The organism is Stenotrophomonas sp. 21LCFQ19 (assembly GCF_056861425.1).
In genome coordinates, this window is record NZ_JBSPUF010000008.1 from 57,672 (window position 1) to 102,872 (window position 45,201).

The 45,201-nt window shown below is 63.2% G+C and carries 34 protein-coding genes (1 of these 34 cut by a window edge); 14 read left to right on the forward strand and 20 right to left on the reverse strand.

The genetic code is table 11. The features are described 5' to 3' along the window. The 3 genes from AC13FW_RS10435 to AC13FW_RS10445 all read right to left on the reverse strand — a co-directional run. Positions 1–790 carry the 5' portion of a serine hydrolase domain-containing protein gene (locus tag AC13FW_RS10435; protein ID WP_482989002.1) on the reverse strand. Its footprint begins 734 nt before the window's first position, so 790 of the gene's 1,524 nt are visible here — the first part of the coding sequence; the start codon lies at positions 788–790; its stop codon lies off the left edge, out of view. A 74-nt stretch (positions 791–864) separates the two neighbouring features. Further along, a complete protein-coding gene (locus tag AC13FW_RS10440) occupies positions 865–1,677 on the reverse strand; it encodes a helix-turn-helix transcriptional regulator (protein WP_482989003.1) in 813 nt (270 codons plus the stop codon). Between the two features lie 135 nt (positions 1,678–1,812). After that, on the reverse strand, positions 1,813–2,718 hold the full coding sequence (locus tag AC13FW_RS10445; protein WP_482989097.1) for an alpha/beta hydrolase: 906 nt from the start codon (positions 2,716–2,718) through the stop codon (positions 1,813–1,815). A 262-nt stretch (positions 2,719–2,980) separates the two neighbouring features. Between AC13FW_RS10445 and AC13FW_RS10450 the strand changes: the two genes are divergently transcribed. Beyond that, the gene (locus AC13FW_RS10450) at positions 2,981–3,388 is read left to right on the forward strand and encodes a helix-turn-helix domain-containing protein (RefSeq protein ID WP_482989004.1); all 408 of its coding nucleotides are present in this window, start codon (positions 2,981–2,983) and stop codon (positions 3,386–3,388) included. Positions 3,389–3,603: 215 nt separating this feature from the next. Here the strand turns inward: AC13FW_RS10450 and gpmA are convergent, their stop codons facing one another. After that, positions 3,604–4,353: a 2,3-diphosphoglycerate-dependent phosphoglycerate mutase gene (gene gpmA / locus AC13FW_RS10455; protein ID WP_482989005.1), complete on the reverse strand. Its 750-nt coding sequence runs from the start codon at positions 4,351–4,353 to the stop codon at positions 3,604–3,606. 392 nt (positions 4,354–4,745) lie between these two features. On the opposite strand from gpmA, the gene AC13FW_RS10460 reads away from it, so the two are divergent. The 3 genes from AC13FW_RS10460 to AC13FW_RS10470 all read left to right on the forward strand — a co-directional run bounded on the left by AC13FW_RS10460 (position 4,746) and on the right by AC13FW_RS10470 (position 7,234). Continuing rightward, on the forward strand, positions 4,746–5,606 hold the full coding sequence (locus AC13FW_RS10460) for a pirin family protein (protein ID WP_482989006.1): 861 nt from the start codon (positions 4,746–4,748) through the stop codon (positions 5,604–5,606). Between the two features lie 200 nt (positions 5,607–5,806). Next, positions 5,807–6,526, forward strand: a complete 720-nt coding sequence (aqpZ, locus tag AC13FW_RS10465) for an aquaporin Z (RefSeq protein WP_482989007.1) — start codon at positions 5,807–5,809, stop codon at positions 6,524–6,526. Between the two features lie 231 nt (positions 6,527–6,757). Beyond that, the gene (locus AC13FW_RS10470; RefSeq protein WP_482989008.1) at positions 6,758–7,234 is read left to right on the forward strand and encodes a hypothetical protein; all 477 of its coding nucleotides are present in this window, start codon (positions 6,758–6,760) and stop codon (positions 7,232–7,234) included. Between the two features lie 78 nt (positions 7,235–7,312). On the opposite strand, the gene AC13FW_RS10475 is transcribed toward AC13FW_RS10470, so the two are convergent. Next, positions 7,313–8,164, reverse strand: a complete 852-nt coding sequence (locus AC13FW_RS10475) for a pirin family protein (protein ID WP_482989009.1) — start codon at positions 8,162–8,164, stop codon at positions 7,313–7,315. A gap of 235 nt (positions 8,165–8,399) precedes the next feature. Here AC13FW_RS10475 and AC13FW_RS10480 point away from each other — a divergent pair, with 235 nt between their 5' ends. Further along, complete coding sequence (locus AC13FW_RS10480) at positions 8,400–10,466, forward strand: carbon starvation CstA family protein (protein ID WP_296248981.1); 2,067 nt, start codon at positions 8,400–8,402, stop codon at positions 10,464–10,466. Continuing rightward, entirely contained in the window at positions 10,466–10,690 is a 225-nt protein-coding gene (locus AC13FW_RS10485; protein ID WP_057626620.1) for a YbdD/YjiX family protein, read from the forward strand. Before AC13FW_RS10480 ends, AC13FW_RS10485 begins: the two co-directional genes overlap by 1 nt. 450 nt (positions 10,691–11,140) lie before the next feature. On the opposite strand, the gene AC13FW_RS10490 is transcribed toward AC13FW_RS10485, so the two are convergent. The 5 genes from AC13FW_RS10490 to AC13FW_RS10510 all read right to left on the reverse strand — a co-directional run bounded on the left by AC13FW_RS10490 (position 11,141) and on the right by AC13FW_RS10510 (position 18,939). After that, the gene (locus AC13FW_RS10490; RefSeq protein WP_296248984.1) at positions 11,141–12,391 is read right to left on the reverse strand and encodes a DUF819 family protein; all 1,251 of its coding nucleotides are present in this window, start codon (positions 12,389–12,391) and stop codon (positions 11,141–11,143) included. Positions 12,392–12,681: 290 nt separating this feature from the next. Further along, the gene (locus AC13FW_RS10495; RefSeq protein WP_482989010.1) at positions 12,682–13,932 is read right to left on the reverse strand and encodes a DUF819 family protein; all 1,251 of its coding nucleotides are present in this window, start codon (positions 13,930–13,932) and stop codon (positions 12,682–12,684) included. A 209-nt stretch (positions 13,933–14,141) separates the two neighbouring features. Then, entirely contained in the window at positions 14,142–14,492 is a 351-nt protein-coding gene (locus tag AC13FW_RS10500) for an SHOCT domain-containing protein (protein WP_482989011.1), read from the reverse strand. A gap of 6 nt (positions 14,493–14,498) precedes the next feature. Then, entirely contained in the window at positions 14,499–16,559 is a 2,061-nt protein-coding gene (locus AC13FW_RS10505) for a S9 family peptidase (protein ID WP_482989012.1), read from the reverse strand. A gap of 388 nt (positions 16,560–16,947) precedes the next feature. Further along, complete coding sequence (locus AC13FW_RS10510; RefSeq protein ID WP_296248993.1) at positions 16,948–18,939, reverse strand: OPT family oligopeptide transporter; 1,992 nt, start codon at positions 18,937–18,939, stop codon at positions 16,948–16,950. A gap of 192 nt (positions 18,940–19,131) precedes the next feature. Between AC13FW_RS10510 and AC13FW_RS10515 the strand changes: the two genes are divergently transcribed. Next, on the forward strand, positions 19,132–20,283 hold the full coding sequence (locus AC13FW_RS10515; protein WP_482989013.1) for an acetyltransferase domain-containing protein: 1,152 nt from the start codon (positions 19,132–19,134) through the stop codon (positions 20,281–20,283). Between the two features lie 58 nt (positions 20,284–20,341). After that, complete coding sequence (locus tag AC13FW_RS10520; RefSeq protein WP_482989014.1) at positions 20,342–22,105, forward strand: peptide MFS transporter; 1,764 nt, start codon at positions 20,342–20,344, stop codon at positions 22,103–22,105. Between the two features lie 132 nt (positions 22,106–22,237). On the opposite strand, the gene AC13FW_RS10525 is transcribed toward AC13FW_RS10520, so the two are convergent. The 3 genes from AC13FW_RS10525 to AC13FW_RS10535 all read right to left on the reverse strand — a co-directional run bounded on the left by AC13FW_RS10525 (position 22,238) and on the right by AC13FW_RS10535 (position 26,304). Next, positions 22,238–24,196: an alpha/beta hydrolase family protein gene (locus AC13FW_RS10525; RefSeq protein WP_482989015.1), complete on the reverse strand. Its 1,959-nt coding sequence runs from the start codon at positions 24,194–24,196 to the stop codon at positions 22,238–22,240. Positions 24,197–24,528: 332 nt separating this feature from the next. Further along, on the reverse strand, positions 24,529–25,500 hold the full coding sequence (locus AC13FW_RS10530; RefSeq protein WP_482989016.1) for a hypothetical protein: 972 nt from the start codon (positions 25,498–25,500) through the stop codon (positions 24,529–24,531). Between the two features lie 252 nt (positions 25,501–25,752). Continuing rightward, a complete protein-coding gene (locus AC13FW_RS10535; RefSeq protein ID WP_482989017.1) occupies positions 25,753–26,304 on the reverse strand; it encodes a single-stranded DNA-binding protein in 552 nt (183 codons plus the stop codon). Positions 26,305–26,578: 274 nt separating this feature from the next. Between AC13FW_RS10535 and AC13FW_RS10540 the strand changes: the two genes are divergently transcribed. Beyond that, positions 26,579–27,610 carry a LacI family DNA-binding transcriptional regulator gene (locus tag AC13FW_RS10540; RefSeq protein WP_482989098.1) on the forward strand — a complete coding sequence of 344 codons (1,032 nt, stop codon included), beginning with the start codon at positions 26,579–26,581 and terminating at the stop codon, positions 27,608–27,610. A 171-nt stretch (positions 27,611–27,781) separates the two neighbouring features. Here the strand turns inward: AC13FW_RS10540 and AC13FW_RS10545 are convergent, their stop codons facing one another. The 3 genes from AC13FW_RS10545 to AC13FW_RS10555 form a co-directional block, all read right to left on the reverse strand. Then, positions 27,782–28,162, reverse strand: a complete 381-nt coding sequence (locus AC13FW_RS10545) for an SseB family protein (RefSeq protein ID WP_482989018.1) — start codon at positions 28,160–28,162, stop codon at positions 27,782–27,784. Between the two features lie 282 nt (positions 28,163–28,444). Beyond that, complete coding sequence (locus AC13FW_RS10550) at positions 28,445–30,160, reverse strand: alpha-amylase family glycosyl hydrolase (RefSeq protein ID WP_482989019.1); 1,716 nt, start codon at positions 30,158–30,160, stop codon at positions 28,445–28,447. Then, on the reverse strand, positions 30,160–31,641 hold the full coding sequence (locus AC13FW_RS10555; protein ID WP_482989020.1) for an MFS transporter: 1,482 nt from the start codon (positions 31,639–31,641) through the stop codon (positions 30,160–30,162). The genes AC13FW_RS10550 and AC13FW_RS10555 overlap by 1 nt, the downstream gene beginning before the upstream one ends. 210 nt (positions 31,642–31,851) lie before the next feature. Here AC13FW_RS10555 and AC13FW_RS10560 point away from each other — a divergent pair, with 210 nt between their 5' ends. Together AC13FW_RS10560 and AC13FW_RS10565 are read left to right on the forward strand one after the other, a co-directional pair. Further along, positions 31,852–33,918, forward strand: a complete 2,067-nt coding sequence (locus AC13FW_RS10560) for a glycoside hydrolase family 97 protein (protein ID WP_482989021.1) — start codon at positions 31,852–31,854, stop codon at positions 33,916–33,918. Positions 33,919–34,337: 419 nt separating this feature from the next. Continuing rightward, entirely contained in the window at positions 34,338–37,118 is a 2,781-nt protein-coding gene (locus AC13FW_RS10565) for a TonB-dependent receptor (protein ID WP_482989022.1), read from the forward strand. Between the two features lie 545 nt (positions 37,119–37,663). Here the strand turns inward: AC13FW_RS10565 and AC13FW_RS10570 are convergent. Beyond that, a complete protein-coding gene (locus AC13FW_RS10570; RefSeq protein WP_482989023.1) occupies positions 37,664–39,277 on the reverse strand; it encodes an alpha-glucosidase family protein in 1,614 nt (537 codons plus the stop codon). A 203-nt stretch (positions 39,278–39,480) separates the two neighbouring features. Here AC13FW_RS10570 and AC13FW_RS10575 point away from each other — a divergent pair, with 203 nt between their 5' ends. Together AC13FW_RS10575 and AC13FW_RS10580 are read left to right on the forward strand one after the other, a co-directional pair. Beyond that, positions 39,481–40,479, forward strand: a complete 999-nt coding sequence (locus tag AC13FW_RS10575) for a polyprenyl synthetase family protein (RefSeq protein WP_482989024.1) — start codon at positions 39,481–39,483, stop codon at positions 40,477–40,479. 5 nt (positions 40,480–40,484) lie between these two features. Then, positions 40,485–40,739, forward strand: coding sequence for a helix-hairpin-helix domain-containing protein (locus AC13FW_RS10580; protein WP_482989025.1), 255 nt, complete (start codon positions 40,485–40,487; stop codon positions 40,737–40,739). A gap of 371 nt (positions 40,740–41,110) precedes the next feature. Here AC13FW_RS10580 and AC13FW_RS10585 read toward each other — a convergent pair whose 3' ends face one another. Then, on the reverse strand, positions 41,111–41,899 hold the full coding sequence (locus tag AC13FW_RS10585; protein WP_482989026.1) for a dienelactone hydrolase family protein: 789 nt from the start codon (positions 41,897–41,899) through the stop codon (positions 41,111–41,113). A gap of 121 nt (positions 41,900–42,020) precedes the next feature. Between AC13FW_RS10585 and AC13FW_RS10590 the strand changes: the two genes are divergently transcribed. Next, a complete protein-coding gene (locus AC13FW_RS10590; RefSeq protein WP_482989099.1) occupies positions 42,021–42,614 on the forward strand; it encodes an SMI1/KNR4 family protein in 594 nt (197 codons plus the stop codon). A gap of 60 nt (positions 42,615–42,674) precedes the next feature. Here the strand turns inward: AC13FW_RS10590 and murD are convergent, their stop codons facing one another. Both murD and AC13FW_RS10600 read right to left on the reverse strand, forming a co-directional pair. Continuing rightward, positions 42,675–44,114 carry a UDP-N-acetylmuramoyl-L-alanine--D-glutamate ligase gene (gene murD / locus AC13FW_RS10595; RefSeq protein WP_482989027.1) on the reverse strand — a complete coding sequence of 480 codons (1,440 nt, stop codon included), beginning with the start codon at positions 44,112–44,114 and terminating at the stop codon, positions 42,675–42,677. After that, positions 44,095–45,201 (reverse strand): MurL-like N-terminal domain-containing (locus AC13FW_RS10600; RefSeq protein WP_482989028.1); only part of this gene is annotated, 1,107 nt, incomplete at its 5' end. The genes AC13FW_RS10600 and murD, both read right to left, overlap by 20 nt.

Genomic DNA, 45,201 nt, shown 5'->3' on the forward strand with positions numbered 1-45,201 from the left:
TGTCGCGCGGCGAGGTCATCATGCCGCCGGCCGAATGCATCAAGGCGTCAGGCTTGGGTGGCACCAATCGCCAGCCCTGTTCGGTACCCAGCCATTGGTGGTTGAACGCCAGCTGCGCCGGATCGAAGCTGGAGGTATTTGTTGCGGTTTCGTGCAGCTGCAACGGCGTGAACAGGGTTTGCTGCAACCAGTCCTGCCAGGAGCGGCCTGTGTGTTGCTGCAGGATCGCTGCGTAGATGTTGTAACCGAGATTGTCGTAGTCGAAGCCATCGGCGCGTTTGCTGGCGAACTGCTGCAGCAGCTGCGGATACAGGGCCGGATCGGGACTGCCGATGTACGCCTCCAGCGTGGTGATCGCATCCGCGCTCAAAGGCACACGGTGATTGAGCAGGTCCGCCAAGGTCCATGCGGCAGGATCGACGCCGTCAGGCAGGCGCAGCTGCGGCCAGTGATCGGCCAGGCTACTGTCCAAGTGCAGCACGCCCTGCTGATCCAGCACCTGCGCCAGCAATCCCATGTAAGACTTGGTCTGCGACGCGATGTACATCGGCGTGTGCATGGTCAGCCGCGCCTGGCTGCTGGCGTTGCGCAGGCCGCGGGTATAGCCCAGCAATTGCTGGTCACGGTCGACGATCACCACCGCGTAGCCCGGCCCCAGCTCCGGAATGCCATCCAGGAATACCGCCAGCTCCCGCGCCGCCTGTTGCGGCGAGGCCGCCACAGCCGTTGTCACGCCCCCCAGCCAGGCGGGAACCAGTAATAGCAGGGACAGGATGTTGCGCAGATGCATGGTGCGGCTCCGTGGCTGACAAGCGCCACGATGCGCCAGGGCATTGCCCAGGGTCTTGAACGGATTGAACCTGCTCACGCCTGCAACAGCGCGCGCAGGCGCGCCGGGGTCAGCCCGCTGTGCGTGCGGGCAATCCGGCTGAAATGGGATTGGTCGGCAAAGCCGGCCTGCTGCGCCACATCAACCAGGGCCTGCCCGTTGGCCAACAGCGGCAGGGCGCGCTGCAACTGCGCGCGGGCGCGGAACACCGACGGCGCACAGCCCATCCAACGCGCGAAGGCACGGGCGACGTACACCGGATGCACGCCAAGCTCACCAGCCAGGTCGGCCAACTGCACATTTTCATCCTGCAGACGCTGGCAGTACAACGCCAACCAACGTGGCGGCGTGCCGCTGGGGCGCTCGTCCGGGGCGACCATGCCAGCCAGCAATTCCCAGAGCCGGGCATCAATATCCGCAGCGACCAGCTCGCCTGCAAACAAGGCCGACAACAGTCCCCGTCCCTGCAGCAGCAACGGCTGCAGCGCATGCCCGCGCCATTGCCAGGCACGGCCGATACCGAGCTTGTCCTGCAGGTCGAACGATGCCGGCAGGTCGATACCCAGCATCAGCGCACCGCTCGGCCCGTAATCATTGGCATGGGCGACGCCCGCCTGCTTCACGCCCAATGCTGGCACGGCCAGCCGCTCCTCGCCCTGCCCGGTCTGCTCCATCAAGGTGCCGAGCAGCAACAGCGAGAGCTGGTGACAATCGTGCGCGTGTCGGTGCATGCGCTCACCCGGTGCATACCAACTGACCCGTGCAGCCAGGCGCTCGCCACTGAACACCCGGCGTCGGGTTGGGCCCTGCGCGGCATCGATCCGATGCGTGGTTGGCGGCAAAGACATGGCGTGGCGCGGGCAGCAGGGAGTGAACGCAGTCTAGCCAAGCCGCAGGTCGGCACACCTGCCGTTGGTCGTGGTAGCGCAAGCCAGGCCCGGCCGCTGCGCGCGCGCCGGTCCCGACCCAGCAGATTGATCGACTCAGCCCTTTGGCGCCGCCAGCAGGTACTTCAAGCCATGCATGAAGCCACGCGGTGCAACGCTGAGATGGTCCTCGTCATTGAGCACATCCAGCTTCAGCTCCAGTGGCTGGCCACCACGCGCGCCCAGCAAACCAATCATGCGCTGCGCATCCACCACCATGTCGGCATCGCCGCCGTGCTGCACCGACTCATACTCGCCGACATACATATAGGCCCGCACGGGGAGCTCGGCGGGCTTGCCTGCCGCGGCCAGTCGACGCTCCATCTCGTGCTTGTCGAACCAGTACGACGGGCTGCCAAGGATGTAACCGCTGAACAGTTGTGGGCGTTCCAGCAGCACCTGCGTCCCCAGCAAGGCACCGTAGGAATGGCCGAGGAACATGCGCCGGCTTTCGTCACTGCGGTAGCGATTGGCCACGAATGGCAGCGCCTGCGTTTCCAGGTAGGTGATGTAGTCGCTGGCGCCACCGTGCACGGCATCGGCCGGCGAGCTACTCGGGCCATTGGCGGTGGGCGTGTAATCGCGCCGGCGGCTCTGCATGCCGCCCTCGCCCTTGGCATAGGACAGGCCGACCAGGATGAAGTCCTCGATCTTGCGGCCTTCGACATTCAATCGCCGCGCCATCTGCCAGACCAACGGGAACGCATAGTCGGCGTCGGTGACGTACAAGACCGGATAGCGCTTGTCCGGGTTGTCCGCGTAGCCGCCTGGCAAGGCCACGAACACCTGGTAGTTGCGGCCACTGACCGGATCCGGCACGTCCCAGACTTCACTGCCCAGCACCTCATAAGGCTTGCCTTCGCCACGCTGCGCGGTTGCTGCTGCAGGCTTCGCAGCAGCCGCTTCTGGTGCGGCGTTGGGTGCAGCCTGGTGAGCACCACTACAGGCGCTCAGCGCCACCATTGCCATTACCGACATCATCCATTTGCTCAAGCAGACACTCCAGTCATCGTGATCAATACCCGATGATGGCATGGCACAGCTCCGATCCGAAGACTGTCTCTCCCGCTTGCATGCGCATTGCGGAGCAGCTCAGCCGCCACCTTTGAAGCGCACAAGTCGTTGATTCCTTTGGGACGACACACTGCTGTCGACTTACTGTCGTGTTGTCGAACGCAGTTGCCCGGCAGTCTCGCAGCTCGGCTAACATCGGCAGGAGTGCAGCATGGAAGATCAAACAGTGAAGATCGACGGAAAGCGGATCAGGCTACTGCGCGAAGCCCGCGGCTGGTCGCAGGAACACCTGGCCAGCATCTGCGGTTTGAGCCCGCGCACGGTGCAACGGCTGGAAACCGAAGGCAACGCCTCGCTTGAGTCGCGGATGGCGGTTGCGGCAGCGCTGGAGGTTACAGCGGAGGATCTACTGCATGCAGAGCCTGCCGAGGTTGCAGCGATCGAGAACAGGCCTCCGGTTATCGCACCAACGGCTCCAGGAATACGTCCCGAGAACCTGGTGTTTGGCTTGGCCCTGCTGGTGATGGCGATCCTGTATGGCGCCTATAACGTCGGCAAGGATATGGCGCTGCGCGACAACGCGCTCTGCGATGCAAAACCGGCCCAGTGCCAGCGTTGAGCTGGCTGCACGCTGATTGATTGTTTGTAGGAGCGGCGTAAGCCGCAAAGCAGAGACGTCATCAGATGTCATCGGTGCTTGGGACTTCAGCCATGTCAGCTTCGCGGCTTACGCCGCTGCCACAAATACAAAGACCGATGCCAGCGTACTGACATCGGTCTTTGATTGATTCCTTGCTTGGGCAGGCAACACCGGTGCTGCCTGCAGCCAATCACTTACTTGGCCTTACCCTGGTTGGCCACGGCCTCGGCGGCCTTCTTGGCGGCTTCCGGGTCGCCCAGGTACCGGAACGACTTGACGGTGAGGTCGTCGTTCAATTCGAACAGCAACGGGATGCCGGTCGGGATGTTGAGCTCAAGGATGGCTTCCTTGCTCACGTTGTTGAGGTACTTGTAGAGCGCGCGCAGCGAATTGCCGTGGGCGGTGACCAGCACGGTCTTGCCCTCCTTCAACTGCGGAGCGATGGCATCGTGCCAGTACGGCAACACACGATCCAGCGTGGTCGCCAGCGACTCGGTGGCCGGCAGCGCATTGCGGTCCAGGCCGGCGTAGCGACGGTCATGGATCGGATGGCCCGGGTCGGCCAGGTCCATCGGCGGCGGCGGGATGTCGTAGGAACGACGCCATACCTTGACCTGCTCCTCGCCGTGCTTGGCAGCGGTTTCGGCCTTGTCCAGGCCCTGCAGGCCACCGTAATGGCGCTCGTTCAAACGCCAGGACTTGTTGACCGGCAACCAATCCTGACCCAGTTCGCCCAGTGCACCCTGCAAGGTGTGGATGGCACGCTTCAGCACCGAGGTGTGGGCTACGTCGAACTGCAGGCCTTCTTCCTTCATCAGCCGGCCGGCGTTGGCGGCCTCCTGGCGGCCCTGCTCGGTGAGGTCCACGTCCACCCAGCCGGTGAAGCGGTTATCGAGGTTCCACTGGCTCTGGCCATGGCGCAACAGCACGAGTTTGCGGGTCACTGCGGAGGTCTCCGGATGGGGAAGTAAGACAGCGATTGTAGCCCCTTCACGCTGGCATCCGTTCTTTGTCGGGGGTTTGGGTATGGGAGCGATGTAGTTGCAGGGGAGACTGGTTTTGTTTGTTTGGTGAATGAGCGGGAGCAAGAGCTCACCCCTCCCCAGCCCTCCCCTTGCCTTTGGCAAAGGGAGGGGGCGAAGCAGCAGCCCTGCGCGCAACCGAGCTCTGGCCCCCTCCCTTTCGCGCAGCGAAGGGGAGGGTTGGGGAGGGGTGACGCTTCAAGCTGTCCCACCCTCCCCACCAAAACAACAATCCATTCCCCGCACGACAACCCCCTCTTCGCTTCCACCGTGCCATCCTGCCCCCACATTCAAACACCCCGGAGCAGCCAGCCATGACCACCATCATCAGCCCGCGCGTCCACGACCTTGGTGGCTTCCAGGTACGCCGCGCGGTTCCCTCGCTGCAGGCGCGCAGCGTTGGCTCGTTCGTATTCGTGGACCATATGGGCCCGGCCATCTTCAGCCCCGGCCAAGGCATCGATGTGCGTCCACACCCGCATATCGGCCTGGCCACGGTCACCTTCCTGTGGGCCGGGCAGATCGGCCACCGCGATACCCTGGGGTCGGAGCAGATCATCCGCCCCGGCGACGTCAACTGGATGACCGCCGGCCGTGGCATCGCCCACTCCGAGCGCAGCCCCGGCGAGGCGCGCGAGCACGCGCAGGCCCTGCATGGCATGCAGACCTGGGTGGCGCTGCCCAAGAGCCATGAGGAAACCGACCCCGGCTTCTTCCACTTCTCTGCGGACCAGTTGCCACAGCAGCGCCGCGACGGTGCCTGGCTGCGGGTGATCGCCGGCCGCGCCTATGGCGAGGAATCACCGGTCAAGGTGTTCGCCGACACCTTGAACGTCGCCATCGACCTTGAGCCTGGCGCCGAGATCGACCTGGACAACTCCCATGTAGAGCGCGCGCTCTACATCCTTGAGGGCGACGCCCAGTTGGATGGGGTGGATGTACCTACCCAGCACCTGATCATTCCCGAGCCCGGCGCACACAGCCGTCTGCGCGCCAAGACGCCGCTCAAGGCCATGCTGATGGGGGGCGAACCGCTGGATGGGCCCCGCCACCTGTGGTGGAACTTCGTCTCCAGCTCCAAGGAGCGCATCGAGCAGGCCAAGGACGATTGGCAGAACGGTCGCTTCGGCACGATTCCCGGCGATGACAAGGAATTCATCCCCCTACCCCGCTGAACCCACTTTCCTCGTCACAGCAAGGGCGGAACTCCCATGGCCGCCCCTGCTTTGCTGTAGTTGGTAACCCGCAAATCGCGCATAGACCAAAAGCACTACAGTTGCTCGGGCGAAATAGTTAGCGAATTTGTTACTCACTTCACCCGCTTCTCCGTTATTTTCCCCACACCCGTACCGGGGAAAACATAGGGAACGACACGATGAGCATGGGAAAGCGTTTGGCCGCCGAGTTCCTCGGCACCTTCTGGTTGGTATTGGGCGGTTGCGGCAGCGCGGTATTGGCAGCCAAGTTCGGCGGTGATGCCAATCCGCTGGGTATTGGTTTTGTCGGGGTTGCGCTGGCCTTCGGCCTGACCGTACTGACCGGCGCCTATGCGTTCGGTCATGTCTCCGGCGCGCACTTCAACCCGGCCGTCAGTATCGGTCTGTGGGCCGGCGGTCGCTTCCCTGCCAAGGACCTGCTGCCCTACATCGTGGCGCAGGTACTGGGAGGCATCGTCGCTGCCTTCATCCTGTTGCAGATCGCCAAGGGCAATGCCAGCTTCCTGATCGATGGCAGCCAGGCCGGCGCCTTCGCCAGCAATGGCTACGGCGCGCTGTCGCCGGGTGGCTACACCGTCGCTGCTGCATTCCTGTGCGAAGTGGTGCTGACCGCGGTGTTCCTCGTCGTGATCATGGGTGCTACCCACGGCCGTGCCCCGGCCGGCTTCGCTCCGATCGCCATTGGCCTGGCGTTGACCCTGATCCACCTGATCAGCATTCCGGTCACCAATACCTCGGTCAACCCCGCCCGCTCCACCGCCGTTGCGCTGTTTGCCGGCTCCGGTGCGATCAGCCAGCTGTGGCTGTTCTGGGTGGCACCGATCCTGGGTGCGGCCATCGGCGGCCTGGCTTACAAGTGGATTGGCAGCGACAAGTAAGTCGCATCGATGGTTTCATTTGTTAGTAACTCCCCGGAACGGCCCCTATAAGGGGCCGTTCCTTTTGCGCTGCAAAAGACACTTTGCAACTGACCGGGATTTTGTAATACCGTCGCAACTTGGCTGGCGCGCATGGGGATGCACGTATACAGGGACGGATACCGCCCACCAGCCAGTACTGACTTCAGAACCATCCACACGTTTTTCGTCGCGCCGTCAGGCCGATGTTCCATGGGGGAATGCGAAGTGAAGACTGTTCTTGTTTTTTCTGCCGCGCTGGCGCTCGCAACCAGCGTCAACGCTTCCGCCCAGCAGGCCGTGCAATGCCCATCCCTGCCAGCCAGTAGCGGCCTGCATTGGGAGCAACAGACCCAGAGCGATTTCATCGTCTGCAAAGCCACCACCGAAGACGGCCGCGCTGTCCTCAACATGATGTTGAGCGGGCGTGATCCGGGCCTGTCCTTGAACCGCCCGCTGCGCGCGGAAAAAGGCGCGTTCGGCGGCACCGAGATGCATTGGTACAAGCTGGACATGGGCGGCCGCGACCTGCCGGGCCTGGAGTCGCGCCGCATCAGCGTGGTCAAGCTGGACAAGAACCGCTATGCGCAGATCTGGATCGACGCCGCCGACAATGCCGAGCTGGGCACCCTGCAGACCCTGACCCAGACCTTGAACCTCAATCCGTCTGCTTTGGCTGGCAGCAACTAAGAGCCGATCAATCCAGGCCTGTTGTTGCACGGCAATTGCTGCCGATCCCGTCGCATCGCGCACGGGACCGGTCGTCGTTCAGAAGCGGCCTTCCTGATAGTCGACAAAGGCCTGCATCAATTCCTCTCGGGTGTTCATCACGAACGGCCCATGCCGTGCCACCGGCTCGCGCAGCGGACGCCCGGCCACTACGATCAAGCGCGCGCCCTCGGCACCGGCACGCATGTGCAGCGTGCTGCCACCACCCAGCACCGCCAATTGCTGCAGTTCAAGCGCGCGCGACGCCTCGCCCTCGCCCAACGACACGTCACCTTCGAACACATAGGCGAAGGCGCTATGGCCTTCAGGCAAACGGTAACTCCAGGCAGAGCCCGCGCTCAGTTCGATATCCAGATAAACAGGATCGGTGGCGGGCTGCTGGATCGGTCCGCTGACCGAATCCACCGTGCCGGCAATCACTTTCACACTCACACCTTCAGCCGGCGCCAATTGCGGGATGCGCTCGGGCGCGAACTCCTGATAGCGCGGCGCGCTCATCTTGTCGCGCGCAGGCAGGTTCACCCACAGCTGGAAGCCACGCATGCGGCCGGACTCCTGCTCGGGCATCTCCGAATGCACCAGGCCGCGGCCGGCAGTCATCCACTGAACGCTGCCGGGGGTAAGCAAACCCTCGTTGCCATGGTTGTCCTTGTGACGCATGCGTCCATCGAGCATGTAGGTCACCGTCTCGAAACCCCGGTGCGGATGGTCGGGAAACCCGGCGATGTAATCCTCGGCCCGCTCGGTGCCGAACTCGTCCAGCATCAGGAACGGGTCCAGCTCCGGCAGCGATGGCGTACCAATGACCCGGGTCAGGCGGACACCGGCACCGTCGGAAGTTGGCATGCCGCGGATGCTGCGCAGCACCCGGGCGGAATCGTTGCTACTCATAAGGAAGCTCCTTGGACTTGCGACAGACAATGGACGCCCTTGCCGATCAAACCAATCATCACAGTTGCAACCATTTGTTCCGCAAGGCTACCTCCGGAACACCACGCATCCTCGCAGTCATCTTCAATAAGACAGGGACCTAAGACCAAAGTCGCATCCAATTCAGCTGCCATGCACATTGACCCCCGACCTGCATGGGTAGACCCTTGCAGGCATTCCCCTGCGAGGCGACTCGATGAAAGGTTTTTCCAAAGCCGGATGGGCGCTGCTGTCCCTGATAGGCGCGTTCTGTCTAGGCGTCGTGGCGCTACGCCGCGGCGAACACATCAATGCTCTATGGATCGTGGTGGCAGCGGTTTCGCTGTACCTGGTGGCCTTCCGCTACTACGGCCTGTTCATCGCCAACAAGGTGCTGGGGGTTGACCCCACCCGCGCAACGCCGGCGGTCATCAACAACGATGGCTTGGACTATGTGCCCACCAACAAGCACGTCTTGTTCGGCCACCACTTCGCCGCCATTGCCGGCGCCGGCCCACTGGTCGGCCCGGTGCTTGCCGCACAGATGGGCTACCTGCCCGGTACGCTTTGGCTGATAGCCGGCGTGGTGCTGGCAGGCGCGGTGCAGGATTTCATGATCCTGTTCATCTCCACGCGTCGCAACGGCCGCTCGCTGGGCGATCTGGTGCGTGAGGAAATGGGCCAGGTGCCTGGCACCATCGCCTTGTTCGGCGTCTTCATGATCATGATCATCATCCTCGCGGTGCTGGCGATGATCGTGGTGAAAGCATTGGAGGGCAGCCCCTGGGGCATGTTCACGGTGATCGCGACAATGCCGATTGCCATGTTCATGGGCATCTACATGCGCTACATCCGCCCGGGCAAGATCGGTGAGATTTCTATCGTTGGCCTGGTGCTGCTCATCGCGGCGATCTGGTACGGCGGCAAGGTTGCCGCTGATCCGGTGATGGGCCCGATGTTCACCTTCACTGGCATCCAGATCACCTGGATGCTGATCGGCTACGGCTTCGTCGCCGCCGTTCTGCCGGTGTGGTTGCTGCTGGCCCCGCGTGACTACCTGTCCACCTTCCTCAAGATCGGCACCATTGTCGGCCTGGCGATCGGTATCCTGATCGTGATGCCGGAGCTGAAGATGCCGGCGCTGACCCAGTTCACCGACGGCACTGGCCCGGTGTGGAAGGGCAGCATGTTCCCGTTCCTGTTCATCACCATTGCCTGCGGCGCGGTATCCGGCTTCCATGCGCTGATCAGTTCGGGCACCACGCCCAAGCTGCTGGCCAATGAAGGCCACACCGCCTACATCGGCTACGGTGGCATGCTGATGGAATCGTTCGTGGCCATCATGGCCATGGTCGCAGCCTCGATCATCGAGCCGGGCATCTACTTCGCCATGAACAGCCCGGCAGCGATCATCGGCACCGACGTGGTGCACGCGGCACAGGTCGTCACCAACTGGGGCTTTGCCATCACCCCGGACCAGCTGACCGCAACCGCGGCGGAGATTGGTGAAACCACCATCCTCTCGCGCGCCGGTGGCGCCCCCACCCTGGCTGTGGGCATCGCGCAGATCCTGCACGCGGTGCTGCCGGGCGAAGGCATGATGGCGTTCTGGTACCACTTCGCCATCCTGTTCGAAGCCCTGTTCATCCTGACCGCCGTCGATGCGGGTACCCGTTCGGGCCGCTTCATGCTGCAGGACCTGCTCGGCAACTTCGTCCCGGCCCTGCGCCGCACCGACTCGTGGGTGGCCAGCTTCATCGCCACCGGTGGCTGCGTCGCGCTGTGGGGTTACTTCCTGTACCAGGGCGTGACCGATCCGCTGGGCGGCATCAACATGTTGTGGCCGCTGTTCGGCATCGCCAACCAGATGCTGGCCGGCGTGGCGCTGCTGCTGTGCACCGTGGTGCTGTTCAAGATGAAGAAGGACAAGTACGCCTGGGTGCCGCTGGTCCCGGCCATCTGGCTGCTGATCTGCACCACCGCAGCCGGCTTCATCAAGATCTTCTCCGACGTTCCCGCAGTGGGCTTCCTGGCCCAGGCGCACAAGTACCGTGACGCCATTGCCGCCGGCGAGTTGCTGGCACCGTCGAAGAACTTCGACCAGATGCACCAGGTGATGGTGAACAACTACATCAACACCGGCCTGACCGCGCTGTTCCTGTTCGTGGTGTTCGCGGTGCTGGTGTACTCGATCAAGACCATCGCCGCTGCACGTCGCTCGCCGGTGCGCACCGACAAGGAAACCCCGTACGTGGCACTGAAGCCGCACGAGGTTGATCTGTAATGGGCACCGAGCTGGTCCCCGTCGGCCAGTACCAGACGTTCCGCCGCACCTGGCGGCGTCTGGTGCAGACCGCGCGGCTTTGCTGCGGCGTGCCGGACTACGACAACTATGTCCGGCACATGCGCGAGAAGCATCCTGACCGCGAGGTCATGGATTACAAAACCTTCTTCCGCGAACGACAGGAAGCCCGCTTCGGCGGCAGGAGCGGCTTCCGCTGCTGCTGAGCACAGCGGAGACGAACAAAAAGGCGGCGCCATTGGCGCCGCCTTTTTGCTATCTGCCCTGTAGTGCCGAGCCATGCTCGGCAGAGGCCTTACCGATAACCCGCTTTGTAGGAGCGGCGTAAGCCGCGAAGCCGGATGATCATGCAATTGCAGTAACGGCGCCATCTGTAGCTGCAATAGCTTCGCGGCTCACGCCGTTCCCGCAACCGCGGCCTCCGCTGCGGCTGCAGCTGCGGAGAAAAACAGCAAGAAGGCGGCGCCAATGGCGCCGCCTTCTTGCCATCTGCCCTGTAGTGCCGAGCCAAGCTCGGCAGAGGCGTTACCGACAACCCCATCTGTAGGAGCGGCGTAAGCCGCGAAGCTGGTGTTGCTGCAGATCACGCCATCATCGCAATCGCATGATGTGTAGGTTTCGCGGCTTACGCCGCTCCCACAACACCAGCCAAAGGCTCAGGCGCCAGCCATCCACTTCAGCATCAGGCCAGTCATGTAGGCGATCACCGTGCCGGTGGCATAGCCCACCGTGCCCAACAGCACGCCCACCGGCGCCAGCGTCGGGTGGAATGCAGCTGCCACCACTGGTGCCGATGCCGCCGCACCGATATTGCCCTGCGAGCCAATGGCGAAGAAGAACAGCGGAGTGCGCAGCATCCGGCCAACCACGTACAGCAGGCCGATATGCACGCCCATCCAGATCACACCGAGCAGGAACAACCAGGGGCGATCGGCCAGCGACAGCAGATCCATCTGCATGCCGATGCAGGCAATCAGGAAATACAGGAACAAGGTGCCGATCTTCGATGCACCCGCCGCTTCCAGGTTGCGCGCACGGGTAAAGCTCAGCAGCAGGCCGGCAACGGTGGAAAGCATCACCACCCATACAAATGACGAATCCAGCGAGGCCTTGCTGGCCCAACTGACATTGGCACCAAACCAAGCAGCCAGCGGCGTCGCCAGGGCATGCGCAAGACCAACAACACCCAGGCCGACGCCGACGATCACCATCAGGTCGGTCAGGCTTGGATTGCGCGCACTCTTGGCTTCGTATTCGGCGATGCGACGCTTCATGTCATCGATGGCCGAGGTATCGGCACCGCTCTTGGCATCGATCGCCTGCGAGCGGCCAGCCAACCACAGCAGCACCGCCATCCACAGGCTGGCGCAGGCCACATCGACGACCGCGATCTGACCGAAGGTGGTCGCATCGACGTTGAAGGTTTCGCGCATGGCCGCCATGTTGGCGCCGCCGCCAATCCAGCTGCCGGCCAACGCCGCCATGCCGGCCCAGGTGTCACCGGCCACGGTTTCCGGATGGATGAACTTCATCACCTGGAACGACACCGCCGCACCCAGCACGATGCCCACGGTGCCGGTGACGAACATCACCAGCAACTTGGGGCCAAGCCTGGCAATGCCTTTCAGGTCGATGGAGAGCGTCAGCAGGACCAGCGCCGCCGGCAGCAATACGTCACGCGCGATAGGGTTGTAGAGCTTGGTGCTGTGCCCGTCGATCAAGCCGGTGGTGTTGTAGATGGCGGGTATGAAGTAGCACAGCAGCAGTGCCGGCACCCAGGCGAAGACCTTCTTCCAGAACGGGGTTGGGCCGCTGGCCAGCCAGAAGATCAGGGCCAATGTGGCAGCGATCAGGCCGAGGCCGACGATGTCATTGGTGATGAGCGCAGTATTGGGTTCGGTCGGCATAAGGCCTGTTCCTGTCGATCGAAGGGAAATAAAAACGCCACGTTGGTGACGTGGCGTGGGAAGGTGGAGCCTAGCATGATGGCGGACAGGGGTCTTGTTCAGCGAAAGCAGCGCTGCGCGCCTCCCCTCTCCCCAACCCCTCTCCCGCAAGGGGAGAGGGGCTCAAATCAAGGCGAGTGCCAGCAACACCGGTCATTGCAGCGTTGGAGCCCCTCTCCCATCGCGGGGCGTAAGGAGCGACTTGCAAACCACGGGTTCGGAGAGGGGGAACGTCCAACGCGCGCTAAAACTCACCCGGCCCCAGCCATCGCCCGCAAGGTAATCCCCACCAAGTAGGCCGCACCGGTACCCACGGCATAACCCAAGGTACCCAGCAGCACACCCACCGGGGCCAAGGCCGGATGGAAGGCGGTCGCCAGCACCGGCGCCGAGGCCGGGCCACCGATATTGCTCTGCGAGGCAATGGCGAAATAGAAGAACGGCACCTTCAGCAGTTTGCCGGCCAGCCACAGCAGCACGATGTGCACGCCGATCCACAGCACGCCCAGCGCGAACAACCACGGCTTCTCCAGCAACGCCAGCAGATCCATCTGCATGCCGATGCAGGCGATCAGGAAGTACAGGAACATCGAGCCCCACTTCGACGCGCCCACGCCTTCCAGCTCGCGCACGCGGGTGAAGCTCAGGCCCAGGCCGATGAAGGTCGCCAGCATCACCACCCACACGAACGGCTTGTCCATGCTCACCGAGCTGGACCAGCTGACGTTTGCGGCAAACCACTCGGCCAGCGGTGCGGCCAGGCCGTGCGCCAATGCGACCGCACCGAAGGCCACACCGGCCATCACCATCAGGTCACCCAGCGCAGGAATGCGCGCATGCTGTGCCTGGTAGCTGGCCACGCGATCACGCAGATCATCCAGCGCGCGTGTATCGGCGCCGCTGCGCTTGTCCATGGCCGGTGCACGTGACGCGAAGAAGATCAGCACCGCCATCCACACGTAACCGACGCCCACATCCACCACTGCGAACTGGCCGAAGGTGGTGGCATCGACCTCGAAGATTTCCTTCATCGCCAGCATGTTGGCACCGCCGCCGATCCAGCTGCCGGCCAGCGCTGCCATGCCACCCCAGGTTGCTCCCGCAACGGTTTCCGGATGCAGCCAGGCCATTACCTGGAACGCGACCACCGCACCAAGCATGATGCTCAGCACCGCCGCCACATACATCGCCAGCATCTTCCAGCCCAGACCGAGGATGCCTTTCAGGTCGATGGACAGCGTCAACAGCACCAGCGCCGCGGGCAGGAACACATCGCGCGCGATCGGGTTGTAGAGCTTGGTGGTTTCGCCGTCGATCAGGCCGACGGTGTTGTACACGCCGGGAATGAAATAACACAGCAGCAACGCGGGTACGAAGCTGTAGAACTTTTTCAGCAGCGGATTGCTGCTGCCCGATGTCCAGAAAATAACGCCCAAGGTGGCGGCGATCAGGCCGAACACGATGATGTCATTGCTGATGAGTGCGCCTGTTGCGGCTGCCATCATCGTCTATCCCCTTGATTACCTGGTGTGGGCAAACCCCCGCCCTTGAAGAAAACCTGCCGCCACACCTCATCAGGAACAGAAGACAGGGATAGCGCAGAACGAAGCAACATCGGCGCGTCCTGCGCCCCTTCCGGCCATGCCGACCCGGCAGAACAACAACACTCCCCATCCCCTGCCTGGCAATCAACAGCCAGGCAGGACGACAACTACAGACGTTGGATGCTACTCACGATGACACCACGCTGCTGCTGATACTCCGCCTCGCTGAGCAAACCTTTTGCGCGGAGCTCATCCAGTTGCTGCAGACGTTGCTGCAGGCTCAACGCCCCCGTCGCCGGACCTGATCTACCTGCTGCACGTACACACAGCCAGACAACCAAGGCGATGCCGCCTGCAAGAAACACAAATCCGACGAACAGAACAAGCAGATGCCAGATGCTGAACATTCCCATCGATCCCGCCTCCATGACAACGAGCACAAGAATGTAGCGCGGCGCAGGGCCTGAATCGTGGCGCAGGCCAAAAAGAAAAGGCGCGCCAACGGCGCGCCTCTCCATGACCTGTTACTCGCCGATGTGCTGCTTCAACCAGCCATTGACCGTGTCATGCCACTGCACGCTGTTGTGCGGCTTCAGCACCCAGTGGTTCTCGTCCGGGAAGTACAGGAACTTGGACTCGATACCCTGACGCTGCAGCGCGGTGAACGTGGCCAGGCCCTGCTCCACCGGGATGCGGTAATCCAGCTGGCCCTGCACCACCAGCATCGGCTTCTTCCAGTTGGCGACGTGGTTGACCGGGTTGAACTTCTCGTAGTTCTGCGGCACGTCGTACGGGGTACCGCCCTGTTCCCACTCGGTGAACCACAGTTCTTCGGTGGCATAGCCCATGGCGCGCTGGTCGAACACACCGTCGTGGTTCACCAGGCACTTCCACGGCTCGTTCCAGTTGCCGGCGATCCAGTTGACCATGAAGCCGCCGTAGCTGGCGCCCAGCGCACAGGCCTTGTCGCCGTTGAGGAAGCTGTACTTCTGCTGCGCCGCGGCCCAGCCCTTCTGCAGGTCTTCCAGCGGGCGGTCACCCCAATGCTGGCTGATCGCATCGGTGAAGGCCTGGCCGTAGCCGGTGGAGCCGTGGAAATCGATCATCACCACTGCGTAGCCCTGGCCCGCATAGGTCTGCGGGTTCCAGCGGTAGCTCCAGCCATTGCCGAAGCTGCCCTGCGGGCCGCCGTGGATCAGGAAGGCCACCGGGTACTTCTTGCCTTCCTGGTAGTTGTGCGGCTTGACCACGTAACCGTGCACGGTCTCATCGTTCCAGCCCTTGAACGAGAACTGCTCGAAGTCACCGAAGTTCACGCCGTCCAGCATTTCGCCGGCACTCTGGGTGATGGCGCGCTGCGGTGCGCCGGCAGCGGTGCTGCTGGTGAACACCTGGTCGCCGCTCTTCAGCGAGTTGCGGGTGAAGGCCAGCGCATCACCGGCGATGTCGAAGGAGGAGATGCTGCCCTCGCCCACCAGCTTGGTCGGCTCGCCATTGGCGATGTTGACCGCGAACAGCGGGTGTTCGCCCATGTCCTGTGCGGTGGTGTAGATGGTCTGGCCGTCGGCCGACAAGGTGATGCCATCAGCCGAACGGTCCCACTGCGCGGCGATCTCATTGACCTTGCCGCTGGCCAGGTCCATCGCCATCAGGCCGAAGCGGTCAGCTTCGAAACCCGGGCGCTTCATCGCGCGGTAGAACAGGGTCTTGCCGTCGGCGCTGAACACCGGGCCGGCATCCCATGCGGGGTTGGCAGCGGTCAGGTTGACCGGCGCCTGCTTGCCGGCAGCATCGAGCTTGTACAGGTCGAAGTTGGTCGACCACGGCTCCTTGCTACCCTGCACGCGGATGCTGGCGACGACGGTCTTGCCATCCGGCGACCAGACGAAGTCTTCGTTGCCACCAAACGGCTTGGACGGTGCATCGCCGGCCAGCGTCGCGCTGATAGCGGAAGCCCCCTTCACCGCGGCTGCGCCTGCAGCCGGCAGCGGTGCCACGAACAAGGTGTTGCGACGGCCGTCGGCCCAGGTATCCCAATGGCGCACGAACATGCTGTCGTAGACCTGGCCGCTGCTCTTGTCAGCCTTTTCCTTCTCAAGACGCTTGCTGGTGCAAGCCAGGTCCGAGCCGCAGTCCTGGAACACGCCGGCGCTGAACAGCACGCGGTCGCCCTGCGGTGAGATGCGGTAGCTGTCCACGTCGAGTGCGAAATCGGTGAGCTGGCGCGGCTCGCCGCCAGCCAGCGGCATCACGTACAGCTGCTGGCTGCCGTTCTTGGCGCTGAGGAAGTACACGTTCTGGCCTTCGATTGAGGCCGAATTGACGTTCCAGCCAGCCGGGGTCAACTGCTTCGGCGGTGCCATGTCGCGGGTGCGCAGGTCGCGGATCCACAGGCTGCTGCTAGCCTTGAGGTCGGCATCGACGATGCGCTTGGCGAACACCACCTGCGCGCCATTGGCGCTGAGCAGCGGCGCGGACGCGCGGTCCAGCTTGACCATGTCGCGGACTTCAAAACCGCGCGCACTGGCCAATGATGGCAAGGCGGCCAACAGGCACAGCGGCAACAGGGCGTGACGAAGCTTCATGGGCAACTCCCAGGCAGAGGCAAACCCCGATGGTAGGCGGCCAGCCCGCCCCACTGCAAAGGCTTGAAGTCATGCCCGCACAACCGCCGGAAACAGCAAAGCCGCCCAAGGGGCGGCTTTGGCTTGAGCCCCCTCCCCTTGGTCGCAGGCCAAGGGGAGGGTTGGGGAGGGGTGCTTTGGCTTTGACTCTAAAGCTTCAAACCCCCAGCCAAGTCAAAATCAAAAGCTCCCCCCATCCGCCCCTTCGGGGCACCTTCCCCCGCAAGCGGGAGAAGGGACAGCAGCTCCATCCGCCCTTCAGCCCCCCCCCGCCTTCGCGGGGGCAGGCCCTTTTGTTCCCCCGCAGGCGGGAGAAGGAAAGGCCGTGCGATCCGTCGAGCTTCAGCCCTTAGGCCTTCGCCGCCGGCTCGCCCTTCTTGCCGATGCGGTACATCAGCAGGCCAACCAGGAACAGCACGAACAGACCCACCCAGGCCGACACGCTTGCCCAGGTATCGGCAAAGCCGCCCAACGGCAGCGCCAGCACGTCGCCCTGGCCGCTGACCACGATCGGCACCGCGATTGCGATACCCATCAAGGCCTCACCGGTAATCAGGCCAGCGGCAAACAGCACGCCCGGGCGGTGCACGCGGTCACGGCCTTCTTCGTCGTCGGCACGCAGCTTGTGGAAACGCTCGACCAGGTGGGCCAGCAGCCCGCCGAGGAAGATCGGCACCATCAGTTCCAGCGGCAGGTAGATACCGATGGCGGCAGCCAGCACCGGCACGCGGAAGCGCTTGCCGGTCTTCTTCAGCCATTCGTCGATGGCGATGATCACCGCACCGACGCCGGCGCCCAGTGCAATCATGCCCCACGGCAGTTCACCACCGAACAGACCACGCGCAACCGAGGCCATCAGGTTGGCCTGCGGTGCTGCCAGCGAGTTCGGGTGCTCAGCGGTCGGTGCGCCGATGCCGTAGGCATGGGCCAGCAGGTTCAGCACCGGCGCCATGATCAGGGCGCAGGAGAACGCGCCGATGCCCAGCATCAGCTGCTGCTTCCACGGCGTCGCGCCGACCAGATAACCGGCCTTGAGGTCCTGCAGGTTGTCACCGCCAACGGCAGCCGCACAGCAGACCACCGCACCAATCATGATCGCGGCCACCGCACCCAGCGGAGCACCGCCGACGCCGACCGGAATCAGGCCGTCCTTGCCCAGCAGCAGCACCAGCACCACCGAGGCGAACAGGATGGTGGAAATGGTGATGCCCGAGACCGGGTTGTTGGACGAACCAATCAGACCAGCCAGGTAGGCCGACACCGACACGAACAGGAAGCCGGCGACGATCATGATGATGGTCATCGGGATCGACACATGCCACTGGCCGACGATGGCCTGGTACAGGCCCAGCAGCGGCAGGGTGAAGGCGATCAGCGCGATCAGCATCCACTTCATCGGCAGGTCGCGCTCGGTCTCGGCCAGGGCCGGGCCACTGCTCTTGCGGGCAGCAGCGAAACCACTCTTGACGCCATTGAGCAGCGACTTGCGCAGCGAGAACAGGGTCCATACGCCGCCGATCAACATGGCGCCGACGCCCAGGTAACGGATCTGCGAACCCCAGATGGCGAACGCAGATTCGGCCGAGCCGGCATTGGCCAATGATGCGGCCAGGTCCGGGTTACCGCCCAGGAAGAACGCCTGGTACAGCGGAATGGCGATGTGCCAGGACAGGATCGAGCCGGACACCACGACGATGCCGACGTTCAAGCCAACGATGTAACCCACGCCCAGCAGCGCCGGCGACAGGTTGGTGCCGATGAAGGCAGTGATCTTGGAGCTGCCGACATAGGCCGACTGCGCCCAGGCATCCGGGAAGATGCGCAGGCCCGAGGCCGCGGCCAGCTTCACCAGGCCGCCGATGGCCGCCGAGATACCGAGGATCTTCATGCCCGGACCCGGGTTCTCACCGGCCTTGAGCACTTCAGCAGCCGCCTTGCCTTCCGGGAAGGGAAGCGGATCTTCGACGATCATCGAACGGCGCAGCGGCACCGAAAACAGCACGCCCAGCAGGCCGCCGAGGCCGGCAATGCCCAGCACCCACCAGTACTTGAAGTCCGGCCAGTAACCCATGATCACCAGCGCCGGGATCGTGAAGATCACGCCGGCAGCAATCGACGAGCCGGCCGAGGCGCCGGTCTGGACGATGTTGTTTTCAAGGATGGTGCCGCCACCGAGCAGACGCAGCACACCCATCGAGACGACGGCGGCCGGAATGGCGGTTGCGATGGTCAAGCCTGCGAACAGGCCCAGGTAAGCATTGGCGGCAGACAGCACCACAGCCAGCACGACGGCAAGAACCACCGCGCGGAATGTGAGCTGCGCAGGCGCAGCGTTGTTCATGGAAAGCCCTTGGATGGCAAAAAAACCCTCGCCACGCTAACGCCCGCTTAACGGCAAGTCCAGCCTGAACGCCACGCCAGCGCTCCGCAGGCCTGCAATTCCACCAATCCGCACGCGTTGCAGGCCATATCGGCAAAGTCGCCCGCGCAGCCTCAAACTGTTATGTTATATCTTTCCGCAAGATTTCCCCGCATGCCCCCTGCCCTGACCACACGCCTGGCCTCCATCGACCAGCTGCGCGGCACCGTGATGCTGCTGATGCTGATCGACCATGTCCGCGAAACCTTCTATCTACAGCATCAGGTCAGCGACCCGATGGACGTGGGCTCGGTCTCGCCTGCCCTGTTCAGCTTCCGCCTGCTGGCGCATCTGTGCGCCCCTGTGTTCGTGCTGCTCACCGGCCTGTCGGCATGGCTGTATGGCCAACGCCAGCCCGATCCGCGCCGCGCCACTGCCGCCTTCCTGCTCAAGCGCGGCCTGTTCCTGGTGGTGCTGGAGCTGACCTTGGTCAACTTCGCCTGGACCTTCCAGTTCCCGGCCAGCACGCTCTACCTGCAGGTGATCTGGGCCATCGGCCTGAGCATGATCGCGTTGGCCGGCCTGCTGTGGCTGCCGCGCAAGCTGCTGTTGGCACTGGCGGTGGTCATCATTGCCGGCCACAACCTGCTTGATCCGCTGCAGGCCCAGGGCAACGGCGTGCTGGCGACACTGTGGAAGATCCTGCACCAGCGTGACTGGATCGAACTGGGCAACAGTCTGCGCCTGCGCACCTCGTACCCCCTGCTGCCGTGGATCGGCGTGATTGCCCTGGGCTACGTGCTCGGCCCGTGGTACGCCAGCAACCGCCCGGCGCCGCAGCGCCAGCGCTGGCTGCTGCTCACCGGCGCGGCGATGCTGATCAGCTTCGTGCTGCTGCGTGCCGCCAATGTCTACGGCGACCACTCCTGGCTGCGCTTCAACGATGCCCAGACGACGCTGATGAGCCTGCTCAACGTCACCAAGTACCCACCTTCGCTGCTGTTCCTGCTGCTGACGCTGGGCATCGGCCTGTTACTGCTGCGCCTGTACGAGCAGCCGCGCATCGCGGCATGGCTGCAGCCATTGGCCTGGATCGGCGCGGCGCCGATGTTCTTCTACCTGCTGCACCTGTACGTGCTGAAGCTGCTGTATCTCGCAGCGATGGCGTATTGGGGCGCAAACCACGCGCCCTACTTCGCGGTTGAGTCGGTGTCAGCCTTGCTGTTGATCAGCGTCGTGCTGGCGGTGCTGCTTTACCCCGCCACCCGCGCCTTTGCCCGCTTCAAGGCACGCCGTCGCGACCTGGCCTGGCTGCGTTACCTCTGAACGCGCAGCCCCGGGGCAGCGGTCCTATACTCGGCCGCTGTCCCACCCGGCACCACCGATGACCGCAACTGCCTTGAGCCGCCCCCGCTCCGACGACTTCCTCGGCCATCCCAAGGGAGTCTACGTCTGCTTCTTCACCGAAATGTGGGAGCGCTTCTCCTTCTACGGCATGAAGGCGTTGCTGCTGCTCTATCTCACCAAGTACCACCTGTTCGGCGACAAGGCCGGGCTGGACCTGCTGGGTGCCTACGGTGGCTTGGTCTACTGCATCCCGGTGTTTGGCGGGCTGCTGGCCGACCGCTGGCTGGGCATGCGCAAGGCGGTGGTGTTCGGCGGCATCCTGCTGGTGCTGGGGCACATCGGCATGGCTTTCGAGGGCCACGAGGCGCACCGCGTAGCAGGCGAAGTGGTACGCGACGAAGCCGCGTTGTCGATCACCTATCTGTCGCTGGCGCTGATCATCATGGGCGTGGGCTTCCTCAAGCCCAACATCTCCACCATCGTAGGCAAGCTCTACCCGGAAAACGACCCGCGGCGCGACTCGGGCTTCTCGCTGTTCTACGCCGGCATCAACCTCGGCGCCCTGTTCGCTTCGCTGGTCTGCGGCTTCCTCGGTGAAGCCTATGGCTGGAAGTACGGCTTCGGCGCGGCCGGCGTCGGCATGCTGGTCGGACTGGCGATGTTCCTGTGGGGCCAGAAGTACCTGCACGGGCATGCCGAGCCGGCACAACCGGCGACACTGCGCGAGCGCGTGTTCGGCGTGCCGCGCGAATGGCTGATCTACGGCGTTGCCATCGTCGGCATCGTTCCGGTTGCGGCGCTGATGTGGGCTGCCGCCAACGGCGCGTTCGCACTGGGCGGCGAAATCAGCCTCGCATTGATGCTGATGATCGTTGTGCTCGGCGGCGTGCTGCTGTGGTTCGCCTGGTTCACCGGCACGCAGTGCACGCCAGAACAGCGCCAGCAGATGACCGCGCTGATGGTGCTGATCTTCATGGCACTGGTGTTCTTCACCTTGTACGAGCAGACCTATGGTTCGTGGGTTACTTTCACCGACCGCCTGCTGACCAAGGATCTGGTGCCTTCGCTGGTGATCCGCGAAGGCACGCCACTGCCCTGGTCCATCGTCTCGCTGCTGCTGGCGCCGCTGGGCTTTGTGGTGGCGGCGCGCCTGTCTGATCGCAATCCGGCATCAAATGCACCACGCCTGCTGTTCGGCGTCATCGTTGTGGCGATGCTGGTGATGCTGGTCCGCGACTGCCTGGTGCTGCCGCAGAGCGCCGGTTCACTGACCTATCTTGGCGCGCTGTTCCTGGTGTTGCTTGCGCCCCTGTTCGCTGCACTGTGGGCATGGCTAGACAAGCGTAGCCTCGACCCGTCGAAGCCACTGAAATCCTCGTTCGGCCTGGTGTTCGGCGCCCTGTCCTTCGTGCCCTTGGCGTTGGCAGCGCAGCAGGTGGGCGCAACCGGGCAGATGGCCAGCGTGTGGTGGCTGGTGCTGGCCTACCTGATCCTGGAGATCGGTGAAATGTGCCTGTCGCCGGTCGGCCTGTCAGCCGTCACCCAGCTGGCGGCACCGCGCGTGGTCAGCCTGATGATGGGTACCTGGTTCCTGGCCACGGCATTCTCCGAGACGCTGGCAGCACTGTTCGGCAAGCTGGCCGCCATCGACGTACCCGAAGGTGAAGTGATGAACATCGCCGAAGCCGCCGGCCGCTACGAACACCTGTTCTGGCTGCTGATGTGGATAGGCCTGGGCTGCGCGGTGGTCGCCCTGCTCTCCTCGCCGCTGCTGAAGCGGATGATGCACGGCGTGCGTTGACCCTCTGCTTTTGTAGGAGCGGCGTCAGCCGCGAAGCCGGCACCGCTTGCGTGATAGGAGAATCTGCAACCTGACCACCCCATCAGCTTCGCGATTTACACCGCTCCCATAAAAAAAAGCTGAAGCAGACGACTACTTCGCCTTCTCTCCACCCAAATGCTGCGACAGGAAACCCAACAACCTGCCGTAGTACTCGCGCTGATGTGATTCGGTATAGAAGCCGTGGCCTTCCGTGTCAAAATACAACGTCTGCACGGGGACCCCAGCCTTGTTCAATGCTGACTCCATGCGCCGACTGTGCAGGATGGGGGCCCGCTCATCCTTGCCACCCGCGGCAAGAAACACTGGCACCTTGATCTGGCTGGCCAAGTTGACCGGCGAGACCTTTTCCAGCGTTTCCCGCTCACCAATCCATTCGGAGATGAACCCCTCACCCGAACGCCGCTCCTGTATATCGCCACTGGTGTACATGATGGGCAGATCGTAGACGCCTACATAACCAACCGCGCATTGGTACAGCGAAGGCTCCTTGGCAACACCCATCAACGCCGCATAAGCACCGTAACTTGCACCATAGATACAGATTCGGCGTGAGTCTGAATGACCATTGTCTATTGCCCAACGTGTCGCGTCGGTTACGTCATCCTGCATGGTTCCGCCCCACTGCCGCGCGCCAGCCCTCTGGTATGCGCGGCCATAGTTACCCGACCCGCGGAAATTGACCTGGAGTACCGCGTAGCCAGCGCTTGCCAGCATCTGTGAATCACGGTCATATCCCCACTGATCGTAGACGCCGAACGGCCCCCCATGTGGCATCACCACCATTGGCAATCGGCCAGACGCTCCACGAGGCTTCGTGAGATAACCATGCAACTGCATACCGTCGCGTGCAGCAAACGAAAATGGTTCGACTGTCGCTGCCTTCTCTGCGTCCACCCAATCGCTGCGCGTCAACAGATGGGACGCCTTCTTCGCTACGGAATCGTAAAGAAAGAACTCGCCTGGATTGCTACCGCTCCAAGTCTGCAGCAACAGCTGGCGACCATCCCTGGTACTTGATGTGATGAACACAGCCTCGCCACCCATCGCAGCTTCAAGGCTGCGGTACATACGCGCATCCGGCGAGGCATCGTCAAAGAAAACCGTCTTGTGCCGCCCGTCCATGAAGAGCGCACCAACCGCGATATCCGTACCAGGACGATAAATGATGCGCTGGGGATCGGCCGTCTTATCTCGTAAAACTTCCTCCCGACTTCCCGAGACAGGATTCCAAGCCATGATGGAATTGGGACCAGTCAGATTTTCGACCACCAGATACGCCAGCCTGTTGTCCTCGGAGAACCCGATTGGAGACTCAACCCTGCCAGTAACGGCCTCATCGTTCACCAGACGCCACTCTGCGCTGGAGCTTTCCCGGTAATAGAGCTTGCTGACATTGTCCGCACCCGCGCCAAAAGTCATCCGGACTACGCCAGCATTATCTGTCATGAACGAAGCACGTCGTATCGGCGCACGTGCCACGACGGTCCGGCGTCCGCTGTAGACATCGAGCTTCTCTGCTCGCGTAAATGGGTCATTGCCGGAGGTCATCGGCCACACGGAAATAATCACGTTGCGATCGTCAGCCTGCAAACTATCTGACAGAAAAGCCGCAGAATATTCACCAGAGTTTGCGGAAGTGCGCACTCCAACACCGCGACCAGTTGCGCGAAACCCAACCAGCAGTTCCGGCTGACTGCCGTCAGCATTGACCGCATAAAGCTCCCCGGTCGGCTGTGGCTGATCAAGCAACCCGAACTTTTCCGACAGTGAGACCAGCAGCCGGTCATCATTGACCCACTGAAAACCGGTCACGTAACTGTTCTTTGCGGGCTTGAAGTTGCCCATTGTCTTGTTGCCTTCTCTTTTGAAGATAACAAGCGCCGTGCGATCTTCCATCGGCACGGTTGCTGCATAGAACTCCCCGCTCGGGGACAACTTTAAGTCACCGAAGTAGTCCTTTCGGATGAAGCCACCCAGATCCACTTCAGCGTGGGCCACACCAGCCATCGTCAACATCGCGAGAAACAACGCATACATCACTTGCTTCATTGCAGCTCCCAAAAGGCTTCCAGTCCGATTCTCGCTTTATACACCGTCCATGCAGTGCCTCACAATTCAATCCAACTGGACGCGAGACCCAATCGGGATATGCGCACGGTACCGCCTGGACGTCTGCGCCCACCGCAGAGCAGACATGTTCCGCAGCACCTGCGGAAATAAACAAGCAGCTCCGGCGAAAAGGTATCGACCATCGGAGTACATGAGCTTCGGGCACTGCCTACCGGGTCAAACCCCACCCTGTTTTCAGGCCACAAGCGCAGCGTGATCCATGATAGGCATTCCGCCCAATCGCTGAGAACCGCATCCAAGCATCAGCAGCTTCAGTGCGCTCCAACAACAAGGTAAGCATCATGCAGCATGCCGACGAAGACCTGCCGTTGCCCCGCATCCAGCACCACCGATTCTCGAAACCGGTCAACAGATCCGGTCCAGTCGTCCAGGGAATCATCGTTGTAGATCGCCTGATACGCATCCCATGCGCCAGCAGCCCGCAGGTATAGCGTCTGCGCGAACAACTCCAGCGACTCCCCATTCGAAAGTTTCAGCGACCTGCTGGTTTGGGTGTGGCTCAGCACCTGCCGCAGCACCTGATCGTCATTGAGCTGCGACGCCCATACATGACCATTCAGATGTTGGCGAACGAACTCCAGAATCCCGGCATCATCATCAGCCAGCCCATTGGCGTAGATATCGTCTGGCAACCGCAGATGGCGCCCGTCGAACAGCCACTTGACCACCAGCGTAGCCGCCGGTTTCACCGTGTTGTGCACATTGGCCTGATCAAACTCGTGGTGCCCCATGAACTGGCGATCCTGCACGATGCTCACCTGCATGGTCTCCACCCGCTGCTTCCTGGGGCAGAACCAGAGCTTGAGCTCCACATCGTCACCAAGCGGCTTCTGAAACAGCTGCGTATCGGTATACGTGTCCACGTTCCCATCGAAGAACGTCATGCACTCGTCAAAGCCGGCATCCGGCCCCACGAAACCGTCCCAGAACCCGGTCGGCAACGTGACGTTGCCCTTTGGCTTGCGTGAGAACAGCAACACAGACTGCAGGTGGCAGAGCAAGCCACCGCGCGGGCCGAGTACCGGCGGATAGAAGCGGTCGTTGATGATGTCGAACCCGAAGTAGTGCTCCATCTCATGGCGCCTGTCCTTGATGCTCTTGGTGCCCTGATTTGCCGTAACGGACACCGGCGGCTTGCCGATTCCGTGCTGCTCGAACCAATCCACAAGCTGCTGATCGCTACCTTTGGCGCCAACCAGACCTACAAGATCAGAAACATGCATGGAGTCTTCCGTGAGAGATGAACCTGTGCGAATTGTGGCAGACGCAAGGCAGCCGGTGCGCTCATGACAAAAGCACCTCGTTGCCGAAGCCAGGCTGAGCCGAACGCCCGTGCTTTTGAATGTTTCAGCACGCTGGAAGGCGTGTCATGCAGCAAGCCAGAATCCATCGGGTTTTTACATACAGAAAACGAAGAACCCCCGCGAATGCAGGGGTTCTTCAAGACAAACCTTGGAACTTTGCCAAGCTGCTCCTCAGAACGGAATATCGTCGTCAGCGAAGTCGTCCATCGGCGGAGCCGACTGCTGCTGCGGCGGTGCCTGGCGCTGCTGCTGGCGCTGACCACCACCGTAGCCGCCGCCACCCTGGTCCTGGTTGCCATAACCGCCCTGGCCGCCACCCTGCTGCTGACGCGGGGCCGACTGGCGTTGCGGACGATCACCGCCGTAGCCGCCACCGCCACCGCCTTCACCACGGCCGCCGAGCATCTGCATTTCGTTGGCGACGATATCGGTGGTGTACTTTTCAACACCGTCCTGGCCGGTGTACTTGTCGTAGCGCAGTTCGCCTTCGACGTAGACCGAACTGCCCTTGCGCAGGTATTCACCAGCGATCTCGCCGAGCTTGCCGAAAAACACCACGCGGTGCCATTCAGTACGCTCCTGCTGGTTGCCGTCACGGTCCTTGCGCACGCTGGTGGTGGCCAGGCTGATGCGGGTGATCGCCATGCCGGCCTGGGTGTACTTGGTGTCCGGGTCGTTGCCGAGGTTGCCGACGAGGATAACTTTATTGATGCCGCGGGCCATAGGTTCCTACTCTTCCGTTGGGGTCCACCCGCCGGATGCGGGCAATAGCCGACGTATTATATCTGTCCGGCGACAGATAGCAGCCAATCCCTGCAGCCCTTGCGGCGTAAGGCTTGCGCTGGCCCAGCCGCGCATCCAGCTGCTGTTGGCCAGGCCGGATCACCGCCCCTCCAGCGCTGAAATGGCCCGGCAAACGGCGGATCCCGGACCCGGCCCGCCCCCTTTCGCCGACCTCATGGCATGATGCCGGACGTCGTTCAGATTGCTGGTCAAGATGGTCATCAAGGGCAAAGCCACCTCATTGGATATCGCGCACATGGCCGGCGTCTCGCAGCCAACGGTGTCGCGAGCGCTGCGTGGCAGCCCGATGGTCAATGCCGAAACCCGCCAGCGCATCCTCGATATCGCCCGCCAGCTGAACTACAAGGTCGACAAGAACGCCTCCAGCCTGCGCTGCCAGCAATCTGGCACGCTGGCGCTGCTGTTCTTCGAGGACCCGACCAATGATGACTCGTTGATCAACCCCTTCTTCCACTCGATGCTGGGCTCGATCACCCGTGCCTGCGCGCTGAAGGGGCTGGACCTGCTGGTCTCGTTCCAGCAGCTGTCCAGCGACTGGCATGCCGACTTCGAGGACAGCAACAAGGCCGACGGCATCATCCTGCTCGGCTATGGCGACTACCACGAATCAGTGGAGAGGCTGCAGCGGCTGGTGGAGCAAGGCACCCATTTCGTGCGCTGGGGTGCGGCCTTGCCGGGCCAGCCAGGCGTATCGATCGGCAGTGACAACTTCCAGGGCGGCTTTGATATCAGTGCGCACCTGCTTGAGCAGGGCCGCCAGCGCATCGCGTTTCTGGGCCACGCGTCCAGCCACTATCCCGAGTTCGAGGAACGCTACCGCGGCCATGTCGAAGCGCTGGCTGCACGCGGCTTGAAGGCAGATCCGTCGCTGCAACATGACGCCATCACCACCGAGGACTCCGGCCACGCCGCCTGCATCGCCCTGCTCGACAGCGGCAAGAACTTCGATGCGATCTGCGCGGCCAGCGATCTGATCGCCATCGGCGCCTTGCGTGCATTGCGCGAGCGCGGCCTGCGTGTGCCGCAGGACATCGCGGTCACGGGCTTTGACGATATTCCGCTGGCGGCATCGGTATCGCCGCCGCTGACCACGGTACAGCAGGACACCAAGCAGGCCGGCCAGCTGCTGGTCGACAAGCTGCTGAGCCTGATTGCCGGTGAGCCGGTGGAAGGCATCACCATTCCGGTGAAGCTGGTAGTGCGGGAATCATCGCTCAGCGTGTGATTCGTACCGGAGCCCATGTAGCCCGGGTAAGCGCAGCGCACCCGGGAAATGCAGGAACACGAAGTTTCGGCAGGGTCCATCTCCATAGACAAGTCACTTCTACGACCTGTCGGACGCAAGCCCCGGGTGCGCTGCGCTTACCCGGGCTACGGAGTTTTCGCGTGCCTTGGCCTAGCTGAAATCCTTGAGGATTTCGCCCACGCCTGACGGTGATATCTCAAAGCCCAGCGGGGTACCTGGGTTGATCACCACGCCGTAGCCGCCGGGCACGCGGCGCAGCACGTCCAGCATCAGCATGCGGATGTTGTGCGGTGCCTGTTGCTGGTGGAAACCAACCCGCGCCATATCGGTGAATACCGCCACGTGCAGCACGCCCTGCTTGTCGAACAGCAACGGATCGAAGCCACTGCCGTCAGGCGTGACCAGGCTGCCGGTCAGCAGCACCACTTCGGAGGCGACGAAGGCCTGCATGAAGGCGCGGATCGGCAGTTTGCCGCCCATTGCGGTCTGCAACAGGGTTTCAATGGGGGTTTGCGGGGGAAGCTGGTTCATGCGGTGCCGCCGGGAATGCCTGGGGGCGGATTGTAGCGGGTGGGGCTAGGGGAGTCGCAAAGGCTGGTGCAGAAGCAAGAGCTACCCCTCCCCGGCCCTCCCCTTGCCTGCGGCAAAGGGAGGGAGACAAGCACAGCCTCTCGACTGCTGCCATCTGCCCCCTCCCTTTTGCGCAGCAAAGGGGAGGGTTGGGGAGGGGTGTTTTTGGCGCGGTGTTGGATTGCTCGCAGAGCCCTACCCTCACCCCAACCCCTCTCCCGCAGGGAGAGGGGCTCAAGCAGGTTACTGCGCCAGTCGCTTATCCCGCGCGACCTGATCCGCCATGGCCGCATCCAACTGCGCACGCAGCTCCGGCTGCAAGACCTGCCCTTCCAGCACAAACACCTTGACGCCATGCGCCGGCACTTCGGTCTTCAGCGAACTTTTCACCTTCAACGAACCGCCACCCAACACATCACGCCACTGCCCGGCCTGCAGGTAACGGTTCACCTCGAACGAACGTGCTGTATCGCCCTTGTTCAACAGCACCAACGCCGTCTGCGCAGTATCACCATGCTGCAGCACGCGGTAGAACACCGCCTCATCGCCATGCAGCCGCTCATTTACCTGCAGGCCGCGCTGCAACGCAGGCGTTGCTTCACGCAGTTTGGCGATGCGCTGCAGCGGTGCGAAGATCGGACTCTGCCCTGCCTCATTCACCCGCTGCTGGCCGAAGTAGGCACGGTTGCCCGCATGCTCGGCACGACCACGCATGAAGCCGGTTTCCGAGCCGTAATAGAGCACCGGAATACCGCGTGCAGTGAACAGCCAGTTATGCGCGTCGATGAAACCGGCATCGCTGGCATCCAGTCGCGCCATGTCGTGGTTGTCGTAGAAGCTCATCAGTGCATACGGATTGGCATACGGGCCGCCGCTCAGGTGCAGCGGTTCGGCCAGCGCTTCAAAGCCCTTCTGCTCCTTGCCGAACACCGATGACATGGCACCGCGCAGCGGGAAATCCAGCACACTGACGTTCGCGTTCGCCGGCCAGGTGTGCTCGGCGATCTTGGCGGCGTCGTAGTCGAAGGCTTCGCCGAACATGAACATGCCCGGGTGCTGGGCGCGGATGCGGTTTACGAATTCATGCCACCACGGATGCGGCAGCCAGCCGATGGTGTCGATGCGCAAAGCATCCACGCCCTGCGCGGTCCATTGCAGGTAGGCGCCCACCAGGTAATCCATCACCGCCGGGTTGTGCTCGTTGAAATCCGACAGCTCGGCCAGGTTGCCGTCAAAGATCGAACCCTTGCTGCCATCGACCGAGCCGATGTTGTTGTAGAACGCATGCAGCGGATTGTGTTTCGGATCGAGCTTGTCCGGGGCCAGGTTCTGATGGTCGGCAATCAGCTTGCCGTCCTTGTCGAAGATCTGGCCGAACTGCGGCTGCCGCTTGGGCATGGTCCAGGCCGGCGAGCCGTGGTTGCCGACGATATCCAGCACCACTTTCAGCTTGGCATCGTGCAGGCCCTTGGTCAGCACAGCGAAATCCAGGTCTGCGCTGGGCAGATGCTCATCCAGCTTGTAGAAGTTGATGCCCCAATAGCCGTGGTAACCGGTCTTGCCGCGGTCAGTCAGCGTGCTGGTGCAGCTGATCGGCTTGCTGCCGGTGAACGCCTGATCGGGGTTGTCGATGATCGGCGTGATCCATACGGCGCCAAAGCCGAGCTCGCGGATGTAGTCGGCGTTGTCGAGTACGCCCTTGAAGTCGCCGCCGAGGTAACCGATGTTGCCGTCGATCTTGTCCGGGCACGGCACCGGGATATCGAAGGTGCGGTGTTCGCCGCCCTGATCGCGATGGTCGTTGCTGGTATCGCCATTGACGAAGCGATCGGTGACCACGAAGTACACCGCATCACTGGCGAAGGGTTCGGTGGTGCCGATGTAATCCGGCCGGTTGCCGGCCAAGGCCGAGCCTGCCACCACTGCCAGTCCAACCGCTGTTGCCAAACGACCACGCATCACACCACCTCCTGTTGCGACGGAACCCGCAGCACGCACAAACCGGCCACGAACAGACTGCAGCCGCCCAGTACCAGCACGTGGATGGGATCACCACCCAACCAGTTGCGCAGGGCGAAGCCCAAGGCACTGGCGGCCACCAGCTGCGGGATCACGATGAAGAAATTGAAGATGCCCATGTACACACCCATCTTCGCCGCCGGCACGCTGTCCGACAGCAGTGCGTAAGGCAGCGACAGGATCGAGGCCCAGGCAAAGCCGACGCCGACCATCGACAGCAACAGCCAGTGCGGGTCCTTGATCAGCATCAGCGAGATCAGGCCCAAGCCGCCCAGCCAAAGATTGACCAGGTGGCTCCAGCGCAGGCCAATCGCGCGCACCATCAGCGGGATGATCAACGCCGCCACGGCCGCGAAGCCGTTGTAGGCGCCGAACAACACACCTACCCAGTTCGCGCCTTCGTTGTACGCGGCCGACTGCGTATCGGTGGAACCGAAGTGCGTGCCCGCCACCGCTGCGGTGGTGTAGATCCACATCGCGAACAGGGCGAACCACGAGAAGAACTGCACCCATGCCAAGCGCCGCATCGTGCCCGGCATGCTGCGCAGGTCGTCGACGATGGTGGCCAGCATGTGTGTGCCGGGCAGCACCCGCGCGACGCCTAGCAGCAGGCCGTAGCTGGCGCACAGGCCGGCCAGCACGTAGAGCATGCGGTCGCCTTGGCGCCAGGCGATCAACCCCGCCAACAACACGCCCAAGCCAAGCCACACGCCGATCTGCCCCCATTGCGGCAGACCTGCAGCGCGCTGCACGGTATGCACCGCCGCCGGTTCGGCATCGTCGAAGCTGGCCAGCTCGGCCGGCGAATACTCGCGCGTGCTGAACACCGTCCAGCTCATCGCCAACAGCAACACCGCCGCGCCGAAGTAGAAGGCATAGCGCACGGTGTCCGGCACTTCACCTGGACCCGCCGTATTGGCCACGCCGAAGTGGGCGAGGATGAAGGGCAGGAAGCTGGCCACCACCGCGCCCACGCCGATGAAGAAGCTCTGCATCGAGAAGCCTGTCGGGCGCTGCTTCGGCGACAACTGATCGCCAACGAAGGCGCGGAACGGCTCCATCGAGATATTGATCGAGGCATCCAGCACCCACAGCGTGCCGGCGGCGATCCACAGGGTCGGCGAGTTCGGCATCACCAGCAGCGCGAGCGTGGTCAGCACCGCGCCGATCATGAAGTACGGGCGACGGCGGCCCCAGCGCGTCCAGGTGCGGTCGGACAGGTAACCGATCACCGGCTGCACCAGCAGCCCGGTCAGCGGTGCGGCGATCCACAGCCCTGGCACCGCGTCCATCGGTGCGCCCAGCGTTTCAAAGATGCGGCTGGCATTGGCGTTCTGCAGCGCGAAGCCGAACTGGATACCCAGGAAGCCAAAACACATGTTCCAGATCTGCCAGAACGACAGCTGCGGTTTGCTATTCATCAAGCGCTTCCCCCCTCCGGGAATCACGGATGCGATGTTGGGCGCGGATGCGCTGCAGCCATGGTAGAGGGCGCACCTGTGATCTGCACCGCTGTTGCATACGTATTCAATGCAGCATTGCCCCCACAGTGGCCTCGGCCGGGGAATAGTGGCGCCACGTGCCACCCCGCGGGGCCGGCGCGCCGACCAGAACCCGGAGTTGAGACCCGCATGGCCGATTCACGTTACACCCCTGCCCGCCTGTCGCTGAGAGCCGCCTTCGCGCTGCTGCTGATCAGCGTCCTGCCGGCCCACGCCGCCGATCTGGCGCGCGTCACCTCACCCGACAAGCAGCTTGTCGTGGTCGTCGAATCCCAACATGAAGGCCGTCCCTCGTATCGGGTGGAACGCAATGGCCAGGCGGTGATCGCGCCGTCGCGGCTGGGCATGCTGCTTGGCGACGGCCGGCTGGAGCGCAATGTCGCGCTTACCGGGCAGTCACAGCGCAGCTTCGATGAGACCTGGGAGCAGCCCTGGGGCGAGCGCCGCCTGACCCGCAACCATTACAACGAACTGCGCGCCAGCTTCACCGAGAAGCCCGGCGCCGGCCGCAACTACGAGCGCCGCTTTGACGTGGTGTTCCGCGTCTATGACGACGGCATCGGCTTCCGCTACGAATTCCCGCAGCAGGCCGGCATGAAGCAGGCGCAGATCCACGCCGAGCTGACCGAGTTCGCGCTGGCGCGCCCGGCAACCGCCTGGTGGATTCCCGCCTTCGAGTGGAACCGCGAAGAATACCTGTACCACCAGACCCCGCTGAAGGAAGTCGGCACCGCGCAGACCCCGCTGACCCTGCGCAGCGACAATGGCCTGCATATCTCCATCCACGAAGCCGCGCTGGTCGATTACGCCGGCATGAACCTGGCGCGTGGCGATGGCGACATCCTGCGCGCGACGCTCACCCCGTCCAGCAGCGGCGCGCCGGTCGTGCGCACCCTGCCCTTCAACACCCCGTGGCGCACCATCACCATTGGCGAGAAGGCCGGTGACCTGGCCGAATCCAGCCTCATCCTCAACCTAAACGAACCCAACGCCATCGGCGATGTGAGCTGGTTCAAGCCAGCCAAATATGCCGGCGTGTGGTGGTCGCTGCACCTGGAAACCGAGACCTGGGCAACCGGCCCCAAGCACGGCGCCACCACCGAGAACACCCGCCGTTACATCGACTTCGCCGCCGCCAACGGTTTCCGCGGCGTACTGGTGGAAGGCTGGAACATCGGCTGGGACGGCGACTGGTTCGCCAACGGCGAGGCCTTCGACTTCACCCGCGCCACCCCGGATTTCGACCTGCCCGGCCTTGCCAGCTACGCCGCCGGCAAGGGCGTGCACCTGATAGGCCACCACGAGACCGCCTGCGCGGTCAGCCATTACGAACGCCAGCTTCCTGCCGCGCTGGACCTGTATGCGCGCAACGGCGTGGATGTGGTCAAGACTGGCTATGTCTGCGACGCAGGTGACATCCACCGCCAGGATCAAGCCGACGGCCCGATCACCCGCGAATGGCACGAAGGCCAGTGGATGAGCAACCACAACCTGCGCGTGCTGCAGCAGGCCGCCGCCAGGCACATCGCGATCAACTCCCACGAGCCGATCAAGGACACCGGCCTGCGCCGCACCTACCCGAACTGGGTATCGCGCGAAGGCGCCCGCGGAATGGAATTCAACGCCTGGGGCAACCCACCCAACCCGCCCGGCCACGAAGCCACGCTGGTGTTCACCCGCATGCTGGGCGGGCCGATGGATTACACCCCCGGCATCGTCAGCCTGAAGGGCCGCAACGGCCTGGCCCTGCGCAGCACCCTGGCCAAGCAGCTGGCCCTGTACGTGGTGTTGTACAGCCCGGTGCAGATGGTCGCCGACCTGCCGGAGCACTATGCCCAGCACCCCGACGCCTTCCAGTTCATCAAGGACGTGGCGGTGGATTGGGAAGAAAGCCATGTACTCAATGGCGAGGTTGGCCAGTACGTGACGTTTGCGCGCAAGGCGCGTGGCAGCGAGGAATGGTTTGTCGGCAGTGTTGGCAGCGAGAAGCCGCAGGCGCTGGATGTGGCCTTGTCGTTCCTGACCCCGGACAAGCGTTACCGCGCGGAGATCTACCGCGATGGGGACGGTGCCAATTGGGAAACTGCACCGTTTGCGTTTATCCGTGAGACGCGGATGGTGGGCAGTGGCGACCGGATCAAGCTGCAGCTGGCGGCTGGTGGCGGTGCAGCTGTGCGGTTTGTGCCGGTGGAGTAAGGACTGGGAGGCCTGGAGCCCAAGGCTTTGGGCTTTGGGCTTTGCTCTGATGCCGTCATTCCCGCGCAGGCGGGAATCGCTCTTGTCTTTGACTTTCGCGCGGAACGTCAAGAGCGCAGAGCGATTCCCGCCTGCGCGGGAATGACGGCATAAAACAAAAACCAAAGCCTACGCCAGAGCGATTCCCGCACCGTGGGAATGACGGCGTGAAGGCAGAACCGCTGCAGAAAGCGTTTTCAGACCTATCTGCCGCCGCAAAGCCCCATTGAATACGTATGCAGCCCAGCACCACGGGCTTGCCCGCTGATTACCATGCGAGTCAGTCGCAAGCAGCAAAAAAACAACGATGCATCCCCCACCCAAAAAAATACGGGGGAGCACAAAAAACAACCAAACGACATCACCTGGGAGAGGGGAGTATGTTGAACACCAAGCGCAATCTGCTGAGCGTTGCACTGGCCTCAGCCATCACATTGACTGCCACCGGCGTACACGCACAGACCGTGGACGACGAGGCCAAAGCGAAAGCCAAGGCTGAAGCTGTCGACCTGGACACCGTCACCGTGACCGGCATCCGCCGCGGCATCGAGAGCGCGATCTCGGTAAAGCGCGACTCGTCCTCGATCGTGGAAGCCATTTCGGCCGAAGACATCGGCAAGCTGCCGGACGTGAGCATCGCCGAATCCATCGCCCGCCTGCCCGGCCTGGCCGCCCAGCGCGTTGCCGGCCGCGCCCAAGCCATCAGCGTGCGCGGCCTGTCGCCCGACTTCGCCACCACCCTGCTCAATGGCCGCGAAATGGTCAGCACCGGTGACAACCGCTCGGTGGAGTTTGACCAGTACCCCTCCGAACTGATCAGCGGCGTCACCGTGTACAAGACCCCGGACGCCGGCCTGGTCGGCCAGGGCCTGTCCGGCACCCTGGACATGCAGACCGTGCGCCCGCTCAGCTACAACGAGCGCGTCATCGCCGTCAGCGGCCGCTACCAGAAGAACTCGCTGGGCGAAGCCGCCGGCGAGGATCCGTACGGCAACCGTATCAACTTCAGCTATGTCGACAAGTTCGCCGACAACACCATCGGCCTGGCCATCGGCATCTCCCACTCGGAAATGTCCAAGCAGGAAAACCAGGTCGGCCTCTACGAACCCTGGCAGGCGATCGGCGACAACTGGCGCCCGGGCGTTGCCGCCGGCACTTTCTATTCCGACGGCATCAAGGCCCTGCGCCGTACCGGCAATGCCAAGCGTGACGGCGTGATGGCCACCCTGCAGTTCCGGCCGAACAACAGCTGGACCAGCACGCTGGACACCTTCTACACCAAGGCCAAGGAACACGACACCGCCAACCAGATGGAAATCCATCTGGGCGACTTCAACGGCACCAACGATCCGGACAAGATCCGCTTGGACGTCACCGACGTCGTGGTCAACGGCAATGGCAGCTTCGTCAGCGGCACCGCGCACAACGTCTATCCGTTGATCCGCGGCATGTACAACAACCGCGAAGACACCATCAAGGCCATTGGCTGGAACAACGAATTCAACTTCGGTGATGTACGCGTCGTGGCCGACGTCAGCTGGTCCAAGGCCGAGCGTGACGAGCTGAACCTGGAGAACAACCTGCAGCTGCTGCCGGCGCCGATGCTGGATTCGGTGAAGCTGAACTTCGCCGGCGGCAAGTTCCCGCAGTTCACCCCGGGCTTTGACTATTCGGACTACACCAAGCTCTACCTGACCAACACCATCTACGGTTCCGGCTACGGCAAGACGCCGCATGTCGACGATGAGCTGAAGGGCTTCAAGCTGGCGGCCACCTTCCCGGTGCCGGAAGGCTTCACCTGGTTCTCGGACTTCGACGTCGGCATGAACTACGCCGACCGCAGCAAGAACAAGACCCAGGCCGAGGGCAACATCAACCTCGGTGCACAGGGCATCACCAGCATCGCCGCCGACCTGCAGTACAAGCCGGTCAACCTGGGCTTTGCCGGCGCCGGCTACATCCCGGCCTGGAACGTGCCTGCTGCGGTTGGCCGCTACATGACGTTCAACCCGACCACCACCGAAAGCTACCTGATTCCGAAGCAATGGACGGTGGACGAGAAGATCACCACCACCTTCCTGCGTGCCAACATCAGCACCCAGATCGGCTCGATCCCGGTACGCGGCAATGTCGGCATCCAGGCCCAGCATGTCGACCAGTCTTCGCATTCCAATTACTGGGATGGTTCACAGCCAGTTGGCAGCCAGGTCATTCCGATCAACGCAGGCAAGAAGTACCTGGACTTCCTGCCGAGCTTGAACCTGGCCTTCGAACTGCCGGCCGAGAACACCATCCGTTTCGCCCTCGCCCGCCAGGTCGCGCGTCCGCGCGTCGACGAACTGCGCGCGTCGATGGAATTCGGCATGGACACCAATACCGGCAAGCCCGGCTCCAGCGGCGGCAACCCGACCCTGGATCCGTGGGTAGCCAACGCCGCCGACCTGTCCTGGGAAAAGTACTTCGGCAACAAGGCCTATGTGGCCGCCGCCGTGTTCTACAAGGACTTGAAGAGCTACATCTACACCGAGAAGCGTGACGGCTACGATTTCACCAACCAGGTGGCAGAGTGGCTGAAGGTTGGCACCAATGCAGCCCAGCTGCAGGTCCCGGCACAGTCGATCGGCTACTACACCGCACCGTTCAACGGCACCGGTGGCAGCCTGCGCGGCGCCGAGCTGACCGCCTCGTTGCCGCTGGACCTGTTCACCGATGCCCTGCGCGGCTTCGGCGTGGTGGCCAGCGCGAGCTTCAACGACAGCGACATCATGATCAAGCCCGACCCGGCCAATACCTCCAGCGTTGGCACCGGCCCGATCATGCTGCCGGGCCTGTCCAAGCGCGTTTACAACTTCACCGCCTACTACGAGAACAGCGGCTTTGAAGTGCGTTTGAACCAGCGCAAGCGCTCAGACTTCATCGGCGAGATCGGCAACTTCAACGGCGCCCGTACCCTGCGTTATGTGAAGGGGGAGGACGTGCTGGATGCACAGCTGGGCTACAGCTTCGGCGACGGCACGATGTTCAAGGGCCTGAGCCTGTTCCTGCAGGCCAGCAACCTGACCAACTCCAAGTACGAAACCTATGCCGGCACCAAGGACAGGCCGCTGGAAACCGTGGAATGGGGCCGCACCTACCAGGTGGGCGTGAACTACAAGTTCTGATTGGTTCTGGTTGGAAGTGCATTGGAGGCCCGCTGCTATTGCAGCGGGCCTTTTGCGTTGTGAACAGCCTTGGCGTTTTCCGTATCCCAGAAGGAATTTGCTGAAGCTTGTTGCAGCCAAAGCATTGGCCGACTTGCTGTGGCTGTGGCTGTTGTGTGATGTCTGTGGTTGTTGTTGAAGTTACGCCGTCATTCCCGCGCAGGCGGGAATCGCTCTGGCTCTTGGCTTTTGGCTTTTGGCTCTTGGCTTTTGGCTTTTGGCTCTTGGCTCTTGGCTCTTGGCTTTTGGCTTTTGGCTTTCCCTTCTCCCGCCTGCGGGGGAAGGTGCCCGTAGGGCGGATGGGGGGGAGCTTTGGCTTTGGCTTTGGCTTTGGCCTGCTTTTAGAAGCGCCCTCACCCCAACCCCTCTCCCGCAGGCGGGAGAGGGGCTTGAGCCAGAGCCAGAGCCAGAGCCAAGGCCAAGGCCAAGAGCAAAAGCAAAAGCAAAAGCCAAAAAAAAGGCGGAGATGCTATCTCCGCCCGCACAAAAGAGAGAGCAACAAAAGCTCAGCCGCGACGCGCGCAATACACCGCGTGCCCAGGCAATACCAGTTCGCCAGCCTCGATCGCACCCGCCACCGGGCCCGGCAGCGCCAAGGCCTGCCATTCACCGGCCGGCAACGGATGCCGCACCGCTTCGCCGGACAGATTGAACGCCAGCAACAAGGTCTCATCGCCGGCCTGACGCTCGAACAGCAACACCGGCTCAGCACTATCAAGGAAACGAATCGAACCCTCGACCAAGGCCGGATGCGCCTTGCGCCAGCTCAGGAAACTGCGGAAGGCATGCAGCACCGACTCGCCATCCATTTCCTGCGCCTGCACAGACAAAGCCTGATGCTCGGCCGGAATCGGCAACCACGGCTTGCCAGTGGTAAACCCAGCCAATGCCTCGTCGGTCCACGGCATCGGCGTACGGCAACCGTCGCGACCCTTGAAATTCGGCCAGAAAGTGATGCCGTACGGGTCCTGCAACGCCTCGAACGGCACATCCGCTTCACCCAGGCCCAACTCCTCGCCCTGGTAGATGCACACCGACCCACGCAGCGAGCAGACCAACGCCGCCAGCATCTTCGCCAGCGATGGCTTGGCCGGATGCCCGCCCCAACGGGTCACCGCACGCTGCACGTCATGATTGGAAACCGCCCAGCACGGCCAGGACTCGCCCATCGCCGCTTCCAGCCGCTCGACGGTGCCGCGGATGTAGGCCGCGCTGTAATCGTCCACCAGCAGCTCGAAGCTGTAGCCCATGTGCAGGCGGCCCGGCGCGGTGTACTCGGCAGTCGTCGCCAGCGAATCCTCCGAGGAGATCTCGCCCAGCGTCACTGCCTGCGGGTACTCATCCAACAACGCACGCAGGCGCTCGAGGAAACCAATGTTCTCCGGCCGGGTGTTGTTGTAGTAGTGGTACTGGAACGCATACGGGTTGTCTGGGCTGAAACCACGGCCAATACGTTCGCTTTCGGGTTTCGGCGGATTGTCGCGCAACTGCGCGTCATGGAAGCAGAAGTTGATCGAATCCAGGCGGAAGCCATCCACGCCACGGTCCAGCCAGAACTTCACGTAGTCCAACGTTGCCTGCTGCACCGCCGGATTATGGAAATCCAGGTCCGGCTGCGAGGCCAGGAAGTTGTGCAGGAAATACTGCCGACGCCGCGGCTCCCACTGCCAGGCCACGCCACCGAAGATCGACAGCCAGTTGTTCGGCGGGCTGCCGTCGTCGCGCGCATCGGCCCACACATACCAATCGGCCTTGGGGTTGTCGCGGCTCTCGCGGCTTTCCTTGAACCAGGCGTGGTCCACCGAGGTATGGCTGAACACCTGGTCGATCATCACCTTCAGGCCCAGCGCATGCGCCTTGGCCAGCAAGCGGTCGAAATCGGCCAGGTTGCCGAACAGCGGGTCCACATCGCGGTAATCGGCGATGTCGTAGCCGAAATCGGCCATCGGCGACTTGAAGAACGGCGACACCCAGATCGCATCGACGCCCAATGACGCCACGTACTCCAGGCGATCGATGATGCCCGGCAGGTCGCCGACGCCGTCGCCATTGGTGTCCAGGTAGCTGCGCGGGTAAATCTGGTAGATGACGGCACCGCGCCACCATGGAGTCTTGGACATCGAACGCCCCCCTACGGGCCTCAGAGCCCCTGTTTCAGGGCTGCGAAATGTATGCCGGCCAGCTTAGCGTCGGCGCTTTGCCGGCGGGGTTGCTTGCATACGTATTCACTGCGCAAAGGCCCGGTTCTGTTCGGTTTTCGGCCCCGACGGGCCGCCCGCGCCCACACCGCCTATAATCCCCGGGTACCCCCTGAAGTCTTCCTATGAGCATCGCCGAACATATCCGCCCCGCGCTGGGCCTGCCTGCCATCCAGACCCTTGCCGCAGCGGACATGGCTGCCGTCGATGCCCTGATCCGTCGCCGCCTGTCCTCGGACGTGGTGCTGATCAACCAGATCGCCGACCACATCGTCTCGGCCGGCGGCAAGCGCTTGCGGCCGATGCTGGTGATGCTGGCCGGCCATGCGGTCGGCGGCGCCGGTCCGGAGCACCACCAGCTGGCGGCGATCATCGAGTTCATCCACACCTCCACCCTGCTGCACGACGACGTGGTCGACGAATCCGACCTGCGCCGTGGCCGCAGCACCGCCAATGCCCTGTGGGGCAATGCCCCCAGCGTGCTGGTCGGTGACTTCCTGTACTCGCGCAGCTTCCAGCTGATGGTTGAGCTGGAGCGCATGGCGGTGATGCAGATCCTGGCCGACACCACCAACCGCATCGCCGAAGGCGAAGTGCTGCAGCTGCTGCACGTGCATAACCCGGATACCGACGAAGCCGCTTACCTGCGCGTGATCGAGCGCAAGACCGCGGTGCTGTTCGCCGCCGGCACCCGCCTGGGCGCGCTGGCCACCGGCGCCGACGAGGCTGTACAGCAGAAGCTCTACGACTACGGCATGCACCTGGGCTATGCCTTCCAGATCGCCGACGATGTGCTGGATTACTCCGCCAATGCCGACGAACTGGGCAAGAACCTGGGCGACGACCTGGCCGAGGGCAAGGCCACCTTGCCGCTGATCCACGCCATGGCGCACTCGGATGACGTGGTCCGCAACCGCCTGCGCGAGATCGTGCAGGACGGCGATGCCAGCGCGATGCCGGAAGTGTTGGCAGCCATCCATGCCACCGGCGGCCTGGAATACAGCCGCAAACGCGCCGTGGAATATGCCAACGCCGCCGAGCAGGCGCTGGACGGCCTGCCGGAGACCGACGCCGTTGCCGCCTTGCGCGGCCTGGCCCGTTACGCCATCGAACGCAGCCACTGATCGCGATGGCGGGATTGCAGCAGTTCAACGAGGACGAACGCGCCGTGCTGTTGGCGGTGAAAGGGGTCGGTGCCACCGTGGTGGCCCGGCTGGAGCAGCTGGGATTCCATTCGCTGCAGCAGTTGGCGGAAGCCGAAACCAGCGATGTCGTCAGCCAGGCCTCGGCCATGCTTGGCAGCAGTTGCTGGCGCAACAGCCCGCAAGCGCGGGCGGCGATCAGCGGAGCGATAGCGGCGGCGCAGAGCCGGGCGTCGTTGTAGGAGCGGCGTCAGCCGCGAAGCCACGGTTGTTCCCGGCGCTACCAAAGGCGAACCGCCAGTAGCGCATCCCGTGCGGACAGCTGTTGCCGCGATCTGACAGATAGTCAGCTTCGCGGCTTATGCCGCTCCCACAAACCTGCATGCCTGATGCATTGCTGGGAACGCCCCTTGCCGAGCATGGCTCGGCACTACCGCTCCCTCCCTTTGCCGTAGGCAAGGGGAGGGTTGGGGAGGGGTGGCTGTACCGCTTCTGATCTTGCTCTGGTTCGCGGCTTGCGCCGCTCCTACAAAACATTGTTGGTGAGGCCTCTGCCGAGCATGGCTCGGCACTACAGGCCCCAGGGCATTGCTGGTAAAGCCCCTACCAAGCGTTAGTCGCCCAAGCGCTCTTCCAGGAAGTTATCCATCATCTTCCAGGCGCGCTTGGCTGCGCGTGGGTCGTAGAGGCAGCCCGGTGGACTGTTGGCGTCGGACTCGGCGAAGCAATGCACCGCGCCACTGAAATTGACGAATTGCCAGTCGGCCTTGGCCGCATCCATCTCGCTGCCGAAACTGGCGATGTCCTCGGCGGTGACACCGCGATCAGCCGCGCCATTGAGCACCAGGATCGGGACCTTGCCGCTGCCGACTGCTGCCGGAGCCGGGGTCGACAAGCCGCCGTGTAGGCTGACAACGCCCGCCAAGGGCATGCCGGCGCGGGCCATCTCCAACACCGTGGTGCCGCCGAAGCAGAACCCTACGGCAGCGATATGCGCGACATCCAGCGGCACCTTGCCAGCCTGTGCCTTCAAGGCATCCAGCGCCGCAGCCGCACGGGCGCGCAACAGGGCCCTGTCCTCACGCAAGGGCTTGGAAGCCGCAGCCGCCGCATCGTTGTCCGTGGGGCGCACGCTCTTGCCGTAGACGTCAGCAACCAGCACCACATAGTCATCGCCGGCAATCTGCTCGGCCTTGGCGATCGCCGAGGCGTTGACGCCGCGCCAGTTCGGCACCATCACCACGCCGGGGCGGCGCGCATCGCCGTCATCGTCGTAGACCAGCACGCCACTGAAGGTGGTGCCGTCGTGCTGCCACTCCAGCGGCTGCGACTTCATCGCGGCCCATGCCGGCGTTGCCGCCAATCCCAGCATCGTCACTGCAGCCCATCGCCACTTGTTCATGCCTGCGCTCCTGAGAAGAGGACGGAGGCATCCTGTCGATATCGCCTCCCGTGGCGCATTGTGCATTGGCGGCGTTACGCAGGTGTGCTTGGATATGCATCCCCAACGTGTCCTTCCGCATATGAGCCTCGTCGATACCTTCCTTTCCGGCCTTGTGCCGCGCTTGCCGGCAGATGACGCGCCAATGTGGCGCTGGGTGGAAGGCGCAAGCCAGTCCGACCTGCAACGCCTGCAGCGGCAATGGCCGCAGGTGCCGGCCAGCCTGCTGGAGCTGCTGGCGCAGGTGGATGGCAGCCACTACCGGGATTACCCGCAAGGTGAGGTCAACGTGCTGATGCTTGGCTCGGACGTCGGCGACGGCAGCTATCCTTACTACCTGCGTTCGGTGCAGCAGATCTTCGAGGACAGCGCGCAGTGGGACGACAGCATCCGTTCCATCTACGAAGAATGGCTGGACGATGAGCCAGAGATTCTTGGTGCCGGTATCGATGCCGACGTGCCGATGGGCAGGCGTCTGTGCTTCTCGCACTGCATGAACAACGGTGGCACGTCGATGCTGTACCTGGATTTTGATCCTGCCGACGGCGGCATCAGTGGCCAGGTCGTGCGCTACCTGCACGACCCGGACAGCTATGCGGTGATCGCGCCCAGCTTCGATGCCTACCTGCAGCAGCTGATCGACGGGCGTTACGCCTTCACCGACGAAGAGGAGTGATCTGCAGGTGTTGGGTGGCGCCGACTGACAGTCAGCGCCACGTCGGTCCCGGCCAAGGCCTTACAGGATGCCGATACCCGGAATCGCACTGATGCTGTCCGGATCAAACCCGGCCAGCTCGGCGAAGTGCCGTCCGCGCGCCACATAGTCCTTGTAGGCACCAAAGCTCGGCGCGCCAGGTGACAACAGCACGACCCCACCCTGCCCGCCCAGCGCGGCACGCGCCAGCTCCACCGCATGCGGCAGATCGGTCGCGGCGTGCAGGCCAAAACCGCCCGCCTCGGCCAATGGCGCGAGCAGCGAATTGATGCGTGGACCGTTGTTGCCCATGGTCACGATCTCGACCGGCGCGTTGTCGCGCATGTGCTCAGCGAAGTCCTGCCAATCCACACCGCGATCATGTCCACCGACCAGCAAGGCAATGCGTTGGCCGGCGAAACAATCCAAGGCGGCCAGCGATGCATGCGGCGTGGTGCTGATCGAATCATTCACCCAACGCAGGCCATCGCGTTCGCCCAGAAGCTGCAGGCGATTCGGCAAGGGCCGGAAACTCTGCACCGCAGGCGCCAAGGCAACCGCATCCAGACCAAGGGCTTCCAGTGCAGCCAACACCGCACACAAGTTGCCGCGGTTGTGGCGGCCGGGCAGCGGCGTGTTCGAGGTATCAAACACCGGTTGCGTACCGCGATGCACGACTTCGCCGACCATATGCCAGCCTTCGGGCTGGTTGAACCAGACGATCTGGCTGTGCGGCAGCTGCAGCGCGCGCAGGTGTTCGTCAGCGGCGTTGAGCACGGCGACGCGCGGATGACCGCCGGTCACCAACGACAGTTTGTCGTCGATGTAGCGCTGCTCGCTGCCGTGCCAGTCCAGATGCTCCGGAAAGATGTTCAGTACGATGGCGACGTCCGGCCGCGTGCCGCTGCGGGCGACTTCGCCGGTCTGGTAGCTGGACAGTTCCACCGCCCAGTAGTCCGGCGCTGGTTGTGGGTCCAGGGCCTCCAGCAACGGCAGACCGATATTGCCGATCAGGCCGGTACGATGCCCGGCCGCACGCAGCAGATGCGCCAGCAGCGAGGTGGTCGTGCTCTTGCCCTTGGTGCCGGTCACGCAGACCGTATTGGGCAGCGCGCCATTGGCATCGGCGTGCTCGCTGAACCACAGCGAGGTGCCACCGATGAACTGCGTGCCCTGCGCCAAGGCATGCTGCGCCTCGGGCTTGTACGGACTGATACCCGGTGACTTGATCACCACATCAAACGAAGCCAGCAGCTCACCGCTGAGCTCGGTTTCAACGCGCAGGTGTGCGTCACCAAGCGCAAGAATTTCCTCTGCTTCAGCAGCAGAACAAAGCACCGTCAAACGCGCAGGAAACCGCTCCTGCGAATCACCACTGACGATTCCCCATTCCCGATCACGCAGCGCGTGATAGGCCGCGCGGCCCTCACGCCCCCAACCCCACAGCGCGACGCGTTTGCCTTCAAGCTGCGAAATTCGCACGCAGACGCTCCCACAGTGCTGCCGGGATGCGGTGCTCACCATCAAATACCAGCAGCGGTTCAATCTGCAGTTCGTCCGCCGACAAGGTCGGCTGGATCAGGCTGGCGAAGCGCTTGACCAGCACGTCTTCCTTCCAGTCCGGACGCGATGCCAGGGTCGCCATGGCAGCGCGCGACTCCTTGCCCTCGCCCACGCACTCAAACGGTTTGTGGTCCTGGAACTCCAGCAGCGCATCGTAGCCGCCGGCCTGTTCCAGGTCGTCCAGCAGGTTGCGGCCGAAGATGCGCACCAGCCGGATCTTCGGCATGAACGGCGCCAGCGCCAGGAACACGAAGTGGCACTTCGGGCAGACGCCGCACCAGCGGTTCACCGGGCGCTCGCCGAGGATGTGGAAGTTGCGGTTGCAGCTGGAGAAATGCGCGTCGTAGAAATCGGTCTTGGCGAACTGACGGGCTACCGCCAGTTCCGACAGCGGACGCAGCAGCGAGTAGTAGTTCAGGTCGGCGGCGATGTGCTGCTGCACGTATTCGCCGAACGCCTTCTCGAAGGCCCAGCCCTTGGACCACTGGTGGTTCACTTCACCGGTACCGGCGATCTGGCTGCCATAGCTGGCCGAGCGCTCGTTGGAGAACACCACTTGATCCACGCCCTGCACCACGGCGGCCAGCACCATGATCGCCGAGTTCACCGCGGTGACCGGGATATGGCCATTCCATGCGCCCTGGCGGTTGAGCTCGAACAGCTCCGGTGCCAGCGTGCGGCCGATGTTGAGGGTCGGCAGGCCGGTGCGCTCGGCGCAGGCACGGATCAGCTGCGAGCCGCCGATCCAGGTGACGATTTCGGCCACGCCGGCGTTGCGCAGGGCTTCGATGCTGACCAGCGAGTCCTTGCCGCCGCCGATGGCTACGAGGGCGTGGTGGGCAAGGCCGAGGGCAGGCGCTTTGCTCCCCTCTCCCTGCGGGAGAGGGGCCGGGGGTGAGGGTACGGCTGCGGAGGAAGCTGCGTCGGCTGACGTGCCCCGCGCCCCCCCCCCCCCCCCGGGGGGGGGGGGGGGGGTGTCCGGGGCGGTGGCGCCGGCGCGCGCGGG

What these genes read in the sequence shown, in the direction of transcription:
- AC13FW_RS10440 (WP_482989003.1), bottom strand. Translation starts at nt 1,677, where the DNA reads ATGTCTTTGCCGCCAACCACGCATCGGATCGATGCCGCGCAGGGCCCA.
- AC13FW_RS10445 (WP_482989097.1), bottom strand. Translation starts at nt 2,718, where the DNA reads ATGGTGGCGCTGAGCGCCTGTAGTGGTGCTCACCAGGCTGCACCCAAC.
- AC13FW_RS10450 (WP_482989004.1), top strand. Translation starts at nt 2,981, where the DNA reads ATGGAAGATCAAACAGTGAAGATCGACGGAAAGCGGATCAGGCTACTG.
- AC13FW_RS10460 (WP_482989006.1), top strand. Translation starts at nt 4,746, where the DNA reads ATGACCACCATCATCAGCCCGCGCGTCCACGACCTTGGTGGCTTCCAG.
- aqpZ (WP_482989007.1), top strand. Translation starts at nt 5,807, where the DNA reads ATGAGCATGGGAAAGCGTTTGGCCGCCGAGTTCCTCGGCACCTTCTGG.
- AC13FW_RS10470 (WP_482989008.1), top strand. Translation starts at nt 6,758, where the DNA reads ATGGGGGAATGCGAAGTGAAGACTGTTCTTGTTTTTTCTGCCGCGCTG.
- AC13FW_RS10475 (WP_482989009.1), bottom strand. Translation starts at nt 8,164, where the DNA reads ATGAGTAGCAACGATTCCGCCCGGGTGCTGCGCAGCATCCGCGGCATG.
- AC13FW_RS10480 (WP_296248981.1), top strand. Translation starts at nt 8,400, where the DNA reads ATGAAAGGTTTTTCCAAAGCCGGATGGGCGCTGCTGTCCCTGATAGGC.
- AC13FW_RS10485 (WP_057626620.1), top strand. Translation starts at nt 10,466, where the DNA reads ATGGGCACCGAGCTGGTCCCCGTCGGCCAGTACCAGACGTTCCGCCGC.
- AC13FW_RS10490 (WP_296248984.1), bottom strand. Translation starts at nt 12,391, where the DNA reads ATGCCGACCGAACCCAATACTGCGCTCATCACCAATGACATCGTCGGC.
- AC13FW_RS10495 (WP_482989010.1), bottom strand. Translation starts at nt 13,932, where the DNA reads ATGGCAGCCGCAACAGGCGCACTCATCAGCAATGACATCATCGTGTTC.
- AC13FW_RS10500 (WP_482989011.1), bottom strand. Translation starts at nt 14,492, where the DNA reads ATGGAGAGGCGCGCCGTTGGCGCGCCTTTTCTTTTTGGCCTGCGCCAC.
- AC13FW_RS10505 (WP_482989012.1), bottom strand. Translation starts at nt 16,559, where the DNA reads ATGAAGCTTCGTCACGCCCTGTTGCCGCTGTGCCTGTTGGCCGCCTTG.
- AC13FW_RS10510 (WP_296248993.1), bottom strand. Translation starts at nt 18,939, where the DNA reads ATGAACAACGCTGCGCCTGCGCAGCTCACATTCCGCGCGGTGGTTCTT.
- AC13FW_RS10515 (WP_482989013.1), top strand. Translation starts at nt 19,132, where the DNA reads ATGCCCCCTGCCCTGACCACACGCCTGGCCTCCATCGACCAGCTGCGC.
- AC13FW_RS10520 (WP_482989014.1), top strand. Translation starts at nt 20,342, where the DNA reads ATGACCGCAACTGCCTTGAGCCGCCCCCGCTCCGACGACTTCCTCGGC.
- AC13FW_RS10525 (WP_482989015.1), bottom strand. Translation starts at nt 24,196, where the DNA reads ATGAAGCAAGTGATGTATGCGTTGTTTCTCGCGATGTTGACGATGGCT.
- AC13FW_RS10530 (WP_482989016.1), bottom strand. Translation starts at nt 25,500, where the DNA reads ATGCATGTTTCTGATCTTGTAGGTCTGGTTGGCGCCAAAGGTAGCGAT.
- AC13FW_RS10535 (WP_482989017.1), bottom strand. Translation starts at nt 26,304, where the DNA reads ATGGCCCGCGGCATCAATAAAGTTATCCTCGTCGGCAACCTCGGCAAC.
- AC13FW_RS10540 (WP_482989098.1), top strand. Translation starts at nt 26,579, where the DNA reads ATGGTCATCAAGGGCAAAGCCACCTCATTGGATATCGCGCACATGGCC.
- AC13FW_RS10545 (WP_482989018.1), bottom strand. Translation starts at nt 28,162, where the DNA reads ATGAACCAGCTTCCCCCGCAAACCCCCATTGAAACCCTGTTGCAGACC.
- AC13FW_RS10550 (WP_482989019.1), bottom strand. Translation starts at nt 30,160, where the DNA reads ATGCGTGGTCGTTTGGCAACAGCGGTTGGACTGGCAGTGGTGGCAGGC.
- AC13FW_RS10555 (WP_482989020.1), bottom strand. Translation starts at nt 31,641, where the DNA reads ATGAATAGCAAACCGCAGCTGTCGTTCTGGCAGATCTGGAACATGTGT.
- AC13FW_RS10560 (WP_482989021.1), top strand. Translation starts at nt 31,852, where the DNA reads ATGGCCGATTCACGTTACACCCCTGCCCGCCTGTCGCTGAGAGCCGCC.
- AC13FW_RS10565 (WP_482989022.1), top strand. Translation starts at nt 34,338, where the DNA reads ATGTTGAACACCAAGCGCAATCTGCTGAGCGTTGCACTGGCCTCAGCC.
- AC13FW_RS10570 (WP_482989023.1), bottom strand. Translation starts at nt 39,277, where the DNA reads ATGTCCAAGACTCCATGGTGGCGCGGTGCCGTCATCTACCAGATTTAC.
- AC13FW_RS10575 (WP_482989024.1), top strand. Translation starts at nt 39,481, where the DNA reads ATGAGCATCGCCGAACATATCCGCCCCGCGCTGGGCCTGCCTGCCATC.
- AC13FW_RS10580 (WP_482989025.1), top strand. Translation starts at nt 40,485, where the DNA reads ATGGCGGGATTGCAGCAGTTCAACGAGGACGAACGCGCCGTGCTGTTG.
- AC13FW_RS10585 (WP_482989026.1), bottom strand. Translation starts at nt 41,899, where the DNA reads ATGAACAAGTGGCGATGGGCTGCAGTGACGATGCTGGGATTGGCGGCA.
- AC13FW_RS10590 (WP_482989099.1), top strand. Translation starts at nt 42,021, where the DNA reads ATGAGCCTCGTCGATACCTTCCTTTCCGGCCTTGTGCCGCGCTTGCCG.